Raw genomic sequence first — 57,671 nt, 5'->3', positions numbered from 1 at the left:
AGGTAAAATGCCGGGACAACAGGTAAAAAGCTACTAAAAACGCCACTTTTATGAGCTGGCTGATGATGGAACTGTACCGCAATACTTTGATTACTTCCTTCGCCAATTGTTTGGACGGCTCTTGAATGTAAGTGTACATTTCGCCCCCTCCTTTCAGGTTTTCAGGTTTATGTAGGATAGTATTATGGCGTATTGTTAGAAGAGTTGGTGGTAAAATCCCGAGGCGGTGGTAAACTCCTCTAGGTCGGTGGTTAGCCCCCCTAGGTCGGTGGTAAACTTCTCTAGGGCGGTGGTAAGCCCCCCTAGGTCGGTGGTAAACTCCTCTAGGTCGGTGGTAAACATCCGAGAAACGGTGGTAACCCCCTAAAAGTCGGTTGTAACCGCCCGAGAGGCAGTCGCAACCAACCCATAAAACTAACATAATCTCTCCTCAAGTCCACTTCATTTGGGAAAGCGATAAAAAAATAAAGACATCTCTCTTTCTAATAGAATGGCGTCCAGTCTATTACCAAAAGTTTGATGTCGTCATTATGATAGCTAATGAAATACCATTTGTCCATTCGTTGGCAGGAGGCCTTCATGTTTAGAAGTCTTTGCAAGATAGTTCAGTTTCTCCATTACCATTCTCCCCTATCATCCTGCCTCCCACTTGACCTAATAGTTTCCCCCGCTGCAATTGGCTAACTTTTATTTCAATGAATTATCCCTACAAGCCAGTGAGAGATGTAATAATTAAAACAGACTATCAAACAAACTAACAATAATTGTTTGCAATGTGAATTTATTCATGATAACTTGTGGATGAGTTGGATTTTAATAAACCTACTCAAAGGAGCTATTACCATGATTATTCAATACATTCGTTATAGATAATTACAGGCATAGATTATTTTTTTGATCCGATTTATTTTTTTAAAAAAATATAATGAGGGTTTATTTGTCTATGCCTTTTTCATTTATCAAAAAATGAATGAGGTGGCTTCTTTGAATAAAAGAATGAAAAGCGCTAGGTATGTGAGTAATTTCGAATCCATTTTCAAGTGTCCTATTTGCAGTTCATCCATGAAGGTTAGTGAGTTAACAAGTTTAATCTGCTCCCGTAACCATACATTTGATTTTACTAAGCAAGGATATATTAACTTAACTGCTCACCCTGTAAAAACGAAATACAGCAAAGAGCTTTTTGAAGCAAGAAGAAAAGTTATTGTGGAGGACGGTTTTTTCAAACCACTAAGCCAAACAATTACTGATACCATAAATAAGCATACGATCGGTAAAGAAACAATTACCCTCATTGATATGGGATGTGGAGAGGGTTCACACCTAGACCAAATTAGCGATGCTTTACGTTCAGATCATCTCAAAAGAGTTATGGGAGTAGGTATTGATCTTTCTAAAGAAGGTGTTTTGGTAGCCGCAAAACACTACAGCGAGAAGATTTGGGCTGTAGCCGACCTTGCCAATCCACCATTTAAGGATAAGCAATTTGATGTGATCCTGAATATCTTGTCTCCTTCAAATTATGAGGAATTCGAAAGACTATCAAAAGCTGACTGCTTAGTAGTTAAAGTGGTTCCTCAGAGTGGCTACCTTAAAGAAGTAAGAGAAGTAATATTCGATGAACCTGAAAAACAATCTTATTCTAATGCTGAGACTGTTGAACGCTTTTACAGGAACTTTCAATTAGTAGAGCGTTCTAGAGTATGTTATACCGTGGAACTTGATAATCCAGCCATTCAAACGCTGGTTCACATGACGCCTTTATCCTGGGCAACCTCGGAAGAACAAATGAATACTTTTTTACAAATGGAATCAGCCAAAATAACCGTCGATTTGGAAATCTTAGTCGGTAAGAAATGATTGAGTAAGAATAAGAAGTTTGGAATAGAATGCAAGTATGTCGTGAGCAAAACATCACATTCTAAACAATAAATACCATAGTTTACTTCTATACTTTAATTTACTCCTATGGGATGATAAAGGAAAAAAAGGAGTGGTGAAGATGGCAGACCTTACAGCCATGATGGCATGGACGTTCACAGAGGAAGTGCCCGTGCCGAATGAAATTACGGAACTATTAATTGAAGGGGAAACGGCAGAAGTCGCCTATAAAACAATTCGCGATGTTGCAGTCGTGACGAACAAACGATTTATTATCGCGGACAAGCAAGGACTGACGGGCAAGAAGGTGGAAATCTACACAATTCCGTTCAGCTCGATCCATATGTATTCGACAGAGAATGCTGGGAAGCTCGACATGAATGCAGAAATAGAATTGTGGACGAAGGCTGGAAAGCTGAAGTTGAACTTGAATCGAAAAGTGGATGTTCGGAAGCTGGACCGGATTATTGCTGAGGCGATCTTGTAAGGGTGTTGGTTATATGGTGAATGAACCATGAACGCTATAGCCGTTGCCCATTAGTTGTATGAATAAAGCAGGCACATACATGCCTGCTTTTTTGCTTACATATCTGAGTTAATTGTGTAGATGGGTAATACAGAAATATTAATCAGGCCGTTCATATCCTTAACTGTAATCTTCATTCCGGTCGTGATACCCGATATCGCATCGCCGGGCTGGCCGTCCATCCAGTATACACCTTTCTCAAATTCCACTTCGACCGTTCCAACTTTCTTCGCCTTCACTCGGAATATATTTGTGCCTGGATCTCTTACAATCTCTGCGATCTCATTTGCGTTATTCGTTACAATTTTATGCTTTCCAATATTTTGGGCCGCTTCCTTGTCATAGTAGTCATTATGATCAAACAGTGATTCCGTATCAAATACATAGGAAGTCTGCTCTCTCAATGTGTCGATATCATAATGGAAGTAGTTTTCCTTCGGTTCTTTCGCTTCGATGGCGTATTGCACTTCTTTTCCTCCGGTAAAACGGGCCTTGGCGATATAGCTACCCGGTTTATCAATGGTCATGCATACATTTTGCGTTCTCTCGCATTGCTTAAACGGGGCAGTTGCATTTAGCAATGTTCCATCTAGTGTTGTAAGACTGATCGTTTCGATCTTTTCGCCAGCATACACTGCAAGGGATGCTTCGGTCGGCAAATAGTCATTCGTCTCTTCCAGGGTAAGTGTCAATTCACCGTTCATTTTTTTGACATGCACGTAGTACTTCTTATAGACATAATCCTTATTAGCGATAGGCGGATTTCCCATGTGCCCGCCTAAGTTAAGTGTTTCTGTCCCTTCCTTTAGCGGAATTAGCTGCAGCCGATCAGAAACACCTGCTTGGCCATGCACAACAATCGCTTCGTACAGATTCTGCTCCGATTTCCATATGACTGAAGTGATTCCGTCCATTCCAAACTCTTTCGCATCAAGCGATACCATTGACGGTTTCAATTCTTCTGTCCCTTTCATCATCTTCGATGCCTGTCCTCTCGTTACGGGGGCGTTGATGCTGAACCGGTCAGGAGATGTGCCACCCGCAATGCCCAGTCGGTAGAGGATAAGAACACTAGAGCCGTGCGACTCGTACTCTACGACATCCTTAAATGGATTTTTCATGTCATAGAAAGAATAACGGGGCAAATCGAAGGCTTTGACAAGAATCGATGCTAGCTGTCCCCGTTTGATCGGATCATTCGGTCCGTAACGTCCATCTGCATAGCCGCCGATAATATTTGCCTCAGCCAGCGCGGCAATCGCTTTGTAGTAGCCATTCGATTCTGTGACATCCTTAAAATTCGGATTCTTGACGTTCGCAAGATCCATATTCGTTAATTTCGCAATGATGGCGGCTGCCTGTCCCCGCGTAATGGGATTACCCGGCTTAAAAGTGCCGTCTGGATATCCTCCAATAATATTCCGTTCAGCTAATTCATTCACAGCTTGCGCAAAATATTTTGTGTCCGGTACGTCAGAGAATCGCTGTTTGGCTGCTGCGTTGCCGGTTACAGGCAAACTGCACAGAAGCAAAATGGCACTAAATGCGATAAGTAGTTTCTTCTTCAAGTGTTGCCACCCTCTCTTTTTATATGTCACTCTCTTTCAAGCAACGTACAGACGAGAGATTTCAGGAAAAGTTTCAAATGTATAATAAAAAATTACCTGGTCGGACACTTAGTAAATTTCAACGCACTATTTACTAATCACCTTTGTCTCCATATTCTTTTAATCAACCCTATCCACCTGCCCCATCTTAGCATTCCACCTCTCTTGGAATTCTGTCATTTTCTTCTCCACCGCCTCTTTGCTTGGAACATGCTGCAGAATCTCTTCTTGGGTGTACATTTTTCCACCTTTCATGATGCGATGGATACTTTTCGTATGCTGGATCGCTTCTAGCGGATTTTCATTCAACACGAGCAAATCGGCAATGTACCATTCTTTGATTGCTCCAATGTTTTCGAGTTTGACGGAACGGGCCGCATGGATTGTCGCTGACTGGAGTGCTTCCATTTCAGTCATCCCGATCTCATGGAACAGTTCCAACTCTCGATGTAGCGCCATGCCAGGGAAAGTGTAGAGGAGCGCGGGCGTATCAGTCCCCGCAACAACCGTGCCCCCAAGGTCAAAATAGGTTCTTGCGACCATCTTCGTGAATGTATGCTGTTGGCCAAGCTGCTGCTTCATTAACTCTGCGTGCTCCTCCATCGTGCTCCAATGGCTCATTAAAATATCATGTTCCTCAAGTGAATTGGTTACCACATTATGCGGATGCCAGATGTCTGGATACTGATTCGTCTGATCGATCAGGACAAGTGTTGGACAGAGCTTCACATTGTATTGGAGCATCTGTTCACACAAATCTCTAATCTTCTCTTCGTCAGGCTGTTCCCAATCGATATGGCTCCATTCCCCTTGGTCGGCAGATGGATACCACCCTGGATAGATCGCCTGCACAAATCCAGAAGCATGTTCGAACCATGTTACACCCAGCTTCGCAGCATCCAACGCGCTTACATTTTGGGAATGAATCAAGTCGCAGGCCACTTCTAAATCGAATTTTCTAGCCTCCTCCACAGTTGCCTGGATCACTTCTTTATTCGCCAAGCCATAGACTTTGATGAAATTCGCACCGACTGCAGCCTGTCTTCTCACTTCCTGTCTAGCTTTTTCAGGGTCTTCCGTGACCAGGTTCCCAAAGCTTGTCGGCCCCCAAAGGCCAGGCTCCCCGTCAATCATCCGATCAGCTGTAAAAACACGTGGAGTCGGCGCATCTAGCGGAGCATCCAGCAAATCCTCGATCATGAATACATTACTCGCCGGATTTCGTACCGTCGTCACACCGGATGCCAAGAAATGTAGTGCAAACCTTTCTTGGATATGACAATGCATATCGATTAGTCCCGGCATGAGATAGGTACCAGTTGCATCGATTGTTCGAATGCTTTCTGGCAAACTTTCACCCGCTCTGTATATCCGCTTGATCTTCGTCCCTTCAATTTCAATCGACCCAAGAAAAGATCCCCCATTTTCCACATCAATAATCGTACCGTTTTTTACAATGTAGTGGTTTGCTTCAGCCATTATAGCCGCCTCCTTCTGTATAATGGAATTATCTTAAGGTCATTGTATAGTGGATCTTTACAGGGATTTATTTAATTTTCATATAGTGGAATTGAGGGGGACAAATGCGATCATACGGGGAAACACTACGGCAAATCAGGGAACAAAAAGGCTTGACGATGAAGGTATTGGCAGAGGAGATTTGCTCGATCTCGTTCCTGTCTAAATTTGAACGGGGCGATTCTGATATAACCCTTGGGCTGTTTTCAAGGATATTGGAAAAATTGATGATGAGTTTTGATGAGTTTTTATTCGTACACAATGAATTCCAGCCAAGCCGGCTCGAACAGTTTTTCAAAGCGGTCAGCCTTGCATATAAGCAGAGCGATTCAGCGGGGTTACGAAAATTAAGAGAGCAGGAAATGAAACAGTGGAAGAAATCCGGCGTGGACAAGTATCGATATCATGTTTTGATGTTAGATGTGTATGAATGCATCATCGACAACAAAACGATGGGTGAGGAAGAAATACAAAAAGAGGACATTCAAAAGCTATCCGATTACTTCTTTGGCGTTGAAGTGTGGGGCCATTATGAGTTTTTGCTCTATAATGCGACGATGCTATTTCTGGAGCCAGAATTGGTGCTCCAGCTCTCTCATACCGCATACGAAAAAAGCATCCGGTACCAGGATTACCAAAAGGTGAATGAAATCATCGGCACCATCCTTATGAATACCATTATATATCTATTGGGACCTGTCCATCATTTCTCCAAAGAGATTCGATTTAAGGATGAATTGGCCGAGTTCTTTACCTATCTGAACAAGCTCGCACTCCCCGAAAACAAACTATTCGAGCGCGCGAACCTAATCCATCTGAAAGGCGCCTATGAATGGCGATTGGGAAATAAAGAAGAGGGACTTGTCACCATGCGCAAGGCCATTCAACTATTTACGGAATTAGGATCTGTTGGGCAAGCGAATCGTATTGAGAATTATATTGAGCAGATTTTGATTCGTAATTGAACAAGTACCAGGCACTAGAACAGTGCCTGGTATCGTAATAAGTAATTTCCAAGTTAAACAGAGGAAATCGCCTTATCTCTCTTTCTAACGCCAAGTTTCTTTGAGCCATACATACATGACAAAGCAGAAATGAATAAAACTACAAAAGGAATAATCGCAAGTAGGCACTTAAAGCAAATAGTAACCAACTGAGTATAAGTAACAAGCTAGATGCAAATACTTTCAGTGCCATTTTATTCATCCTCCCGAATCATTCAACTATTAGGACGTACATAATGAAAGTCAGTTTACTCATCTTTTGTTTAATGGCTCATAAACCGTCAACCGCCCGCTGAACCTGCCCGCGCAACATCTCAAACTCTTCGCTTCGGTACAACTGCTCCATAGCCAATTTCAACTCAGCCGCATCCTAGATATTCGCAACAGGTACCCTCAACAAAACAATCAGAGTGAATATGATTCCTTCTTATGTTTTTGACATCTCTTGACTTACAAATTACATTAAATAGAGTATATTGTTTTACTATTTAACATTTACATATAGGGCAGGACTACTTAAAAAGCTAAAAGAAGCAATACTCATATTCTTCATCGCTCAAACTTAAGGAGGTTTCTTATGCAAAAGCAAGATTGCTTGATGCTAATTTCTGTATATGAAGAAAAAAATCTTACCAAGGCTGCTGAAAAGCTGTTTACGTCTCAACCCGCTATTACGTATCGTTTACAAAAATTGGAAGAAGAGTATCAGATTAAACTTTACACGCGGGAAGGAAATAAGTTATTTTTCACTCCGGAAGGTGAATATTTAGTTGATTTCTCTAAAAAAATGCTTCTTGATTTAAATAAACTGGAAGAAAACTTAAAGACATTAAAAAAAGACGCCACCGGAACAATTCGGATTGGCGTCTCAAGCAACTTTGCATTATATAAATTACCAACTCTTATTAAACAATTTTTAGACCAATACGGATCCATCCAAGTAAATGTAACGACTGGATGGAGCTCAGAAATTATCCAATTGCTAAATAAGAATGAAATTCAAATTGGTATCATTACCGGTAATTACAATTGGTTTGATGAAAAGATTCTTCTAGCTGAGGATCCTTTAACAATCATCTCCAAAAACCCAATTATTCTAAAGGAAATTCCTTTTCTCCCTCTCATTTCTTACCAGCCCAATAAAAAGAAGGGGCCAGGAGAAAAAGCAACTAACCCACTTGCGCAAATGATTGAAAATTGGTGGCAAGAACAATTTTCTGCACCGCCATTAGTGCGGATGGAGTTAGATAAAGTAGAGACATGTAAAGAGATGGTAAACAAAAACTTGGGGTACTCCATCATTCCAAAATCTTGTCTTACAGAGCGAAATTCATTCTATACACATGATCTCATCAATGATAAAGGCAAGCCCCTTAACCGTAAAACATGGCTCATCTATCGAAAGTCCAATTTGGAACTTTTTACGGTAAGCAAATTTATCGACTTCATTCAAGCACAACAAAATGGTATTCATTCCTGATGTAATGGAAAATGGCATGCAACTAAGTGCCCTTCCTCTTTCTCTTCAAAATCTGGAACGACCAATTTACATTTCTCTTGCGCAAATGGGCACCGAGTGTGGAATTTACAACCGCTAGGGGGGTGCACAGGGCTTGGCATATCCCCCTCCAATAGCACTTCATCCTTATCTGTACTTCGCAAACGAGGATCGGAAATAGGCAGCGAAGCTAGTAATCCATTGGTATACGGATGCATTGGCTTTTTAAAAAGTGTTTCTTTTGTTGCCAGTTCCACCAAATTCCCTAAATACATGACACCGATCCGATCACTAACATGACGAAGAGCCGGCAAACCATGAGAGATAAAGATGAATGTTAAATCATATTTCTTTTGAAGTTCACCCAGCAAATTCAATATTTGTGCCTGAATAGATACGTCTAACGCTGAAACCGGTTCATCACAAATAATCAGTTTCGGTTTTAACGAAAGCGCGCGTGCGATCCCGATACGTTGCCGCTGTCCTCCACTGAACTCATGAGGATATCGGCGGGTATAAGATGGATCCAGCCCGACATCCACCATTAAACGATGAACTTCCTGTTCTAATTCCTTCTTCGAGAGCTTACGATGTGTGATTAATGGCTCCGCTATCAAGTCAAAAACACGCATTCTCGGATTCAAAGAAGAAAAGGGGTCTTGGAAAATCATTTGATAGTCTACACGATACTTTTTCAGATCCCGCTCTTTCATTTTTGAAATCTCTATTCCATTAAAATAGATTTCACCTTCAGTCGGTTGCAATAATCCCATGATTACATTCCCTAATGTAGACTTCCCGCAACCCGACTCACCTACAATTCCTAACGTTTCCCCTTTGTACACATGTAAATCCACACCATCAACCGCTTTTAAGTATTCCTTTTCCTTATTAAAGAGCTGTTGGTTTACGGGAAAGTGCTTTTTCAAGTTCTTTACGACAAGAATCTCTTCCGTTTGAACTGGTACACTGTTTACCATCACCATTCACCCTTCCTTCTCTGTTTCATGCAGCCAACATCTCACTTTATTCCCGTTCTGTTCATTCGTTTTCAACTCCGGCATTTGACTTTTGCATATATCCATCGCAAATGGACATCTTGGATGAAAGTAGCAGCCAGATGGTTTATTGTTAGGAGTCGGAACGTTGCCCTGTATAGAATTTAACGTATCCACTTCTGAGTCAATTTTAGGTGTGCTCTGGATCAATCCCATTGTATAAGGATGTTTGGGTTCGGCATATAAGGAGATGACATCCGCTTCTTCAACAACCTGTCCCGCATACATCACGACTACCTTATCTGCCAGCTCTGCAACAACCCCCAAATCATGAGTAATTAATAAAATGGAAGTCTCGAATTCTCTTTTCAAGTTTTTCATTAATCTCAAGATTTGAGCTTGTATCGTGACGTCCAGTGCTGTAGTAGGTTCATCTGCAATGAGTAAACTTGGATTACACGATAACGCCATAGCAATCATGACACGTTGCCGCATCCCCCCACTTAATTCGTGGGGATGCATTTCATACACTTGTTCAGCTCGCGGAATTCCTACTTTCTTAAGCATCTCAATGCTTTTAACCTTTGCTTCTTTTTTGGATAACGTTTGATGCAATAGAAGGATCTCGTCTAATTGAGCCCCAATTTTCAATATAGGATTTAAAGAAGTAAGAGGCTCCTGGAATATCATAGAAATCTCATTGCCTCTAATTTTGCGCATTTCTTGATCACTTAAACTGGTTAAGTCCTTGCCTTTAAAAAGGATTTCTCCTCCGACAATTTTCCCTGGAGCGTTTACCAGCTGCATAATGGAAAATGATGTAACACTTTTTCCACAGCCGGACTCTCCAACTAACGCAGTCGTTTGCCCTGCTTCCAAGGAGAATGATACGCCATCAACGGACGGAACAATTCCGTTAGTCGTATAAAAATATGTTTTTAAGTCATTCACTTCCAACAATGTCGACATACAGAATCCCCTCTCGTTATGAATTGGTTCCTTGGGAACGCGGATCGAGCAAGTCACGCAACCATTCCCCTAAGAAAATGATCCCTAATACAGTTATCGTTATGGCCACTCCGGGAAACGTAGCTAACCACCAGCTAGTAGCCACATATTCTTTCCCTTCGCTTAACATAATTCCCCACGAAATAGTAGGCGGCTGGATCCCTAACCCTAAAAAGCTTAAGGAAGATTCGGTAATGATTGTGCTCGCTACACTCAATGTGGAAATAACAATAATTGAAGAAGTGACATTGGGAAGAATATGTCGTTTTATAATTTGGAAATCAGACACTCCCATTGTTCTAGCTGCCTTCACATACTCTCGTTCCCTTAGGCTTAATGTTTCGCTTCGAATCATCCTGGCGTAAAGCACCCAGCTTGTTACACCGATGACAATAATCAATGTAGGAATCCCCGGGTCTAAGACTGTCAGAAACACGATACAGAAGAGAATAGTTGGTACTGACAAGAACGCATCGACAAGACGCATAATCACATTATCAACCTTCCCACCGTAATACCCTGAAATCAGCCCGAACACGACGCCAATTGCTCCCGCAACCAAAACGGATAATATTCCGACAATCAATGATATACGTGAGCCGTAAATAATACGGCTTAAAATATCCCGCCCCAAATTGTCTGTCCCCAAAATATGGGCCATACTTCCACCATCCGACCAAAATGGAGGGACTAACATTTTTGAAGTATCTATTTTCCCTGGATCAAATGGAGCAATCCATGGTGCAAAAATCGCCATAACACATAACATAAAAACGATTACTAACCCCAAGGAACCTGTCTTACTTCTTGATAGCTTTGTAAGAAAGATTTTAAATCTATTTTTTGATTTTATGCTTCTATCATTTTTATCTACAGGAAGTGCAGCGATTTCTGCCTGGCTGGAAGATTTCATATAGTCAAATCCTTTCTTAGCTATATTTAATTCGCGGATCTAAGAAACGATAAAGGACATCCGTCGCGAGATTCATTAACAGGATCATAATGGCAGTAACAAATACAGCCGCTTGAATAATTGGCAGATCCTTATCGTAGACAGCCTGTATGATCAATTGCCCAAGTCCTGGCCATGAGAAAATCATTTCCGTAATTAAAGATCCGCCTACTAAACTCGCCATCTGTAAGATAGTAATTGTAATTACTGGAACAAGCGAATTACGAAATGCGTGACGGAAGATGATAACACTTTTCTTTTGTCCTTTACTTCTTGCTGTCCGAATATAATCTTGCTGAAGTATTTCCAACATATTAGAACGGACAAGTCGAGTAATTTCAGCTGAAACAGCTGTTCCCAATGTAATAGCAGGCAAAATCAGATGTTTCCAGCTTCCCGTTCCGGAAACTGGCATGATCTTTAAGTTGACTGCAAAAACTAAAATAAGCATAATACCTAGCCAGAAGTTCGGAATTGCTTTTCCTAGTGCAGATAAACTTGTAGCGAACAAATCAATTATGCCGTTTGGTTTTAGAGCTGAAATAATACCAAGTGGCACTGCAATAATGATTGCCATAATCATTGAAGCCGTAGCCAATTCTAGTGTTGCAGGCAGTCTTTCCAAGACTAACCCTAGAGCAGAAACACCGTATTTATAAGATTCACCAAAATCCCCTTGCACCAAGTCAACTACGTAATTCCAAAACTGTATGTAAAATGGTTGATCAAATCCTAAAGCTGCACGCAATGTCTGTATCTCTTGTTGTGTCGCTTCTGCAGGTAGCATCATCGCCACTGGATCTCCTGCTACGTAAACTAGTACGAAGATCATAAGAGATATGATAAGAAGTACAATTGGAATTTGCAAAAGCCGACTAATAAAGTATCTCCACATAGTGATCCTCCCTTAATAGAATGCCGGCAGGGTCTGCTGTAAAAGCAGTCCGCTGCCGTTTCCTTCAAGCCTTATTTTTTGTGAACATCCGGAATGTATATTAATTCATCTAAGCGTGGAGCATATTCAATCCCATCAGTTACACCGAAGAACTGATCAACCTGGAATAATGGAATGATCGGCACTTCCACACTAGCAATCTTCTGAATCTCTTGGTACTTTGCAGTTCTTACCGCTGGATCCAGTGACGTATTGGCTTCTTCCAACAACTTATCGATTTCTTCGTTACTATATCCATTTATGGAAGCAGAACGTTCAGTCCCGTAGTAATCCAATGCTTGACCAGCATCAAAGAAAGACGATCCAAGAGCAATTAAATAGCCTTCTTTATGCTTTTCCTGATCTCTTAACTCAGTGAAGCTGCTCCATTGTAGCAAGTTCATTTTCGTATGAATGCCCACTTCTTCAAGCATTCCTGCAATCAATTGCATAACTTCACGGTCTTTAAGATATCTGCCTGTTGGACCAGCTAATTCAATTGTCAAACCACCATTATATCCTGCTTCTTCTAACAATTTTTTTGCTTTATCAACATCATAGTTATATTGATCGTACAAGCTCTCTTCAAAACCGACATTGCCAGGGTTTACTCTCGTCAAAGTCGGTGTTCCTCCGCCGTCTAGTAAAGTTTCGACTAATGCTTTGTCGTCAATTGCGTAGTCAATCGCTTGGCGCACCTTCACGTCTGATGTCGGCCATCCTTCTTGAGTACGAAGGAAAAGCATATACGTACGGTTTGAAGGTCCGTTAACTATTTGACTATTTTCGGACTCATTTATCCGGTTCCAATCACTCGGCGGGACATTGGCGATAATATTGACGCTGTCCGTCAATAGCTCAGCTACACGCGTAGAGTCTTCGGGGATAGCCCTAAATACAACTTCATCCCATTCGCCTTTCTTTCCGAAATAGTCTTCGTTCTTTACTAAGGTAATTTGGCTATCCTTTTTCCATTCTTTGAATTTATATGGACCTGAACCAATTGGCGCCTTCAGGAATTCATCCATTCCGTTTTCTTCTATATATTTTTTCGGAAGGATACCTGACGCTTGTCTTGAAATTCGGCTTATCAGCATCGGATCCGGCTCGTGCGTGATGATTTGGAAAGTTAGCGGATCCAGTACTTTTACTTCTTTAATTGTGTCAAAGTCACCATGGCTTTTTAATGTTTCGTCCGTAGCAACGCGCTCCAATGTAAATTTGACATCTTCTGCTGTCAAATCATCTCCATTATGAAATTTCACGCCCTCAGTCAATGTAAATTCATACGTCGTATCATCGACTTGCTTCCACTCTTTCGCGAGATGTGGCTGGATTTCCCCTTCCGTGTCTCTCATTAACAGATAGTCAAATACATTAACGTGAATAGCCTCTGTAGCAGTCGTTGTATGGTTATGAATATCCCAAGTCAGCATATCGGGACCTAATGAAATCGTTAATGTACTCGTATCTTTACCGCTCGTTGCTGAACCACCACTTTCACTAGGTGGCTTACTTGTAGTCGTGCATGCAGATAGAATTAACAGCAAAGCTGCTACCAACACATAGAAAAACTTCTTACCCATTATTCTTCCCCCTCTTATTGTAATATCAAGTTTTCTTGTAGCTCTTTCTCTTCTCTGAATTGCCCCTTAATAACATCCATTAATGCCGAGGAAGAGAGCACATCTATACACGTAGCACCCAATGTCTTTGCCGCAGTAACGATTGCTTCGTTCCCTTCCTTGCTATTGGAAGCCTCTACCCATTCTTTTGTATGATTCGGTGTGCCTTGCGGAACAAATGCAACCCGGATGCAAGCACCTGGCACTCGGTGTGTGACGATACTAAAATCAGTTGATCCTGTTTTTTCACGTGGGGGTGTAATGTTTTTCGCACCCGCCAACTTTGCGTTCTCTAAAAGTAAATCATTCAGTGCCTGAACGTTCAATTTACTTTCCAACGATTTGGACGGGTGGATATGAACCTTCGTCCCAGTGGCCAAGGCAGCCCCTCTTGCGACATTCAATGCACGTTCGACAACTGTATTTAAATAAGGCCGGTTAATTGCACGGATAGAAAACTTTGCAGCAGCCCTCTCCGGCACAATATTCGCTGCTATCCCCCCATCTGTAATGATTCCGTGGATTCGCACATCTGAACGGACATGCTCCCTCAAGTACTCCATTCCATTAAACGTCATTAAAACACCATCTAACGCGCTAATCCCTTTTTCCGGAGCCACTGCAGCATGAGAAGCTTTGCCTTCAAATACAAATTCGAAGTTATCAACTGCTAGCGACCGGCCATCCACAGTTGTCCTGTCACCTCCGTGCATCATTAAAGCAATATCCAAGTGATCGAAGTATCCTTGTTGTGCCATAGGGATTTTTCCACTTGTTGTTTCTTCAGCAGGTGTCCCGATCACTTCAATCGTACAAGGCGGTAAATCCTCCAATTTTGATAAAGCAATTGCGGCGCCAAGTACAGATGGGGATTGCAAATTATGTCCACAACCATGACCTAAATCTTTCAGCGCATCATATTCACATAACAGACCTAACACCGGTCCTCCTGAGCCCACCGTATACCTTGCACGGAATGCAGTATCGAGACCAGCCAAACCGACTTCGACTAAAAACCCATTACTTTCCAAGGTTTTTGTAATCCGGTCCACTGCCTGAAACTCTTCATTGCCCAATTCAGGATTGGCATGTATAAATGCAGCCAACCCGAACAAGTCTTGTTTCAATTCCTCCACCTTATTAAACAAAGATTCCTTGCTCATCAAGTCGCTCTCCTGCCCTTCTCTGTTGTAATCGCTTTCACATACTAGGAGCGAATACTCTGTAAATAAAGATTACAAGGATATAACTGATAGAGGAAATTCAAATAATTTTAACAGCCAATAAAAAAGTTTTATAGCTGATGATAGTATTGCTCTAATTATGTATAAAGGATTGTTGCCAGCAAGTAAACCGTCGACTAAAAAGGGCGTTTATGGCTCTGTAATTTCACTCCTTGTTAGCACTTCTCGAGCAATCACATGAACAAGAATACCATGAAATGCTTTTTTGAATATTTCCAAAAAGATATTAAAATGCTAACAACGAGGTAGTTGCACTAAATCAATTACATGGTAATACTCTTTAAAGGATCCCCCTAAATTCAGTAAAGAAAAAGAGTGCTGAATCCTCGCAGACTCGCACTCTCTAGTAACACGTAACCATATTATATTAACTTCTCAATCGCCCGCTCAACCTGCCCACGCAACATCTCAAACTCTCGGCTTCGAACTAACTGCTCCATAGCCCCTTTCAGCTCAGCCGCATCCTCCAAATTCGCTACCGGTACCGCACGCGAATAAATACGGGTGTATTTCCTTCCCTCTTCATAAGCAAGAGCGCGCACAGGAATACCTTGTTCCTCGAGTCCCTGCAGGAAGGCGTTCCTCTTTTCAGACGGCAACGGCCCGACTTCTACAATTAAACGGACCGCTGTACTTCTTCTGCTGAACCAGGCGATTAGCGGTTGACCGAGCCAATATCTTTCGGTCACTTCATAGTTCGCGGGAAAGTTCGTCCATTCCGGTTCAATAAAACATGGCAGGCTCGGATGGACGTAGAAATGGTCAGGCAGGATATGTTGTTCCTCGGCGAATTCCTGAAATGCTTTGGCCAATGGTGCATCAGGCATTGGGAGAACGGCCGGCTCCTGCTGTGTATCCATTTGAAGAGCCTCTTCAATTTGCTTCAATACAACCTGAAATGCCTCTTTCTCATACAACCGCTCCATCGTTTGGATCAGCGCATCCACGTCATCCCATGAGGCCGGACACTCGGCATCCATGTAGATGCGCGTGTACTGGCGCCCCTCTTCAAATGCCTGCTCCCTCACATCTATTCCTTTCACCTGAAGTGCCTTCAGTAGCTTCACTCGTTTTCCGTGCTCAAGCGGGCCAACCTCCACGCGCAGCTTCATCCGGTGATCTGCCCGTTCGAACCAAGCAATCAGCCCCCGGTTCATCCACCATGATTTGCGCAAATCCTCCTCTTCGAAATGGTCGTACCACGATTGTTCCAGAAAATGAGGAACCCGGAAATGCGCCGTAACTAAATGCTCTGACCAGTTCATCTTCCGGGCAAACCGCAAGAAAGCCTCCTTCAGAAGACTATCCCCGACCTTTTTTATGAAATCGATTGTCTCCTTATGGCGTAAATATGTATGAAGTACCGCATCCGAATCATCCACTTCTCTGAAATTCGCAGCCTGCCCATGCTGATACAAAAAGTCGACCGCTTCCTTATGGTTTTTATAAAGCGCCATGCCGATATCATTCAATTCCTCATTCTGAACGAGCTGATCTTCCAAGATATCTACGTAGTAGGAAAGAAACGCATGCACATGCGAATTCATATAGTTGACCTGTGAACTCAGCAAGTTCTGCAAGATGCCGAGCACATCCGAATAACCAAGCATTAAATAATCCTCGTGGGTCGGCTCCTCGTCCAGCAGCGTGAGAAAAATCGGGACAATTCGATATCCTTCATAGGTAGAACGCGCAAACTCAATATACTCCTCCAACTGCCCTTCCGATTCGCTCGCCCAGTATTTGTTTTCAATTAACACGACGGTTTTATGCACAGGAGAAACCGCCAGTACATCAATGCGTTTCCGATTGGAAGTGGCAAGTTCTTTGTAAACGGCGAGATCATGATACGAATGGCTGCACAGCTCCAGCACATTATAATTGGAAAGCTTATCCTCGTCCTCGTAATTGGCCGGATTGACAAAAACCTTTGCCAATAGCTTTTTAATAAAATACGATCCCAAATTGTGATTTTGCCTTGGATCCAGCAACCACGCCAACACATTGGAATGGCGGATTTCATAGTTATCCACTTGCAGGACTTTGAATGGATTAAACCGATTAAAATGATTATCCAACGTGGTAAAGTCTTGGGAATCCTCTATGAGTGAGAGGATCTGTTGGGAATGGTTCGTCATCCTGGTGCCCCCCTTTTGATTATTGTAAGTGACTCGTACCTACGATGATTATGTCATAAAAACACCCGCACGGGGAATGTCCCATGCGGATGTTGATATATAATACCATTGCCACTCAGAGACATTTAGGCAGGAAAATCTCTTCTTAAAGTATTGTTAATTCCTCGTTACCCTAAAGCATTGATGCCTTGCTGGGAAACCTATAAAATCAAAGTATTAAACGAATCATGACTTATCGTCTTCAGACCTTGATGGAAGACAAGCAGTAAATAACAACAACTTTGGAGGAATTCGATTGGCAGCTAAGAAATCATTGGCCGATTATCAGATAGCATATGAACAAATCATCCATGCAGATCAACCTAGAAGGGGTATCTTGCTGGCCGAGTTGATGAATGAATTGGTAAAGCAGTACAAGATCCCTATGATCATAAATGAAGCATGGAAAAGAGAGAATCCGGAGATTGCGGCGATGCACAGAAAATTATCGATTACACGGACACTATAAAAACTGATCATCTAAACGCTTCTCAATCAGGCAAGTTTAGAACTAGACTATAAAAGCACCTGCACGGGGAATTTCCCATGTTGGCGCTTTTCTTTGTTTAAATCAAATTGGCCAGATTCACTTCACTTGTCTCTTAGTTGGTACTCCATTACGAGATTTCTTCTTTAGCATGAACTTTCCGCATGAACAAGTTAACGTCTGCCGGCACTTTTCCATCCAATTTGGATACGATATAAACTGATAAGAATCCGATTGGAACAGTAATGATTCCTGGGACTCTAAATTGCAAGGCTTCCGGTAAAACCGAAGAGAAAAAGATCATGAACAAGGAAGCTAATAGTCCGATGACGAGACCAGCAATGGCTCCTTTTTCAGTGATGCCCCGCCACCATATACCAAGAATAAAAATCGGTGCAAATGTGCTTGCCCCAACGGTAAAAGCTAGCGCAACAAGGTGACCGATTGATGCAGTTTTGACCAATAAACCAAGTACTCCATAAAACACGCCGAGAAATACTATTGCCCATTTCCCTGCACGAACACGCTGTTTTTGAGTTAGTTCTTTCTTTGAAAACTTGGCATACAGATCATGGGCAATCGCCCCTGAGCTAGCAATAAATAGTCCCGACAGGTTAGAGAAAATCGCTGCAAACGCTCCGGCAATGACAAATCCTAGTAACCATTGGCCGCCAAGTGCCGTGGCGATGGACGGAACAACCATGTTATCTCCACCGGTCACCAAATTTTTCATCACTTCAGTACTTGCATTCCCTTCCAAGAAGATCGCTCTGCCAACCACTCCGAGGTATACAGCAAGCCCGAAGAACAAACTGGCAATCCCAATCGACATAACTGCAGACTTACGTGCAGCCTTGGCATTTGGGTTTGTATAAAAACGCAATAAAATATGGGGAAGCCCAAGGACTCCTAGTGCAAGTCCAATCACCATGGAAATACTATGCCAAAAGTTCGGATTGAATAAACCAGATTTATACCATTTCTCTCCGTTAAAAACAATATCCTTTCCGTTCTCTGTATAGTTTCCTGTGTTTGCAATTGTTCCACTGAAATCACTGATGACGGCCAAAATTTTCTGGTAATGGAATCCACCGTAAATGGCAGCCGCTACCATAACGATAAAAGCGAACAATCGGATCCAAAGCTCCAAAGCCTGATTTAATGTCGTTCCTTTCATACCGCCGACTCCGACATAGAATATCATTACAAGACTTGTAAATAAAATACCGAATTCATAGGAAGTACCGAAAAACATACTTAATATAGATGCCGCCCCAAGCAGCTGCGGTGCGGCATAAAAACCAGAAATAGCTAACACAACAATAACCGCTATAATTCTGGCACGTTTGCTGTGAAAACGGTACGCAACAAAATCGGCAACAGTATATGCTCCCAAACGACGCAATGGACCGGCAACAAACAGTGCCAAAAGTGTTAACCCTATTGAAAAGCTAAATGTATAAAATGCTCCATCATAACCAATTGAAAAGGTGAGACCTGCCAGCCCGAGAAACGTCGCAGCACTTAAATAGTCTCCTGCAATCGCTGAGCCATTCGTAAACCATCCGAATTGTCGGCCTCCAACGAAAAAATCGCTTGCATTTTCATTTCTTTTTGACAAATACGTAATAAAGACAATTGTACCTAACAGCAAAATAGTAAAAAGATATTTGGGATCGAGGAGTATTTGCATCATTTAACAATCTCCTTCTCTTTTTCATTTTCAACTGAAGGTGTGGTAATCTCATTCTTCTCTACATTTCCGGTTGCTTGTATGGTAGTTCCAACTTTTCTTTCCCACCTCTCATAGAGTTTCGTGTGAACGAATGCAATAATGAAAGCCATCGCCATAGCAAATATTGTCGTTAAAAACCAACTGGCGGACATTCCCCCGAACAGTTTGGTAAAAGCCCAATCCGGTTTAAACCAATTCATCACTGGAACCGATAGTACGAAAAGAAAATAAATAATAGTCAGTGATAGCCCTGTCCGAAATTCGGTCTTAGCAATATACCTTGTTTCCTCATCCAGCTCTGGTAGCTCTTTAATATGAATCGTTTCACAAGGCTCATCTGTCATAACAAATTCTTTTTCTTTCAAATCAATCTCAACTCCCTTGGTATTTGGTCTCGAGCGGAATCATCATCCAGTTAACTATGTGAGGCGTTAATTTACTCTAATGCTAGTGACTAGGATTCATAGGTCCACAAAAATCGTTTTCCTAGCCCCATGCCAGTAACCTGTATTTTCCGTATCCCCTTCCTCGTAATTTTACCGGTAATGTTTCCCATTAATGACAAGTGATCACCCTCACTATTTCAGATTATACTAAACTTTTTAAAAGTTACAATAAATACTTTATACGATTCCTTTCAAACCCATATGGGTATTTAGTTTTAACTTTCCGTCTTATTGTCCCAGCCTGTAAGGATAAATTTAAGTGGAAGCACTCCTTCCAAAACAGAGAAAAATTCTCCTTCGCTTCCAATGTTACTTTTATCACTCTCTCAGCTTAAGGGTATGGGATTATCTAAAATAAACTTAAAAGACGTCCATTATTGACCCTTGTTAGGTCAACAATGAACGCCCTGAAGTTTGCTTTTGATTCATAGAGAGTATGCTTGAAAAGTAATGTTTTAACAATTTACTGTAATCACTGCCCTGCTGTTGAAAAACGCCCACGACTGCGATCAGCGGCTTTCCTTGTACCTAATCTTACAAACACTCCATCACATCCAGTAATCATGGAGATACGGTCTAACCGTTACATATACAATGTTTCCCAGCTGCTGAACATCAATTGCAATACCTTCAAAGAAAACATGGCCGTCAGAGTAGACCTTCACGCGGTCATCCGGGAATTCCACTATGAAATTGCCGCCTTTTTTCGCTTCAGCGCGGAAAATATTAGTGTCCTTCTCCCTTGTCACGACAGCGATCTGCTCGGAGTCTTGCGGAATGATGTGCTTTCCGATTTTATGTCCAGGTTTCACGGAGTAATAGCTATCATTACTTAAGTCAACCGAGTGAGATGTCCTTTCCTGCAAAGTCCGGATACCATAATAGAAATGAGCCGTTTTTTCTGTTACCTCAATCCCATACCGGTTTTTCTCACCGCCTTTGTAGCGTACAGTGGCAATGTATTGGCCTGGTTTATCAATATCAATGCAAAGATTGTCCATCATGCCCTTTTTGCAATACTTGAATGCCACGCTATCTGACAGCGGCTCTCCTTCCATCGTCGAGAGAGAGACTTGTTCCACTTGCTTTGTCTGCTCCTGCGTCATTTCTAGGCCAGCTGCAGTCGGAAAATGGTCGTCCGTCTCTTCCAACGACACACTCCATTCGCCATCCGTTTTCTTGACATGCACATAGTACTTCTTGAAATTCTTTTCATCTGGAAAATAGATGTTACCTTCACCGAAGCTAAGCGTGCCAGTCCCTTCTTTCAGAGGGACGATTTGCAGGCGGTCGCCCGTGTAACCAGCAGGTGTTTTTCGTCCCGTCACCAATGCGGCCTTGAAAACGCCTGGGTTTTTCTCTCCATCATTGAACCACTCGATCTTTTCCCATCCGAATTCACTTGCCTGCAGTGTCTTCATCTGTGGCTTTGACTCTTCCGCTGCCTTGAGAAGTTTGGCTGCCTGCCCCCTCGTAATGGAAGCATTCGGGCTAAAGGTCGTTGGTGATGTTCCCGTCGTGATGCCGAGATGGTAGATAATTAAGATGTTCTGGCTATGCGAAACGTAAGAGTAATTTTTCACATCCTTGAATGGGTTATCTTTATCCTCTACAGCATACCGAGGCAAATCAAACGCTTTGACAAGAATCGATGCCATTTGTCCACGCTTAATGGGATCATTCGGTCCAAATCGGCCATCCTCATAGCCGCCAATGATTTCTTTCTCCGCCAGCGCGGCAATCGCTTTATAGTAGCCATTCTCCGGTGAAACATCCTTAAAGCCTGGATTCTTCACCTGATCCGTATCCAGCTCAAGCATCTTCGCGATGATAGCTGCGGCCTGTCCCCTCGTAATTGGATTGCCCGGCTTGAACGTGCCATCCGGATACCCGCCGATAATATTCCGTCCCGCCAGCTCATAAACCGCTTCTGCGAAATGCTTCGACTGCGGCACATCAGAAAATTGTGTGGTGCCCGCTGCAGTTCCGGTTACTGGCAAACTCACCGCAAGCAACAATGCAACTAGTAACACAATTAGTTTCTTCAATGTTTTCCATCCTCTCTGTTTACATACTAATCTTGGAATTACCGTATAGACGAGAGAATTCAGGAAAAGTTTCAAAGAAAATAAGAATGAATAAAAGACGTTCATTTACGCCGTGGATTGGCTGGTGAATGAACATGGCAACTCATGGCAACTCACGGCAACTCACTTTCTTGCATGTCCAAGTTGCAATAATACAAGCTGTGCCACTACTAGGAAAATTGTTATAATTATATTCATGCAAGTGCCTTGATTGATTACTAAACAGACCCAATTCAAAGAAGAGGAAGATCACTATGACGATGAACGAAACAAATAACATGGCCAGCATTGCCAGGCTTCGAGACATGAAAGTACCCGATGATTATCCGCATGTCGCTGCGCTTTTCAACACGATTGAACCGGATTCCGTAACCGCCCAATCGCTCGAGGAAGAAGATCGGCATGTGCCGGCAACATCCCACCTGACACTCAATGAACATGGCCTCTTGGCCGGTTTCGGCAGAACGAGAGTAGTAGCCGAGAACGAAGAAGGGGCAATCATTGGGTATGGTGCGTCGTTCCGCGCTCCATGGACCGATCCCGGCCAGTTCGGAAGTACATTCTGTGTGCATCCCGATTATCGCAATCAAGGGGTGGGCAGTCTGCTTCTAGCCCATATCGAAAAATGGGCGAACGAACAGCAAGCTTCCATTCTGTTATCCACTGTCCATGACTGGATCGATGCGTCCCTTCCATTTGTTGAAAAGAGAGGATTCCAACTCGATGCGCATGTGTTTGATCTACTGCTCGATCTTCGTCGCACTTACGACCCAGTGCAGCAGAAAGACGCGGCAGCACAGGCGATGAGGTCAGGCATTCGATTCATCACATTCGCGGAAATACGTGGCGAAGATTCGGAACAAAAATTGTACGAGTTATGCGTCGAAACAGCGAAAGACAACCCGGGCCAATACGGAAGCCTGCCGCCGCTTGAACAATGGAGAAACGAGTTTCTGCCAGAAGATATTTCGCGCGACGACTGGATTTTCATTGCACTGGACGGAGATCGTTTCGTAGGCGTCACTCAATTATTCACAACAGACGAAGAGGGCGTGTTGTATACGAACTACACGGGGGTTCGAAAGGAATATCGAGGACGCGGCATCGCAAAAGCGTTGAAACAGCTGTCGATTGAATGCGCGCTGAAGGAAGGAGCTCACACCTTGACGACAGATGCCGAAGAATCGAACGCGCCAATGCAAGCAATAAACCGTGGCTTCGGTTTTCTGCCTGGGAAAGGCCATTATCGGATTTTGAAGCAATTGAAGTAATGAGTAGAGGGCCTGTGCAGCGGCCTTCTTTTCAAATTATGAAATGAAATTACAATCCACTACATGTAGGTAGCAAAAAAATGTACCAATTGGGGGATGAATCATGCGTATACGTGAAATTGAGAAGAAAGACAATATGGCCATTGAGCGGATCATCAAAGAATCATTGGAATCCTATCAGTTGGATATCCCCGGAACGGCTTATTTCGATCCACAGCTCGGAAATCTCGCGGATTACTATAAAAACGAGCCGAACGCAAAATATTGGGTGTTGGTGGATGAAGCAGAGCAAGTGGCAGGCGGTGTGGGGATTGCCCGATTCGGGAGGACAGGTGCGATTTGCGAATTGCAGAAGCTTTATATTAAACCCGAATCACAAGGCATGGGTCATTCCAAAGAGCTAATGGAAACTGCACTGGAGTTTGCCAAGGAGCACTACACACACTGTTATTTGGAAACGATGGACAAACTCGAAGCGGCAAATCACCTATATGCAAAACTCGGCTTCCAGCGGCTGGAGCGTCCACTTGATGGGTCGGAGCATTCGACGATGGATCGGTGGTATTTGAAGGAATTGGTGTAGTAATAGGTAGGGTAACACGACTATAGCGAGAGGGCGGATGAAGACATTGTAAAGAAGAACCCGGTCAATCTGGTTTCTTCTTTACTGTTGATTGGTATTGAATTTATCTGAGATGTATATCCTGCAAACGTTCGTGTTGACAGTCACCGACCTGCCCCTTGATCCACATGGATTTCAGTTTAACTTCCTAACAGCTAATTGAACGGATAATTCTCGATCGGCAAGCGAAGGATCATCCGACCTCCACCTAACTACTCCAACATGTCGAAAAAACTCCCCTAGTATGACGAATTCGAAAGACTTACACTCTCCTCATGAAATACCTTCGATTACTGCAGCTCTAAGCTGGTAGAGATCTATTAGAAGAACTACAGCTTTTTATAATTTAGAGGACATTACTCCGGACTCATTCAAAAAACGTTCTATACATTCATTTACTTGATCGGTATTGTCCAGATTCGTCGCATGGTGGGCATTTTCAATTGAGACAAGGCGTGCATCTTTGATTGCCTTTGCTAAATACTGTTGCTGCCGTTTAATCATGGAGTCATGCTCGCCATAAAGGATTAGCGTAGGACAAACGACTTTTTCCAAATCATCTTTGCTTTCCATCCGGGATATGGCATCCCATAGACGTAGCCAATCGGCATGCGGAATAGACCCCACGGTATCCTCAATATACATCCGGTTTGCCGGATTGTATTTGGACAACGCATTCGCCTGGAGCTTTGCGAGGGTAGCCATAGGGATAAAACGATTCGACCATCGATTGATCGGAACCGCAATTCGCTCAAACCAATTGAATCGATTCGTAAAAGGTGTGCCAATCAGGATGAGCGCTGCAACACGTTCTGGATGACGGACCGCCGCCTGTAAAGAGATATGGCCTCCCAACGACAGCCCACAAAGCACTGCCTTTTCAACACCCAAATGATCCAGCAGCCCAATTAAATCGGCTGTAAAATCCTCCGAATCCACCTTACCTTCAGGCAACGTTGAACAACCATGCCCCCGCACGTCCCATACAATCGTCTGATAATCCTTCGAGAAGAATTCCACCTGGTCCCGCCACTGGCCAGAGTCCCACGACGCACCGTGGGTGAAAACGATAGTAATCGAACCTTCCCCTTTGAATTCGTAATGAAGAGAAGCATTGTTTATAGTTACATTTGGCATTAGAATTCACCCTTTGGTAAGTCATAATTAAAGTCGATAAAAGTACATCTCAATGATTCCTTTTTCCCTTGTGGCAAAGAGCCGGTGAACGTCATGACTATTGATTGACTAGAGGAAAAAGTTTACATGCGAGTCCGATTGTTCAACGCTTCGCGATTGGACAACTTTTTTCCCCTATAGCATTCCATACAATTGATTTCGCGCCGATCATTTAGTTGGCCCTGTTAACAATATAACTTAAAAAGTGTTCCAAATAAGTGGTTTTATATTGCATCTGTTGCAACAATTCCATGGCGGAACAGTAATGATCCCACATCATGTTGCGGGCTCCGTCAGCTCCCAGGACCGATACGAAAGTCGAATGATTGTTTTCGGCATCTTTGCCAGTTGGCTTACCAAGTGAAGCCATGTCGCCTTCAATGTCGAGCAAGTCATCCTTGATTTGAAAAGCGATGCCGGCATGATAGGCAAACTGCTTCAGCTTTTCCAGTTCAGATTCCTGTTTCCCTGCCAAAATTGCAGGCATGACGAGAGTGGCCTCGAATGCCAAACCGGTTTTATAAAAACACATAGTGTGCAACTGATCCAATGTCAATAGCCTGCCTTTTGAATTCAAGTCCATCGCTTGGCCTTTACACATTTCCGTTGTCACTCCAGCCGAATAGCGAATTAAACGAAGCACAGCTTGCGAATCAAACTGGTCGAGCGACGCTTGTTCCTCCACCGCCTTTTGGCTCAAGTAAAGACCTGATAATTCAGCTACAGCCGTGTTATATACGTGATGCACTGTCGGACGTCCCCTGCGGAAAGACGAATTGTCTTGGGACGGCAAGTCATCGAAGATGAGGGAGGCTGTATGCATGTATTCCAAGGATTTTAGTAAAGGCATGATGGAAGATGGATTTAGCCCATATTCATGAACGCCCATAACCCATGTCATGATGGGTCGAAGTCGTTTTCCATCCCCTTGCAGGCTGTAGTTCGCGGCCTCGATGACCGCTTCCTCTAAGAAGGATTCTTTTCCGTCTTCTGGAATATGTAAAGCTGCATTGATTTGACCGCGTACCGTATTAATCGTTTTTAAAAAGGCTTCCCGCTCTTTATCTTTAGTCTTGAAATTAGCAATCATGTGATCGCGCAGCAGTTTATCAAAGAACTCGACATCATCAGCTTTGCGAACCATCTTTTGTATTAGCCGGTCGAACTTAGAATTCCCAGTTGCAAATACTTGCATCACTTCGTTGTATGTTTCGTCTCCCATCCGTTCTTTAAATCGTTTTAAACCATTCACGGCACGGTTCAGCATAATGTCACATGTCTTCTTATTCGAATCATACACGTTATGAATCAAATAGCAGATGACCGTCCAATAGAGTTCAAAAGGATTGATGAGATCCGGGCGCGTTCGATGATACTTCATGTAATACGTATACGGCGTTACCGCGTTAGCCTCGAGGTCGTCAAACATATCCGCGAAATCGTCAGCCAGCTGGTTATAAATGCCGTAAAAGAACGTTCGATTATCAAACCCGTCATCTTCTTGGACGCTAAGAACCGATCGAGCCATTAAACGCGAAGAAGCAGATTTTAAAATGACCGGAATATAAAGCTCTTCATTCGTGTAGGTTGCATTGAGAAAATCCTTTTCCCGATCCACTTCCTGTGAATGAAAAAACACATAGGATTGCTCAAGAAAGTCGGCTTTTGTCTCCTGCCGTAAATGGCCTTCAATATAGGCAAAAGCATCACGAAGCTCCGAATGGATGGAACGAATCAGCTCCTCGTTTTCGCCTGCCCATTTCTCTAGTTCGGGTACATATCCTGTCACAAGGGTGGTGCGTATCAGATCGGAATATTGTCTTTTCTCTTCACTGGATAATACATCCGAATCCAGCAGATCATCAATAAACGGATACGTCAGGCCATACGAATAGCCCAAACGGATCGCTCCATCCAATCGACGAGCCCGCTCTTCTCCTGGAATCTCCTTTGCCATCTCTTCTATCTGATGCAAGACGACTCCAGCCACGATCTTAATGAGCTTCCGCTTCGCTTCGTCTGCATCCATCCCTTCTGGAATTATGGAGGATACTAACTTCAACTTGTTCAGTAACCAGATGACTGTCGTCTCAACGCCTTCCTTCTGCGCCCAACGATATAACCCCGCCATGCTGAACATCTCTTCTTTCCCACCATTCTCCCGCGAATGGATAAGATGTTCTTTTAAATCCTCAACGATGAGCTGAATCCGGTTTTGTGTTTGTTGTGAATTAAGAGACTTGCCTAGATCCCGTAAGAAAATATAGGAAATGCTTCGATCTAAATAACTATCAAGTTTTCCAGAGCTGTTAAGCCATAGAATATATTTGTGATATCCATGCGCACTGGATTTTCTCTTTCCACGCGAAAACAGTGAATAATGATGGATATGTTTCTGTTTCCACGAATGTATATCTTTCGTTAAGGTAGTAGCATAAGTCTGATTGGCAAGCTGTCCAGAAAGTATTGCAAAATATTCCGCGGCCTTCTTCTCAGCAAGCTGATACACCGCATCGGCATTTTCTTGTAATCTAACATTCATACTACATTCCCTCAACTTCATGTTTTTATGAATCAACACCACTATATGCTATAGGACGGTATTGTTTGCATGATGGATGCAGGTATCGGACTGCATTTTGTATTATTCTAGCTCAGCCCTCTATGCTGTTCGGGACCCAAAGATCGGTGCCTGATGCAATGATTGAAATCAATTACAAAGATCAATAGTAAAGTAGCCACCCTCTGCTACCGGCCTAATAAGCAGAGTAATTACTTTTTGTAAACCAGAAAAAATTCCTATCAGATGCTCAATTAAATACCATCACGACTGTCCAGATTGAATTCCTCTAATTCTGCTTTTCACTTCTTTAGGATCATGCGACACGATAAAAACCTTTGAGAACTGTTGATAGTACTGATCTTCATGGGCTTTTGGAGAGAGAATGATCAATTTCCGTTCAAGCTTTTCGGCGTATAGCCTGAAAACGGTCGATTTCCGGTTTTCGTCCAATGCACTGTCAAATTCATCTAAGACAATGAAGCCAGCCTGGTTCTCAAGGTTTTGAAGCAGCGCCAGAGCGAATAACAGGGAACTTAGTGATTCTTCGCCGCCCGAGACGCCTTTTCCGACTCGTCCGCCTCTCGCCTTTACACTGACATCCTCGAACTTGCCTCGGTGCCCCTCTTTCCGTACGTAGATGAATAGCTTGAAGACAGGCCTGCCTTTCTTATCCGTGAACTTTTCATAGTCGATCCGCCCCTCAAATTGAAATTCACCCATATACTCCTGGAAGAGCAGGTTGATTTTCGTCACTTGCATGTTGATGGCGGTTTCGAGCCGCTGTTCGTTCTGGTTGGCGCGCTGTTCATTTTCGTCGAGCAGGTTCTTGGCCGATTCCAGTTCGTCTTTTTTCCGCAAGACTTCGCTTTCAAGTGTCCGGAAGTTCTCTACGGCATGCGGGTCGATATCCTTTTCATTGCGAGCTTGCTCGAATCCGATCTTCGCTTTGTTCAGACGACTATTCCATTCATACATGGATACGCCTTGAGACGACTCTTTCAGTGCTTCCTCCACAACGTGAGGAATTAGCGTTCTGAGCGCCTCCAGTTCTTCTTCATAGGCCACCGCTTCCTTATGCATACTCAGGCGTTCTTCTCTTTTGCCGCTTATCTGTATTTTAATGTGTTCCATGTTCCGCTTGGCAGCCGTCAAACGATCCTCGATCTCCGTTTTCGAACGGTTGTATTTCTGCAAAGACACAAACAGATCATCCAAGGTTTTACTCAAGCTCGTGATGGACCTCCGGATGGCGTGCACCTCTTGGTTTTGCTGCTTGACGGACATCTCGAGCGCTTGTAGGTCCGCAATCCGTTGCGCCTGTTGTCCAAACTTGGCAAATACCGCGAGATAGCCTTCCAGCTCGTTGATCGCTCCCTCTTCACGCATCTGTGTTTTCCAGTGGGCCTGTCTATCGTTCTCAAGCACCCCTTTGGATTTCGTAAGTTCTTGATACTCTATGGACATTCTGTCAATCTGCTCCAACCGATACCGCTGGCTCGCTTCGTCAGATAAGAACGCTTCCGCCTCTTTCACTTTCTGCACGTCGGCATTCCACACACGTAATGTATCCGTATCCTGCGAGAGTCGTGCTTGCAACTGCTCTACCTCATCAGACAACCGGGAAATAAGCGTCTCTAGCGTTTTTCTTCTCTCTTCGACCGCCTTGTTGCTGAGGATGAACGTATTCTGCTCCGCAGGGCCTCTTACTCCTTGTGAATCCCAAAGCAGCCCTTTCAGAATGCGCGGCTGCTCTTTCAGGAAGAACTGCTCCAGCCACCAGAGCACGCGGGATGCATGATTCTCTTCTTGAACAGTAAGCCCTTCCCGCATGTAAAGGCCATACGCGGGTAGATTGATGACAGAGCGATCCGGCACCACCTTTTCCAGCGACACATGGTACAGGTCATTTAGCGGCATGCAGGAAGGAGCCTGATAGAAGATCGTATATTTCACGGCATCAAAGAGTCGCTCTTTTTCAATTGGCAGATGATCGGCGAGCTTGATGAAGTGCCGGAGCGGGTATGCCGTAATCCCCTGCTTCTTCAAGTGGCTAATCGCTTCGGTCTGCCTTCTCGACTGCACACGATTCTCTTTGAGTAGTTCGTATTCCTCTGTCAGCTTCATGAGTTCCTTCTTTGCATCCGATATATCTTCTTTGACATTGTCGGTCTTTGATTCCAACGTTTTCAAATCTGCTTGCAGCTGATGGCTGGAACGATACCGGTCGATCCACTGCATCGCTTGAACTCGCTGATTTTCCCATTGCACTGCAGCTGCCTTCATAGTGGCATGTGCATTGCGGTTTTTCTCGATCGCTTTAGCGACCTCTTCCAGCTGCTCTTTGATCGCCTGTTCTTCTTGCGATGACCGCTCCAAGTTCCGTTCCGCTTCTGCCAATTTCGCCTTCGTCTCCGTTTCTGTGTACGGAAGACGCGCATATTCCTCTTGCAGATCACTCAATTCATTCCGCAAGCCCGCAAGTTCGTCTTCTGCCTTCCCGAGCTGCTCTTCTTTGACACTCAGCTCGTCTTCCTGCGCAGCAAGAAAGTTCTGCTGCTCCTCCCGGTCCGATTTCACCGCAATCAGCCGTTCGCTCACCTGTTCTAGCTCTTCAGCATCCTGCTGCAGAACGTCCTGCTCCGCTTCCAGTTCCTGCTCTCTTGCTTTAATATATTCTTCTGCTTCTTTCACATTGTTTACAAGCAAAGTCCGGAGACCGTACACAGCTTGCGCGTAGTCTTTCCCGTTTTCCAGTAGCCGCATCCGGTTATTCTCGAAACGGTCTTTCTTATCACGTCTCAAGGTCAGATCCATCTCAAGTAGCTTCTGCTGGGTAGTTGCCATCCGAAACGCTTCTTGCGCTTCCTTCACGATTTCCAAGGATACTTCCCAGTCTTTTTGGATGCGGTCGATCTTGTGCATTTCGCTGAAGATACGGAACCTTTCCTCTGGCGCCATGACGGAGAATTGATTGACTTCCTGCTGATACCAGATGAGGTAATACAAATCGGGATGGATCTTATATTTGAATTCAAGTTCTCGTTTATACGCCGTGAAATTATTCTTATTCACATCGCCTGACCGGAACGCTTGCCGGAGTTCCAATTCGTCGAAGGTCTCGCCGTCATGTATCTCATACCGCAGTTTGATCAAATCTTTTGGCGGCTGTTCGATGAGCAAGCGAAACTCGATGAAAAGGGGCGCATCCACGCGGGACGGCCCTTCATTTTTAAATAGAAGATGGATGGCTGCCCGCCATGTCTCGTCCTCCGCCAAATTCTGCGATTTCAGCCCTTCAATGTCGACTTTCGCGGAACGGAGGACAGCCCCCATGCAGAAGGAGATCGTCGACTTGCCTGCCCCGTTCGGCCCCGTGATCAAAACATGTTCCTCTGCCTGATCCAGCATCATCTTCTCATGCCCATAATCCCTGATGCCTGTGAATTGCAAACGCCAAGGTATCAAGAGAAATCCTCTCCTTCATATAGGTTATAACGGTTAAAGAACTTCATAACATCCTCTTTCGACAACTGGCTGGAATGACTGAATTCGACCATGCGTCTCAAGAACGAATCCGAGAACATATGGACACCGATCGCCGTGATCCGGTAGGCTTCCTCCTGCCCCGTCACTTGGTGCGGCATGACGGCTCCTATTTTCTTGAGTGCATCTATTGCAAGCTGAATGCGCCTGCTCCCTTTCTTTACTTCGTGCCCAAACGCGTCCAGCAGCTGGGAAACCAATGTGTACTCGTGTTTCAATACTTCCTGCTGATAAAACATGAACAGCAAAATAGCAAGCGCTTCCGCTGACAACGTCTGACGCGCAGATCGTGCTGGCACCCTCAACATCGCGACCACCTGATCCCGCTCCTCGTCATAGATGAGACGGTAATACCTGCCGACCGCCTGGTTGACACGCGACAGGAATGAAGAGAAATACCCATCATCCCCCGACGTATCGGCAAGCAACCGTTCCACTTCCTTTCGGGACAAACCAAAATTCGTCGCACGCACCGTCGCACTGGATGAAAAAAGGATAGACATGAATGCCATCTCTTCTCGGCTCGATAACACACTCCGCAAGGAATGAAGACTGTTCAAGGACATATTATCGGTCATCTCTTCGCCGGATGTTGTATGCTCGGTCGTCATCTTCAATCCACCTCCATTCCTTCTCAAGTTCTGGTACGTCTTCGTCATGCGCAAGTTTCACTTTTTTATTCGCCTCAAGTGCCGCCACGCCTAGAAGCTGACGGATTGCATCTCCCCATGACTCCGAACCCGTCGCGATCACGGTCTCTTCCAGACCCGCTTTTTCTTTCGTTTTCAAGTAGTCCTCAATCTTCTCCGTGTCGATGGCCGCTTTTGTCATAAGCCAACTTGCTTCGTCCATGACCATCCCGACCGCCTGCGCGTCAATTAGCACTTCCTCGAACTCGACCTCTTCTTCCTCCTCAATTTCAGCGACGACCGGCTCATAACTTTCAAGAAAATGAAGCCCTTCCTCGATCCCCGCCGGCGACAGAGGGCTTGCATACTTCACAGGAAGCCACAATCCGTCCAGCTCTTCGCCTTCATATTGACCCTGTTCCATGAAGCTGAATAATTGATACGCATTTGGGATTTCGGATTCGAGAGGAGGATTGAACATTTTGGTTATGAATACACGGACTTTTTCAGGTGAAATGGCGGTCATAAGAGGGGTTTTCTGCACGTTCATGAACTGGAGATATTTATTGATCATCCCGATCGAAAGGCTCGTCCCTTCCGCAAGCGCCGCTGTTCCACGCTGCACATGCCGGCTGAGGACAAGGCTGTCTTCGATTGTGGCGAACTGCTTCAAACGGTCATGCAGCTTCTGGTCGAGATCCTCCATGAGCGTGTGGATGATCTCCAGCTGAGGCAACGCATTCCGTTCCGCGAGAAGCTCAAGCTCCCGCTCCTTCAGCAAGTCGATCGCATCCTGCACATTCCGGATCATGCTGCCGATGATATTACCGCCCGAGACGCCCTTGTCATCGTAAGCTTCACTGATTTCCGCGTCACGTCTCGCCTGGAACAAGGAACGGCCGATATCATCCTCCAGGTAATACGCAAGGGAATCATTTGCAAGGCGGGTCAGCGCATGCATCATCCGTTTGCCGACACTCATCATCTTGATGTGACTGGATTGCTTGCTGATCCAGTTATTTGCAGTCAAGACATTGAGAATCTGGCCGACTCTCGCTTTCGTCGGCGGCTCGTTGTCGTTGAACTTGTTCAAATACCGGTAATACAACGTCTCCGCACTATCAATGGGATCTGCAAGCCCATATGCTTCCTGATGGATTAATTCAATGATCCGCAAGAAACGGAGCATCTCAAGCGGCGAATCGAATATCGCCTCCCCTGAAAGATCCTTCATCACACCCGCCAGCGAAATGAGATCCCGCATGGCGCGTGTTACTTCAGGCTGCTGATGATCGGCACCGAAAATCGAAACTACCGTTTGCATATCTTTTTCCATTCGGCGGGACCTCCTAACGTCATTTCCTGTTCTGTACTTTTGCCTTCCGACCATTTTTGATACGCATCCAAATCAGTGAATAGTTGGTCCGCTGTTCCAACAAACCGAACAGCTACCCCCCCTGCCAAATCCGCTAAATCCCTTGCGATGACCGTACCCGCAAAATCAGCATCCACCCAGATGATGACAAGTTGAATGTTGGAGTTCTGACAAATCTGCCGGATCAGTTTTCTATGGGCACCCCTGACTTGCCCGTCCACACCAAGGACAAACGAAGACGTGTCCTTCAGAAATTCGACCTCCGTCGCCATCCTCGTCAAGACGGCGCGGTTCTCAACAAGCCACAAGATGTTAGCGGAAGTGGAGTACTGGTCCAATGCAACCGCAAGATCCGTCGTCGCATGCACGGCACCTATGTGATATGCCGAGAACTTCCCTTGCAAATCTCCCGTGAAAAGCATCGGACCAACAGATCCCGTACTCACAATCCCGAGCTCATGGACCGGTGCACCGAGCCATTTCTCAAGACGTTGGATAAACACATCCCGATTTGCATCGAACACTTTCGACCCGCCGATTCGCCGGTAATAAGTCGCCCCGATCTCCTTATATTCCATATGTTGTTGCCACTGTTTTAACCGGAGAAACGCAATCAGAAAATGTATGAACTTCCGCACCCGTTCGTTCGACCATGCCTCCTCGTCAACAGCCGCAGAAGCAAATTCATTCATTCTTGCCAGAAACAATGAAGGCAGCTCGCCCGACGAAACTTGAATTTCTTGCAGCAAGGTTTGTCGAAGCTCCTGATCCGCCGCAGCCGCCTCCTCTTTCTTTCGCAACTCAAATTCATATAGCCCTGGTCCCATCCGATAATGGATGGAAGATGGCGTCTTTCCATCCGCCTTGAACCGGACCTCCTGGACAAGCCAGCCTTTCCGCAACGCCTCGCTCAACAATGAATCTGAGATCGGAAGCGCGCTCCTGCGAGACTTCGGTTTCAAGCCCAGCTTGGCGACCTCTTCAGGCGGCATAGAATCATAGTCAACCGGCGCCAGCACATTCCCAAGCGTCCGGTATGTCCGCGCAGACCATTTCTGGATATCCCATTCCTGATTTCCGAGAGGATAGACAGATTCTCCTGTTTTGCAGACGAATGTCTCTAAAAATGTTTGCGTCGTGATCATGTTGGGCCTCCGTTGTGTTTTATGTATGGCTATTGCGACTTGTGGTTGGGATGGTTTATTGATTGTAGTATACCATGGAAGATTGGGTGGAAGAATTACTAAGGAGTATGCAGAAGGTCAGACTGACGAGCATTTCAAAATATGATATAATATACATATACAAGTGAGGAGTGTGATGTGATATGCATGGTATGCAACCCGATCGTTCTACTCGTATCAAAAATGTAAACTTTGCCGTTGGAATGGCTGCAATTGATGGCGGGAAACCTACTCCATTCACCAAGGACTTATTAGATCAGTATGAGGATGGAAAAATATCAGCTGCAGACTTACGGAAAGCCGTTCTGAATAAATATATCGGAGATTTTCAGTAACAAAATGGATCCATATTTATATGGTGACGTACCTGTATTGAGAAATCGATTAGGCATAAAAGATGAATCTGAACTGATAACGGTGGAAGCTCAAATATTGATTGCAAATTTGTTGAATTTTGATACAGCACTTCAAATAGACAACATTTTTGATGTAAATGCAATTCGACTGATTCACCAGTATCTTTTCGGGGACCTCTATGACTGGGCTGGTGATTTCCGTACTGTAGATATTTTTAAGGAAGAAAAAGTATTAGACGGACAAAGCGTAATGTATAGCCGTGCCAAGTCAATTAAAGAAAGTTTAACCAAAACGTTAGATTGGGCATTTACAATTAACTGGGATTATACCAACCCCAGTTTAACAAGCTGTTTTGCAGAACTAATGGCGAGACTTTGGCGAGTTCATCCTTTTAGGGAAGGTAACACGCGTACAATTTCTGTCTACATGAAGTTATTTTCAAAATACCATCAGTTATCTTTTAATGACCAATTGTTATCTCAAAATTCAAGTTATCTTCGTGCCGCCCTTGTAATGGCCTCAATTGATGAATACTCTGAAACACAATATCTGGAGAGAATTATTGGCGATGCCTTGTCCAGTAGTAAGAAACTTACAGATTCCATATCCACTTCAACTTCCACCACGTATAAAGTCATTAAATCTCATATTGTCGATAACGATGAGGAGATTCCTTTCTCAGTAAAAGATAAAGAATAGGAAAAAAATCACAAATAACCGTTCAAACCTGCACTCCTCGAAGTATTTTTTACTGGGCTGCAGGTTTATTTGTGTTTAAGGCGGATGCGTTCAGGAGGCTCCGCGGTGAGTCAATAGTTCGCTGCGCTCTCTTGGTTGACTCACCTGTCGGCCTACCCCTTCGCGAGTCGCCACCTTCCACGCCAATCCACTCTGGGTGGTTATCAAATGCTTCCTCACCCATGTATCAATTGCCTGTTGTTCCCCACTGTTCACGATGGCGTTCCAACCCTTTTTGCCCGAATACCGTACGGATGAAGAACTCTTCCGCGCGCTTTGTTCGCACATGCAAATTGGAGCTGTCCAGGCAGAGCTCTTCCAGACACCATACATAGTACTCAGGGTCATAGATGCCCTTCAGTGTAATATATTCTTCCTGCACCTTTGAGAAATCGCCTGCCGCCCACCGGTTCAGCATCTGCTCCATTTCAGAATCCTTTTTGACGAACCGTTGCAAATACGCAATATTCTCCTTTGTCATCTGCCCGTAGCCGGAATTCGCAGGATACAGATCGATTTCACGTTCATCCCAATATGGCGCTTTATTCATCTTCTCCATCATGAGAGAATCGGCCGGGTAGCGCGTCACTTTCTGATCGAGCAGCCGCATCATCTGATACGCAAGGTAATCATTGTTTTTCTTCAGTTGCTCTTCCGTGAAGGCTCCCAACTGTCCGCGAAGCGGCTTTGCCGGTTCCGCCGGGTCCACAGTGTCGTTCATATGTAGGGTCCGGTGCAGGAACACGGCATAGTGGGCGCGTGTAACGGGTTTATCGGGATAATACTTCCCAAAGTCGCCTGTAGTGATCGCATTCGAATAAAGGGCACGGATATATTCACTCGCCGGATGGGTCTTCGGCACGTCCTTGAAATGCAGATCCGACTGCACGTCCAATTTGAATGCAATGGCTAACACCTTGGCCATCTCGGCACGGGTAATCGGCTCATTCGGATACAAATTGCCTTTCTTGTCCGGCGTAAAAATGCCAGCCTGCTGCAGTTTTTTAATATCGTTATAGTACGGATTTTTCGCAGAAACGTCTTTGAACGGCACAAACTTATTCCGCGCCGGCAGTTTCACCGCACGGTTGACGAGAGCCGCCGCCTGCTTCCGGCTGATCGATTCGTTCGGCTTGAATTCGCCATTCGGATACCCGCTAATAATATTACGGACACGCATCTCATGGATGATCTCCACGTATGGGCTGTTCTTCGACACATCATTAAACAGATTGGCGACAGCTGCCTCCGCCTCGCCCGATACACTTATGACAGGCACAATCAGTGCCGCTGCCAATACAAATTCGCAAAGTTTCTTCTTCATCCAACTTCCTCCTATGATGTCACGCGATTCTTTTATCAGCGTACAGACGCCGATTTCCGGAAAAAGTTTCAAACTTTTTTTTTGGAACTTGAACCGCGGAACGCCAGACAGATTTCGAGAATTGTTAGTGAGCACTTATTGAGGAAGACCCTGGTCGGTGAAGCATTCTAATCATCATCCAGTCCCGTTAACTCTTTGTCCTTTCGAATGGTTGGTCGTATTTAATCAGACAGCTGTTTTAGCAGAGGCTTCCAGAAAATATGATCGGCAGTCAATGAAATGAAAAACGACTTGGACTTTTAACGCGCGAGTAGTTTTAGTTTCCACTCTGTTCACGCATCAACGCATGCCTGGAAGGCTGGAGTGTGCTATTATAAGGCTTAACTCGTTTCAATCCTTACGAGAAAATCACGGTACGTTAGACGAAGTTGATTTGCGGATACAGCATTCCACACAGGAGGACTACAAATGAATAATAATGATAGATTGATTCGATTACGCTATGCGTTGAATTTTACGGACGCTGAAATGGAAGATATTTTTAAGCTGGGTGGCAGTGAAGTGACAAAAGAGGATGTCCTCCGATTGCTTACAAAGTCAAATGACGAAGCGGAAGATGAATTGCAGATGACGTGTACGAATCGAATGCTCGATTCATTTTTAAATGGTTTGATTATCTATAAAAGAGGAAAACAAGAGCCTAAACCAGGACAACAACAACCTGATCCGTCAAGCGCTCCCGTCACGAATGAATCGGTTAATAATATCCTGCTCAAGAAAGTGAAGATAGCACTCGCGTTAACAAGTGAGGATATGCTTGCTATTTTAGAGAAGGCAGGAGTCAGCATCTCAAAAAGCGAACTTAGCGCTGTGTTGAGAAAAGAAGGGCACAAGAATTATAAGCCGTGCCTCGATCGATACGCTAGAAACTTTTTGAAAGGATTGGCTCTATCCTACAGGGCTTGAATCGGGTGCCTGGTACGGCGGCAATTGGGAAGCTGCTGTACCAGGCATTTTCATATGGAAAGTAAAAGTGATAAAAATATAGGAATATGCGTTTACTAGCTACCATTCAGCAATCGACTACTTTTCAATCCTCTCGAAGAGTCGCTACATAACCAGAAGACGAATCCAACCCAAAAATCCATCATAGCAGTAATGGCTATGATGGATGGTTGAATACAAACGGAATCGATTACAAAGCAGCAATACGGTCACGATCGTCCGCAGTCAGTTCAAAGTCGAAGATGGCTAAGCACTCGGCTTGGCGTTCTTTATTATGAGACTTCGGAATAACAATAACATCCCGCTCAATTTGATACCGTAACACAACTTGGGCAAACGTCTTTCCATATTGGTTACCGATTTCCTCTAAAATCTGTTGGGCATTTTCATCGATTCCTTTTAATGGAGACCAAGCGACCGTTGCAATCTCCTTGCTTTTGTTATAGTCAATCAGTGTGTCATTCCAATGTCCGACTTGCGATTTAATTTGATTGACGGCCGGTGTGATGCTGCTATTCTCAAGAAGTAAATCTAGATGTTCTTTTTCAAAGTTAGAAACACCAATTGACTTAAACACACCCCGGTTATAGTAGTCTTCTAAAATAGTCCATGCCTCCACCATCTCAGCCTCGTTATCCCATGGTTTATGGATCAGGAACAAATCAATATAGTCAGTTTGTAATTTCTCTAAGCTTTTTTCAATTTCTGCATGGGCCCATTCTGCACCACCAAAACCTTCAAACGTATTTAGCTTCGTCGTGATAAAGAACTCTTCACGTGGCAAGGAGGATTTCTTTATCCCATTTCCAACGACTTCTTCATTTAAATATAATTGAGCAGAGTCAAAATGACGGTAGCCGTTTTCAATGGCCCAGTCGACTTCCTGCGTGTCTCCTCTTAAGGCACCTGAATATTGGTTCTCCTCTTTACCATACGTATTCGTACCACATCCTACGATTGGAATTTCAATGCCATTATTTAATTTCATATACTTCATCGTATCCCCTCCTATGCTTTATTTCTCACCTTACCTTTACGAAAGACAGGAATCAATCTATTTGTCTGAACGCTCTTAATTTTTCGGAATAGCAGCCACACATTAACACGTACATCACTTTAAGATAGATAATTCATTAGCACAATTATGCGATGAATTTAGTGTGAGGTATAAATGCTTTGTACTCTTATTAATTTGCAGAAACCCTATGGATACAATAAAATAAAAGGCAAATTAAATATATAATTATATTGAAGGGTATGAGCTTATGATAAATGAAATGGGGCTACTCGGAAAAACTCTACAAGAAGAAAAGGTTACGATTGCACGTAAAATTCATGAGGTTCGATTATCAGAGGTTCCGGAAGATCAAAGACAATTAATCCCTTCACATATTGAAGAGGAAATAGTAAGGATGAGAGCAAGCTTTGTAGATCTATTTGGAGAATTCTTGGCGAAACCAGAAAAGAGAGAAATGGCTTATAAGCTGATAGAAGAATGGGCGAATGAAACATCCGAGTATGTATTCAAACTTGGCGTACCATTAGATGAAGCTTTGAAAGATACGACGCTTTATCGAACTTATATCAATGAAGTAATTGAAAATATGGTCATCGCACATGATATGTCAGTGAAAACATTGATAGCAACATCTAAAATCATAGACCCTTTACTTGATTATGCTGTTTACTGTTTTAGCTTGACCTTCGTCAACTTCTACAAAGTCAATCTCGATAATGCAAGAAAAGCATTTATTGAATTATCTGTTCCGATTGTTTCGATTTCTAACGATATCGCCATACTGCCATTAATCGGAGATATTGACACGGAACGGGCGTTAATGTTGATGGAGAATACGACGAAAGAAGTAGGGAGATTAAAAATATCTTACTTAATACTCGATTTGTCCGGAGTAGCGATTGTCGATACAATGGTGGCACATCATATCTTTAATTTGAGCTCTACCTTAAAATTGTTAGGAGTTCAAACGATACTAACAGGCGTTAGGCCTGAAGTGGCTCAGACTGCTGTAAGCCTGGGATTGGACTTTAGTGGTCAAATTACAAAAGGAACCTTGCAGCAGGCACTATCAGAACTTAAGATTCTTTCTTAAAAAAGGTACCAGGTTCTAATAATGAGAACCTGGTACTCAAAGCTACACGATAAACGCAAAGTATAAGATAAATAACAAACAAATCACATACATAATTGGATGAATTTCTTTATACCGCTTTTGTGCTACGAAACAAAGTGGATAAAGAATAAAACCAAATGCCAGACCGATTGCCACACTAGAAGTGAGGGGCATCATGATGATGGTGAAAAAGGATGGAATCACAATTTCCAGCTTGCTCCAGTCAATTTTTCTTATTTCCATTGCCATCAATGCTCCTACAATAATTAACGCAGGGGCTGTTACTTCCAATGTAATAACAGATAAAATCGGTGAAAAGAACATAGCAATCGCAAAGCAAGCAGCAATAACGACAGACGTAAAGCCTGTCCTGCCACCGACTGCAATGCCCGCAGAAGATTCAACACTCGTCGCAGGTGTGGATGTTCCGAGGATCGCTCCAACTGCACTAGCGGTAGAATCAGCAAGCAAGGCTCTCCCTATATTTGGCACAGTATTACCTTTCATCATTCCCGCTTGACTGGCCAGGGCAATTAAAGCACCTGCCGTATCAAAAAAGGCAACAAGTAAAAAAGTGAAAATCACTGCCAGTAATTCAGGGGTGAACACCTGATCTAAATGGGAAAACACGACGCCAAATGTTGGCTCCAAGCTTGGTATACTTCCGATGATTTTTGTAGGAGCGTTTATTAATCCAACAATCATTCCAATAATCGTGGTAATGATCATTCCATAAAAAATCCCTCCATTTATTCCACGTACCAACATAACAATCGTAAGTACCAATCCAAAGATGGCCAATAGGGTCGTAGGTGAGGTTAAGTTTCCAACCGAAACAAATGTATCAGGATTGGAAATAATAAGCCCACCATTTTTCAACCCAATAAATGTAATGAAGAATCCAATTCCAGCAGCGATAGCATATTTTAAATTCAATGGAATGATATTAATAATCTTCTCTCGGATTTTCAATACACTTAAAATCATAAAGATAATTCCTGCAATAAAAACACCGGTTAATGCGACTTCCCATTGTATGCCCATCCCAATACAGACAGAAAAAGCGAAAAATGAATTCAACCCCATACTTGGTGCAATCCCGATTGGAAAGTTCGCAAGCAACCCGATAAGGAGTGTGCCGATAATCGCAGTAAGAGCGGTTGCAGTAAATACAGCCCCACTATCCATCCCAGCTTGGCTGAGGATCAGTGGATTGACGACCAATATATACGCAATGGATAGGAAGGTTGTCACGCCCGCGAGGGTTTCCTGCTTATAGGAAGTATTCCGTTCAGCAAATTTAAAAAAGTCTCTCATGTTGTAATCTCCCATTTGCTAGAGAATGAATGGTCATGGTTTCAAGGATACTGTTTCAGCCAGTTCATACTAGTATGCCCTAGAATATAAAAAAACTTTGACCTTAGTTAGGACAAAGTTTTTTTCTACAACAAGGAATATAAAATTGCATTACTTTCATATTCCTTGTAGACGAGCCATTTATGGTAGCTGGTAGAAACTTTCAAGCCGTATTCTTGAAATTATACAAGGTATCTCTATTCTTTTTTAAAAAATAATAGATGAATTGTAACAAACTTTGATTGGAACGTCAATAAACGATTTCTGTATTTGTTGAAGATACCGGAACGCAAAGTGCGCCATTATTTCCTGGTAGTATAAATTCTATCTTTGCGGCTCCAACCCTTGGAGTGAATCCAGCAATCAACTTCCCTTGGCCATTAATTCAACAAGTTTATTACGCAGCACTTTCTCTTCTTCACTTCCCGTTGTTTTCATTCTTATGATGGGAATGCCGTACTTCTGCAGGATCCGATCTTTCATTCTATCCCTTTCAAGTTGTTTCGGATTATTCGCATGATAGGCGTGTCCATCCACTTCAACAACAAGCAGCGGCATCTTATCCAACCGATTAAAGATGACAAAGTCCGTGTGCGTTAAGATATTCATTAAATACTTAATTTCATCAGCCGTTAATTTATCAGTATTTTTTAGTAGCATTCGCAAAGGTTGATGAAGTACATAGTCCAGGCTTCTAAATTCTGCTTGACCCAAGACTCTTTTGATAACAATGTTCATAAGGTTTTCCGAATCGTAATCTGATACCTTTTTGCTTCTCCTCATTACTTCCAACAGTTGTTTAGAATAGCTTTTATACAAAAGATCAAACACCGAATAGATTTCGCTTTCGATAACTTCGAAGTTGTTGTACCTTATGTATCTGATTAAATCTCCGATATTCGTGCCATGCCAATTATCACTTCCGTCTGCAGTTACGACAATCAGTCGATCGACCGCCCGTGATACAGCGACGTTTATCAGATTGGCATCATCTGCGAAGTCATTATTTGCGATTTCATTTGACACGGTGGATAGAATAATAATGTCTTTTTCCCGGCCTTGAAATTTATGGACGGTGTCTGCTTCAATATTTTGCTCGCCTATTTTCTTTTGAAATTCATTTGCTTGTTGGCGATATGGTGTGATTATTCCCAAGGACTGCGCTTGGACATCGATTTCCTGATCGGACAGGATTTCATTAAAGACGACATCGATCTGCCTTTGATTAAAAGTTCCTCTGGCATGGTTGCCTTTGACAGTTTGATATAAAAGCAAGGGCTTTTCGATCTCGTTGTTTTCGGTTAAGACAACAAGTTCGTTATTGTAGAATTTTTGGTTGCAAAAACCAATGATTTTCGGATGACAGCGATAATGTTCCTTCAATAGGGTCCGTGGGATATCTTCAAACAACGTAACAATGGAAGATAATAAACTCTGCTCCGTGTAATTGTATCCAGGATGAGGCCTGTGTGTATCAAAGATTCTGTTTGCCTTTTCCCTCACTTCCGTTGTGACGACGTTGGGGAGTTGCTTTGTATCCCCAACGATAACAGCATTTTTCGCACAGGATAGCGCCAACGCACCAGTAACAATATCGACTTGGGAAGCTTCATCGATTAAGACATAATCGAATAAATAGTTTTCCGCAACATTGTTCCGCAACGAATGTGTGGTGCTTAGGACAACTGGATATTCTTTAATAAATTCACTGGTGTTTTTCCATAGAACATCGCTAGAAAAAACTTTCCGTTCACTACGTTGTCCGTATTTTTTTACCAGATTGGACTTAAATAGCCTCATGGACTCTTCACTGAATTCAGTCATTGCAGCATCAAAATTGTATCTCGCAAGCTTGGCCGTTAAATTCTTTATTTCCCTTTCAAGTTCAGCTATTTTAAGGTCATAGTATTTTTTTTGAAGAAATGAAACAACAGTTTCTGGTTCGTATTTATATAAATCTGATTTGTAAATTCCATGCATGAAGAAATTATAGATCTTTTGCCCAATCGTATGCTTTCCACTTTTACTGTCGTCTTTATATTTGATGATGATCTTCATGATCTTGTCAGATTCTAGTTTAAAGATTGATCTGAAACGGAGCTCCTTGTAGTTGTTCTTTGTATAGTATTCTTCAAAGTACTTATATTCTGTCCGTAGCATGGTCAATGTCTGTTTTAGCTGGGCACTTTTATTCTTAATGGCAAGCATCTCGTTTAGTTTGTTCATCAACTCCTCTAAGTTTGACTTAATGCTTTGATGTTCCTGACCACTTAACAGCCAACTTTCCATATCCGGATAGGTGCCGCTTTGATCAGTAAAGAATCTCTCCTTATTTTCGCGATTCCCCAGATAAGCGGCAATAAAGTCCAGACCGTACTTCTGAAGTTTCTCTAATACGTTGGCCGTTGCTGAGTTATTGTTCGACACAACTGCGACTGTCTTGTTATTAAGCACAGCATTTGCAATGATATTTAGGATCGTTTGCGTCTTGCCTGTTCCAGGGGGACCTGCTATCACGCTAATTTGTCCGCAGATCGCCTTTTCTGCAGCCGACTTTTGACTGGCATTAAATCCAAAAGGGAAAATCACCTGTGACTTCCCAGGTTCCCGCGTCACTGTTTTTCGTTCCAAGTACATTGCCAATGCACTTTGGGGACTGATGGCTGTCATCCTGTTGTACTGTTTGCTCAAGAAGGAGAGGTTTTCATCCTCTGGCTTGATGCTGACTTGATCGGCTAATGCCTTTAGATATCCAAAACAGTTAGCCGCATTGGTGTTGGACAAGCAGGAATTCTCAATAGTAAGTTGCGAGCTTATGTATGCTTTCTTAAAACCATTCTTAAAAACAAGTCTTATGTACAATCCAAAATCGTGTATGGCCTGAATCCCTGAAACCGGCTGTCCATCTGCATATACAATACTGTTCAAAGGGTCAAGCAGGCTGGGGTTGCTATACCTAACTACGTGTTTTTCACTGTATGTGTACCATTTATACGTGTTCCGGAATTTCACTTGCCATTTACCATTTCGAAATTCACATGAATCGATTTGGTCAGTTTTATCTTCATTTTTGATGAGTATTAGATACCTGTCCGAGTCCAAAGCTCTCACCTCCTTTTTTCTTGAAATGTAAACAGCATCCCGGGTACTTGCTTGAAACGCTGCTGATTTTCTGAAAAATCCACTTAATTAAATAGTACCATAACACTTGTAATATGTTCCATATGAACGGGCGGATATTGAGGCGTTACTGGTTTCAAAACCAATTCACCCTTCTAAACTGTCGACAAAACGCGGCTAGTTTAATAAGAGACGGGCAATTGATATTAGATCCCAATATCGTCTACTTCACATTTCGCCTGAAATCCATACCGAATCATTTGTTTAAAAGAGTCGCGGTGACACCATCCATGTTAATGAAGTTACCCCATTGTTGGTCTACGGAGCAATCCGTTTTCGCGATTTAGTTATTCTTCTGGATATGTATTATTACAGAGCTTGGAGCACTTTGTTCGATTTTTCTTCAAGCCGTTTTTTTATGAACTTTTTACAAGATAGGATGTGTTTGCTTGCTTGCGTGATATTGTCGATTCCACTTCTGTTACATACATTACATACTATATATGCTCCATAGAATAGGAATTACAATCGGTTCATATCATTGCTGTAAACGAATTTCGGAGGAGATAATATGAGTGATGATACAGCTTTTGAGATTATAAGGGCAATTAACAAATTAACAGATGAATTAAGTAGTTTGAATGATAACTTACATTTTACCGCCAGACAGCTAGATATTAAGCAAAGAAGAAATACGGAAAAAATCTTGGGGGTTATCTCTGACCAGCTAGATTCCCTGTTAAATGAATAGTTGAATCACTATATTCCGGAAACGTACTGAATTCCCCCTAGATTGGAGAGTATATGATATATATACAAAGAAAGGGACTATAGCTATGCACAGCGAAGAAAAATTGTATGAGACACTATCCTTGGGTATATATCATCGGTTTAAGAATGATCATAATCTAAAGCCAAAAAAGATGGTTTACCGAAAACCTAATCCTAACAAAGAAGAAAACCCCTTTGCTTTTGAGATATTTGTTGCAAGTATTATGGAAAATGTTTTAGGCGGCAGAGCAAAGGTAACACCCCATTCAGGTGATGACGGAGTGGATATTTTCCACACACTCCCAAACCGAGATGTCTATGTTGTTGAAGTAAAATGTTATAAACCCGAGAACCTTATAGAAAGATCTCAAATAGCAATTTTGCATTCAAGCATGGTTCGCTACAATGCCACCGGTGGATATTTTGTAACAACAAGTGATTATAGTTCTGCTGCAAAAAAGCTTGCAGCAGAGCAAGGCATTAAGTTGATTGATGGCTATGAGCTAGCACAGTATTGGTTAAAAGCCAAGGAAAGTTGGTTGGATACTAAACCAAGAAATTGGTCAGATTCAGTAATGAATGGATTGGATTGGGCATATGGAAAATTTGCAGAATACGTGCAGAAGGGCAGAGTACGATGAGCAATTATTACATAGGTAGCCGTACAATTCGTTAAGATCCAAAAAAAGGCATCTTTGACGGTGCCTGCGCCAGAAACATTCACATCAATTCAACCATTTCAAATAGTTCTCATGCATATGCAATTATAGTGAGTTGACTTAATTTAATCTTGAACAGGTACCCGTCACTTGTTGACAGCGTCTTTCCATCTGTCTTGAACCGGACGTCTTGGATCAAACATCTTTTCCGCAACACACCGCTCAGCAACGAGTCCGAAACTGTTAGCGAGCTTCTGTGGGATTTCGGTTTCAACCCCAGCTTGATGACATCTTCAGGCGGCATGGATCGTAGTCGACCGCTGCTTGTACATTCCCAAGCGTCCGGTATGTCCGAGCAGTCCATTTCTGGATAACTCATTCCTGATTTCCGAGCGGATCGACGGATTCACCTGTTTTGCAGACGACTGTCTCTAGAATGTTTGCGTCGTGATCATGCCCTGCCTCCGGTTTGATGTATGTATAGGTTGCGATTTGTGGTTGGGATGGATATTGATTGTAGTATACCATGCAAGACTGGGTGGAAAGGCGCTGGGCAATATGTAAAGAACTGAAAGATATTCTGACGAAAGAGAGCATCAATCTTATAATCCCAGTGAGCGTGATGTACCAATAAAAGTATATAGGTAGTTCTTAAAGTCAATGGGTTCCAATTGTGAACTACTGTTATCCCATTCATACAATTTAATGTTCTCCATAAAATAAAATAGATTGTATTTATCTTTTTTCAATAGTTCATACAACAGTTCACGTTTTTTAAAGTTCCTTCCTGCGGCAACCGGGTTATTTAGTACAATTAACCTAGTAAAGCCTAAAATCAAATCAATAAACTCAATACCGAAATCTTCTTTTTTACGTCGGTATTCAGTATTTCTCACTATGTATGTATCATTTCGATATACACTTTGAATATTTAATTGCTTTGGGAGATCCTCCTTCAAACTATATATTCCAGAAGTTGGCTCATAAACATTATCATGCTCTATAAACAAATCCGCTTTTATTCTTGTGTGTTTTCCATGCTTTCTAACAACGCCATAAATCACTCGTTCCGGAAATTTGTTATACACAGTATGCTCTACGATATCGTTCATAAAAGGTTTGATATTTTTTGAGTTTCTCTCAATTACGTTAATGTTGTAAGAGATAATATTTGCCGACAAAAGAAAAGGTGTTTCTAACAGGATTTTTATAAAATCTCGAATGGCATTTCCCGTCTCGTAGTGGCCACTATACTTAGTCCAATGAATATCATGTTTTTTTATAATAGAATTTAACTGGCCTTTATGTTTCTCGTGCAGATGTTTTGGAATTGAAGCAGCCCCCATAAAGTGTAATGGCTCCTGGGCTTTTCCGCTTTCATCGAAGAACACATTTACTTCATAACACATTTATCTAATCATCCTTTACACTTGATATCCATTCGTTTACATACTATAATGGTTTTATGCATACACTAAATATTATATTTAATTATGGTTTGCGTAGTAGACCTTGATTGAATATATTTAAAAAAGTCCACTGTTTGCGTAGCAGACATTGGGCTTTTCTTATGTCAAATAACAGATAATAGACTGAATATGTTCACCTACGCTCAAGTTGGTGACTTCGAATAATACTTATCAAATCCCTACCAAAATCTCCTATCTTCTTATCCCCAAATCCGTTGATTCCCCGGAGTTCTTCCACTGTTATCGGCCTTTTTTCAACCAATTCGGCCATCATTTTATTCGTAAAGATATGGAATGCCTTCCGACCACTTGTTTCCGCAAGATTTTTCCGGAACTCTTTTAGGACAGTCTCCAGCTCATCATCTGACAAAGGGGCATAACCATTTCCTTCATGCACATTATCATTTTCCTCAGCTACTGCTTCTTCCAAGTAAAAACTCACTTCTGTTTCATCCTGTTCTTCAACTTCGATCTTCGTAACATGCTGCGACTTTATGTATTCCGCAAACTCACGCATACGATTATCCCCAAAATGAACAGGTGACTTCTTGGTTAATTCAGTTTTCAAGAAAGAGACAATTCCATCTGCCCGAAACACTTTATCTTTCACGTCCATCGGTGCGTCTGTCAAGTTAATAACCGTTTTGTCGTTTGCGAAGGCAACCGCATATCGAATTGGCGTTTTTTCAATCACCTCATGATCCACGAGCATAGATCGCAGCACTTCCACTTGCCGTTCAACTTGTCGGACAGGACTATACATCCCCTCTTGCGAGATTAGACGACGTCCACGGTACACCGAACGGATGAACTCCCCTTTTTCATTGACCGTGATATTCCCATAATACTTTTTCACTTCAATGACCAAAAAGAAATGACGGGTGACGACAATAAAATCGAACTGCGCTTGTAAGCCCTTATGTTCATTTCGGATATCATGCAAAATCATGATGGGCAGAAATGAGTTCTTCAATTCAAATAACAGCGATTGCTCCCCCGCTTTTCCAATCTCAAATAACTTAATTTGTTTCTTCAGCTCTTTTGCCCTCTTGTCAGAAAAATGCCCACCATCCAATTCTCTCTTCAATCGTGCAATCTCTAAATCAATCGATTCCTCTTCTTTGATCATCACAGGTGTGTTCAAATCTTCTTTATCCTTCAAGGCAGCAACCACTCTTGACAAGAATGGCTTTTTAACAAATACCACTTTTTCTTCCCCTCCCTGCGATACCATTACCTTCACTTGACGATAGCCTCTGCAATTATGTATTTCCGAACATGACTTTCTATTGAATTTTCTAATTATATTGTACCATGGAAGCGAGCAAAAGGGCATATATATCCAGTAAGATATTCCCTAAAGTGTAACCCCGATAGAAAAATATGGTTAATGTATAATACTAAAAAGCCGTTGGATGTTTGATTCCCCTCCAACGGCCCAGTTAATAAGGCTCCAACTCACACCACACTCAAACTCCCACCAATCATCCTCGCCGGCATCTCCTCATCCAGCCGCCACACAAAACTAATTGGCCGGTCCCCCTCATGACGCACATACTCCGCCGTCCCGAAAAATGTAAACGGTCCAGTGTAGCCATCCTGCTGCCGATACTCACGGACAAAAAGCGCGATCGACGTCCCGTTCGTCCGCTGATGAATATACCTCTGCCCAGTTGGACTCGTCACCGACGTGCGGTTCTGTGACTGCCAGTGGAACAAATGCGTACCCATCGCGTAGTCCTTGTATTGCGTGGACGGGGAAAAGTCCTTGTCCGTCTTGTTCAACGTGATGAAAAAGATATCTGTTTGCTTGTCCTCCAAGTACTTGACCCCTTCCCGAAACGCCGGCTTCGCCGTTTCATTGAAGTAGCCGAACGCCGCGAGCACTTGGTCAGACGTATATTCGGCATGCACGCGCAGCGGAGATACATACTCAAATGGCGATGGCTTTTCGACCGTTTTGAGGTTCGCGAGACAAACACCTAGCACTTCAAGAATTTCTTCCTTCAAAGCGTCACTAGTAAGCAACTGCCGCATCCCGTCGTCCATACTGGCAAACCCCAGCTCTGCAGGTGGCTTCCCGAAGAAGGAGTAGTACAACATTCCAACCATCAGCTGCTGCTCTTCTCCGCAGATTTCGCCGGTTCGTACGTAGTCAATTAAGAACCGCAGCAAATCCGCTGAATTCAGGTGGATCAACGCATGGATCCGCTTCTCCACAACTTCCTCGTACTCACTCGTAAAGTCCTCCATCACACCAGCTTCTACTTTCAGCCGAGAGAACGTACGATTTTTGCCTTTCCCATAAAACTCAGCAAGCGTCAGATGATGATAACGCAAGAAGTTTGCTAAGGTCAGAGCCTCTCCCGTATCCTCCTCGAAATAACGCAACTGGCTCACAAGGTTCGCTTTCGTTGTCTTCGCTTCCTTCACATTGCGAAGTATGTACTCCTTTGCCTGCCGTTCCAGTATAATTGCCGAGCCCTTCGGCAACTGATAAAATCCATTCTCCACATAATGCCGGATGGAGTGCTTCGTTCGGCCAACGAGTGCTCGGAACTTCTGCTCAAACGGATAGTCTGCATGTGCTTGTCCGACAAAGTCGAGAACGGTTAAGCACTCCTTGCCGTCCGCTAAGCGCAAGCCCCTCCCGAGTTGCTGCAAGAAGACTGTCAGACTTTCCGTCGGACGCAAGAACAAAATCGTGTTGACTGTCGGAATATCGACCCCTTCGTTATACAAATCCACCACAAACACAAAACGAATTTCACCCGTCTCTAATTTCCGCTTCGCTGCACGCCGTTCCTCATCTGGTGAACCCCCATGCAGCGCCATCGAAGGAATTCCCTTCTGGTTAAAATAATGAGCCATATAAAGCGCATGCTCAACAGACACACAAAAACCGAGAGCTTTGACCTCCTCCATTGACGTCACATACTTCCGGATGCTTTGTATGATCAGATCACTTCGTCGATCATTCGCCGTATAGACATTAGAAAGCTCCTCAACATCATAGCCTTTGCGTGTCCACTTGATCGCGGAAAGATCGACATTGTCCGTCACGCAAAAATAATGAAACGGACTAAGCAACTTCCGATCAATTGCCTCCGTCAGTCGCATTTCAGATGCAATCCGGTCATCAAAGTACTCTAAAATATTTTCGTTATCCATCCGCTCTGGTGTTGCGGTGAGACCAACCAAAACAGTCGGCTTGTAATACCCTAACAACGCACGATAACTCGGAGCCGTCGCATGATGAAATTCATCGACGATAATAAAATCGTAGAAATCTGCCGTCGTCTTCTCTATCATCTTTCGGCTATTCCAACTCTGAATGCTCATAAACAAATGATCCAAACGAGTCGGCTCATACTTTCCTACGAACAGCTCACCAAAGTTCGCATCTTTCAAAATCGCACGAAACGTATGCATGCTTTGCTGTAAGATCTCTTCCCGATGGGCAATAAATAAAAGCTTCGCATGGGGCGTCTTCGCAAGAAAACGCTTAAAGTCAAACGCCGAAATCACGGTTTTCCCAACACCCGTCGCAGCTACGACCAAATTCCGCATATGACCATGTACAGTCCGCTCTACTTCTAGCTCATCCAAAATCTCCTGCTGGTAATGATACGGACGGATGTCTAAGAAGTACGCTTCACTCTCTTCCGCAACGCGTTCTTTCTGTAGCGACCGGCGAACGAGCTGCCAATTGGTCTCATCTTCCGGCAACAAGCGTTTAAACTCCTCATCATTCCAGTAACTCTCAAACGTAGCCTCAAACTTCCGAATAATATCAAACGAATCTTGCTCCGTTACCTTCAAATTCCACTCGAGCCCCGACGTCAACGCTGGATTTGAGAGATTTGACGATCCTATGTACGCTGTACTAAACCCTGTATATCGTTTAAACAAGTACGCCTTCGCATGCAGCCGGGTCCGCTCTTTATCAAGCGATACACGCACTTCAGTATTCGATAGCTGACTCAACGCCTGAAGCGCTTTCAAATCGGTCGCTTCCATATAAGATGTCGTAATTACCCGCAGACGTCCACCGCGTTCAGTGAATTGCTTCAAGTCTTCTAAGATAATCCGTAAACCAGACCACTTCACAAACGACACAAGCCATTCAATTTCATCCGACGTCTGAATCTCTTTCTTCAACTCCTCCAGCATATTCGGCTCCGCGTGAGATCCCGTAAACAACGAACTCTGCGATAACGGTGTTACCGGCCGCAGTACCTTTTGCGTGGAAAGAGCTCGCGTCGTGTTAAGCGTCTTATATAACGAAAGCAGCATCTCCGCCTGCTCATCGATCTTTAGCGCCGCGAATGCTTCATCATCCAAAGTACGCTGCAAGACATCAATCATCTTATTACAAGCCTGCACCTGGCGAAGAAGCGCCTCGTCTTGACCTTTCTCCTCACGGATATGTGACAACGCAAGCTTCGTGACAGACGAAATATAACTTGATAGTAAGGCGGGAGCTTCCGCTTCGTCTAACTTCCCAGTCTCCACAGCAAATTCTAGGTCAGGTAATGCCAGCAACTCGGCTTTCACTTGCGCATTGATCAGCTGTTCATATAACCCTTCTCGCATACCTCTATCACCCTTTCTACAGCTGGTAAATCTGCTGGCGCCCAATCCAGCGACCGAAGCTCTTGCCATGGAACCCACCTTAGTTCACTATGTTCTTTTGCGCTTGGCGTGCCCTCTTGGATCTGTGCAAAGTACGTTTCTAAGCGGATGGAAAATGTTTCGTACGAATGGATGGTATCTTCTACGAACGAACCTACCTCTATGGTGCAGGCTAGTTCCTCCTGAATTTCTCGGATTAACGCATCTTGCGGCGATTCTCCTTCTTCCACTTTCCCACCTGGGAACTCCCAATAGCCGGAGAGCGGCATATGGGGTGAGCGGCGGGCGCAGAGGATTTCGCCTTGGGTGTTGTGGATGATTGCGGCTACGACGTGGATGGGGGTTGGCATGGTGGTCACCTCTAGTTTCTCGTCTCTACTTGTTGGATAAGAATCTCTGCACAGCTTCTTTCCATTCCACTAAAAGGGTAAGTCAAGTTCTTTTATTGCTGTGAAGTTTTTTAGTTTTAGTTTATCTATATACAATTTTTTATTCCTCCCTTCAACTCCTGCTTTTTTAAATACCTTATTTTGGATGTATATACTTATCTATATCGTTAATGAACAATCTTAATAGTTCTCCTCTTTCAATTTTCGATTTTTTATGTCCGGTGTCCTTTCTTATTGCAATTAATAACTTTTCAAGTTCGAACATTGAATCGATATTAGATCCGTTCATTGCATTTTCCAATGCGCTTTTTCGGTATTTTGACCACTGAAAAATTACATCATCAGATCCCCAAATTAATATCTCTTTTGTGAAGTTAATGACAAAGTCAGTCATTTCTTTTTCGCTCAGTTGGTTATTAGTCTTACTTGAATTTAATATTTTAAAAATAAATTCAATAAATTCATTATATACCGGGATTTTTTTGTCTCTCATCTCTTTTTCAATTAATAATTTTCTCTCATAGCTTTTTCCCAAAATTATTGATAAAAGAGTTACCAAAAATGTTGCCGTTGCCGTGACTATTGCAGCAACTATTCCATCGTTCAAATCGGAAAATGCTCTCCAAATTAAATTGATAATATACCATATTCCATATCCTATTCCTGTAAGGATTAAGAGAGCCGTTAAAAATTGTATAGATTTCACAATTGCTTTCATCTTTTATAGTCTCCCCTTCCCTTAATATATTTCTTTAAAAGAGAATATCCCTCTTAGGTCAAAATTTAAGATGAGCCTTGGTAATAATATCAAACAAGATATTCCTCCCCCTCATCCACCAAATACAACAACTTCTCCCGCTCTTTCCGATGCAAAATAACTCTCTCCAACCGCTCCGCTAAATACTTCTGCAAAGTAGTATCCGTACAAAACACAAAACACCCCTTCTGCCCACGCGTCATAAGTGTTCGATACGTATTTCGAATAATCGGGTCTGCCAATTCATGGGCTCTATCTAGATCTTCCTTTGCAATTCCCTTAATGCCCCTTAACGATTGGTCTGTCTTTGCTCGTTTTGTGAAATCTGTAATGATTTCACCATCTTCAAATCGCATGTCATCACCAATGATAACGCCAACATAGTCGAACTCCAATCCCTGAGCCGTGTGGATGCAGCCCGCTTCCCTGACGGATGAATTTTCGATAGCCCATGTGTTTTCAATGTTCCAGCTAATGCCGAAATCGTGCTCTGGAATTGTAATGTCGAGGTGGTTGACTTCTTGCCGATTTTTCTTTGGCCATTCCCAGCAATAGCCTGCCATCACTCGAGATTTATTGTTTTTCTCGTTCAGCCGTTCAATCTCCGCCAGCATTTCATTCGGGTCATCATAGAGCCTGATGTCATAATCCATGCCTAGGTCGTTTTTGTTTGCAGTATTCCTGATTTGCAGCACATCGTCCAGCCATGCGATATAGCCATCCGATCCGTCGCAGCGGAATTGGGAGGTGAGTTCGCATGAAACGACTTCAGCGTTGTATTCTTTGGCATATTGCTTGATTAGGTCTATGCTGCCAATATCGCTTAAAGTGACTTTTTGATTTTCATCTATGAAAAAGAGGGTGAACTTTGAACCTTTGATCAGCTCTTTCACCTGGTTTTCGCCTTTGTTCCGGTATAGGCCGGATTTTTCGTTCAGCCGATGTGCCTCATCAACAATCAGTGCATCAAATTCATTATCGCCTACTTCTGTAAAACTACCTGACCCTTTGAACAGATTGTCAATATGGGATTTCTTAAAATCACCTTTCAGCTTTGTGGAATAGATATGCCTAGGTGCCGAGTTCTTTGTCACATACATGGATACAAGTCCTTGGTCAATGAGGTTGACCAGCAAATTAATCGCTAGGACTGACTTTCCGGTGCCCGGCCCTCCTTCCACAATCATGACATGCTTCTTATCCGTTTTAACTGCTTCCAGGGCAAGTTGAAATGCCTCTTCATAAAACACCTTCTGCTCATCGATCATGATGAATTCATCGTTTCCTTTAAGCATATTATTTAGTGCGTCCTGTAGTGATTTGGACGGGCGTATACGGCCGTTTTCAATCTGATAGATTAAATGGTTCTGATCGCCTTTGCGGATATATTTCTTGATGAACGAGCGTAATTTCTGGATTTCCCCTTTCGTGAAGACAGGAGCTTTATCGAGGTGATGCTTATAATGTTCGTTCGTCAATGGATCGTCTTCGGTTTTCCTGTAATTATGTAAGTAGGCACAGGGTTTTAGTTGGATCTCTTTCTCCTGAACATTTTCATTAAAATCCTCGATAAGCGCTGCATACGACCATGCCTGATACGAGGGGTGGGTCGTCTCCCTCACTGCGTTCCCAAGATACGTTCTGACAATCGCATCTCTCGTTGAGACTTTCTCTACTTCCTCCCATTGTTTAAGTTCTACGATGACGACATTGTCCTGATGGCCGTCATTCCCTGCAATTAAGAAATCGACACGTTTGGATGTATTGGGAATGTTGAACTCAATGGCTACCGCTGCGTCATTCGGGATCTCATCATCTTGCATGACATTGGACATTTTTTGCAATGAATTCTCCCAAGAGCGAATTTCTGCTTTCGAGGTACGCCCAATCTTCTCCTGATATGAATTATAAAGGCGATCAATAAGCAGTTCATTGACAACATCCCCGACGAATTGTTCCTTTGTGGACTCATAGATGATCACAGTTACACACCTGCTTTGTAGTAGAATAATTTGACATGAAGAATAGATTCTAAGATTTAAGTAAATTAGTTAGTTCCATTGTCTTATATTTCCACATGATTCGCAAGCTCCTTAGCAAAACGCATCTATCCTACAAATAGAAGAAAAGGACCCTATAATCGATTAACAATTTTCAGCTCTATTTCATTATCCCCACTTCCCCAAAATAACAAGGACACACCAGCGCCTGCTTCTTCATCTTCCTGGCCATTCGTTGTCTGCCGGTCGCTTCACAATACAGGGACACGTCCATTTTGGGGCTGGCGTCGAGAACGCGCTAGGCCAGCTCACGGCAGGTCTTTAGTAGACAAAGTGGTTTGGCGAAAAAGGATACTTGGATTGAAAATATTTTTCCAGTCACGACAAAAACACCTATTACAAATGGTTGATTGTACGAAAGGTAGGTGTTCAACCACCTGTAAATAGGTATTAGTAAGAATGATGGATTCTAAAATGATTCACTTGGCAATCATTCGTGTCTGTCGTGTATAATTTGTGGTAATTAATTCGACCTTATTTTATTGATAAAGATAGGAGGTAATTAAATGAAATTATACTGCAAAACTTGCGGTGTTGCTGTTACGAATGACTTGCAGGAAATGACGGATATTTCCGGACTGGATCGAGAAGCATCTGGCAAAGACTATTTGCCGAGAGGGGTTTACTCCTTCACAGACAAGGTACTTCCTCATATGAAGAGCACAGAAATTGTTGTAAACAATCATGACGTAATTAATTGCAACTACCATTGGGATCAAAGCCGATTGAATGGTTGTTGTGGCCAGGATGGTTGTGATGGTTTGAACCGAGTATGTATCAACGGCCATGAGGTCGGGACAGAACGTTCAGATTGCTGGACATATCATTTCACTTCCTTTGACCCTAAAGTCGTGGAGATGATTGATTGATCGATCAAGTTTCCCTGAAATACCGCATGGCGAGCGATTGGCAAGCTGTGAGTATTTTTGTGAAAAGTAACTATCCTGCTTACTTGCGCGTTAGCGTAGGGTGGTTACTAAATCGTCCTTTTCACCAACAAAAAAAGTAACCCCCCACTACCTTTGGCGAGGAATTTAGTGGGGGTTACTCTTTTCAAGGAAAAAATCTCAACAATCCTAATGGAACCGCTCTTCATGCGGCTGTAACTGTAATTAGCTAAACATTTCGCAGAAATTCAGCTTTTCTTATCCTACGCTAAATCTCAAAACGCCCCAGCACCCCCGCCACCGCCCGATCCGCTGCCACCACTACCGCCAGAGCTTCCGCCAGATCCCGAGGACGAGTGCATGTGGATGTAGTAATAATGATGCGTGTAGTGAAACGCGGTCAGCAGTTCAGTCAGGTGGACGGTCATTGGTGGTAGCGAGGCTAAGTTCTCCGGCACGTTCTTCGTGTACTTTACAAAGAGCGGGATGAACAGGCCGAGGGAAATGGCATGCTCATACCACTTATCCGCCAAGTACCTGCTGGAAGTCAAACTCCCCTGACTTGACGTCCTTCTTGAACGCTTTAGCACCTTTATAATACGGGCCGCTTTCCGTTTTATATCTCGCAGCGGCAGCAGTAATGCCGTTATGAATAGTAGTATGGTGCCGATGGCGAACAATGCGTACACGTCGTCCGTGCCGTCCGATAATCCTTCCACGCAAATAATTCCCCACACAAAATAGAGCGGCAGCGCAATCAGCCAGTTTCGCTTCACATACAAAACGATAGCTCCTGCTATTACAAGAAGCAGCAGGACACCGACGTCCTCCAGGTCCCCTGTAAGCATCCAGAGATTCACACTTGCAAAGGCGATCCACAAAGGAACACCGAGCAGCATAAGATACTTGCGCACGGGATTGGAGGCAACATACGTCATTACGTCCGGGTCTTTTTGCACGATTTTCTGCCACTCTTTGAAACGCTTCATGAGCTGTTTGGACCGACTGGAATAATCCGATTCGAGCCGCCAATTCTTTTCGCTTTGTTGTTTTGTAAGGAACGGGAATTGATCCAATGAAAAAGCGAGTGTCCCCTCCGCATCCTCCTCAAACAGCCAATCGATCATGTCTTTTTCATACTCATTCAGCGAGCTTGTATCCGTCACTACTTTGAACCGGAATGTGTAATCCGGAGCGTTGTAATCACCTCTGTAGATGGCGTTTGACGGAACCTTCTCCATCGTGACAATCCCTTTTTGGCGAAGTCGCAACAAAGCCGCGGAAATGGCGTCCGGTTTGACTTTCCCTTTTCGTTCGAGGATCGCTAGAAGAAACGAGTCTATCTCTTCTAGTTGATGGATCCGCGGTTTCGATAATAATAGCCGGTACAGACGCCGTGGATACAGAATAGCGATGATCAATAATAAAAGTGCAGTTCCCAAGAAGAAGATGTTAAGTCCTCCGACCATTGGAAGGGCTTTTTCTCTTTTCCTCATCCAATCAGCGTAGGCGGCCTCCTCCGCCGCAAATTCTGCTAACATGGGCGAGTCACGGGTATAGGGGACATTCTTCAAGAATGTTTCAGGGAATAAAAAGCGGATTTCCACCTTGTTGTACGCTTCCAATTCGTCTGTCGTATAGACGAATCCTTTGGCATCGGATTTTGTTAATTTGCCTGTGAAGCTATGAAGATACGCCTTCCCTGCCAATGTCGCATCCTTATCTCCCGATAATATGAATCGAATACGAAGGTTGTGTAAGTCCGTATCGTTCATATCATCAAAGAAGCGCCAATAGAGTTGCCCGGTGTCTTGATATTTTTTGGCGGCCCCGCTGATCAAATAACGATAAAACACTTTCTTCTGTTCATTCTCGGAAGGGGTATGGATTTTGAACGTCAAGTCCTCCCGCTTTACTTGTAG

General features: G+C 43.3%; 44 protein-coding genes and 1 riboswitch (2 of these 45 cut by a window edge). Of the genes, 14 read left to right on the top strand and 30 right to left on the bottom strand.

The annotated features are described in order from the left end of the window. Nucleotides 1–139: the beginning of a PH domain-containing protein gene (locus L7D49_RS10790; protein ID WP_238080848.1), read on the bottom strand. Its footprint begins 362 nt before the window's first position; only the first 139 of its 501 coding nucleotides appear in the window; the start codon lies at nt 137–139; the stop codon falls past the left edge of the window. A gap of 836 nt (nt 140–975) precedes the next feature. Between L7D49_RS10790 and L7D49_RS10785 the strand changes: the two genes are divergently transcribed. After that, nucleotides 976–1,860 (top strand): putative RNA methyltransferase, encoded by an 885-nt coding sequence (locus L7D49_RS10785; RefSeq protein ID WP_238080919.1) that lies wholly within the window; start codon nt 976–978, stop codon nt 1,858–1,860. A 142-nt stretch (nt 1,861–2,002) separates the two neighbouring features. Then, entirely contained in the window at nt 2,003–2,368 is a 366-nt protein-coding gene (locus tag L7D49_RS10780) for a PH domain-containing protein (protein ID WP_238080847.1), read from the top strand. A gap of 95 nt (nt 2,369–2,463) precedes the next feature. On the opposite strand, the gene L7D49_RS10775 is transcribed toward L7D49_RS10780, so the two are convergent. Further along, nucleotides 2,464–3,975, bottom strand: coding sequence for an S-layer homology domain-containing protein (locus tag L7D49_RS10775; protein WP_238080846.1), 1,512 nt, complete (start codon nt 3,973–3,975; stop codon nt 2,464–2,466). Between the two features lie 159 nt (nt 3,976–4,134). Continuing rightward, a complete protein-coding gene (locus L7D49_RS10770; protein ID WP_238080845.1) occupies nt 4,135–5,493 on the bottom strand; it encodes an amidohydrolase family protein in 1,359 nt (452 codons plus the stop codon). Nucleotides 5,494–5,597: 104 nt separating this feature from the next. On the opposite strand from L7D49_RS10770, the gene L7D49_RS10765 reads away from it, so the two are divergent. After that, nucleotides 5,598–6,497: a helix-turn-helix domain-containing protein gene (locus L7D49_RS10765; protein WP_238080844.1), complete on the top strand. Its 900-nt coding sequence runs from the start codon at nt 5,598–5,600 to the stop codon at nt 6,495–6,497. A 616-nt stretch (nt 6,498–7,113) separates the two neighbouring features. Then, entirely contained in the window at nt 7,114–8,016 is a 903-nt protein-coding gene (locus tag L7D49_RS10760) for a LysR family transcriptional regulator (protein ID WP_238080843.1), read from the top strand. On the opposite strand, the gene L7D49_RS10755 is transcribed toward L7D49_RS10760, so the two are convergent. From L7D49_RS10755 to L7D49_RS10725, 7 genes are all read right to left on the bottom strand, one after another. After that, nucleotides 8,007–9,014 carry an ABC transporter ATP-binding protein gene (locus L7D49_RS10755; protein ID WP_238080842.1) on the bottom strand — a complete coding sequence of 336 codons (1,008 nt, stop codon included), beginning with the start codon at nt 9,012–9,014 and terminating at the stop codon, nt 8,007–8,009. The two genes, L7D49_RS10760 and L7D49_RS10755, sit on opposite strands and share 10 nt — an antisense overlap. Before the next feature lie 6 nt (nt 9,015–9,020). Next, nucleotides 9,021–10,001 (bottom strand): ABC transporter ATP-binding protein, encoded by a 981-nt coding sequence (locus L7D49_RS10750; RefSeq protein ID WP_238080841.1) that lies wholly within the window; start codon nt 9,999–10,001, stop codon nt 9,021–9,023. 16 nt (nt 10,002–10,017) lie between these two features. Continuing rightward, entirely contained in the window at nt 10,018–10,953 is a 936-nt protein-coding gene (locus tag L7D49_RS10745; RefSeq protein ID WP_238080840.1) for an ABC transporter permease, read from the bottom strand. Between the two features lie 16 nt (nt 10,954–10,969). Continuing rightward, nucleotides 10,970–11,887, bottom strand: a complete 918-nt coding sequence (locus L7D49_RS10740; RefSeq protein ID WP_238080839.1) for an ABC transporter permease — start codon at nt 11,885–11,887, stop codon at nt 10,970–10,972. A 71-nt stretch (nt 11,888–11,958) separates the two neighbouring features. Beyond that, a complete protein-coding gene (locus L7D49_RS10735; RefSeq protein WP_238080838.1) occupies nt 11,959–13,512 on the bottom strand; it encodes an ABC transporter substrate-binding protein in 1,554 nt (517 codons plus the stop codon). A 14-nt stretch (nt 13,513–13,526) separates the two neighbouring features. Further along, nucleotides 13,527–14,714 (bottom strand): M20 family metallopeptidase, encoded by a 1,188-nt coding sequence (locus L7D49_RS10730; RefSeq protein WP_238080837.1) that lies wholly within the window; start codon nt 14,712–14,714, stop codon nt 13,527–13,529. A 443-nt stretch (nt 14,715–15,157) separates the two neighbouring features. Next, on the bottom strand, nt 15,158–16,933 hold the full coding sequence (locus tag L7D49_RS10725) for a PDDEXK-like family protein (RefSeq protein ID WP_238080836.1): 1,776 nt from the start codon (nt 16,931–16,933) through the stop codon (nt 15,158–15,160). 295 nt (nt 16,934–17,228) lie between these two features. On the opposite strand from L7D49_RS10725, the gene L7D49_RS10720 reads away from it, so the two are divergent. After that, a complete protein-coding gene (locus L7D49_RS10720; protein ID WP_238080835.1) occupies nt 17,229–17,441 on the top strand; it encodes a hypothetical protein in 213 nt (70 codons plus the stop codon). Nucleotides 17,442–17,589: 148 nt separating this feature from the next. Here L7D49_RS10720 and L7D49_RS10715 read toward each other — a convergent pair whose 3' ends face one another. The 3 genes from L7D49_RS10715 to L7D49_RS10705 all read right to left on the bottom strand — a co-directional run bounded on the left by L7D49_RS10715 (nt 17,590) and on the right by L7D49_RS10705 (nt 21,688). Further along, on the bottom strand, nt 17,590–19,155 hold the full coding sequence (locus tag L7D49_RS10715; RefSeq protein ID WP_238080834.1) for a sodium/solute symporter: 1,566 nt from the start codon (nt 19,153–19,155) through the stop codon (nt 17,590–17,592). Beyond that, entirely contained in the window at nt 19,152–19,559 is a 408-nt protein-coding gene (locus L7D49_RS10710) for a DUF485 domain-containing protein (RefSeq protein WP_238080833.1), read from the bottom strand. The genes L7D49_RS10715 and L7D49_RS10710 overlap by 4 nt, the downstream gene beginning before the upstream one ends. Nucleotides 19,560–20,188: 629 nt before the next feature. Next, a complete protein-coding gene (locus L7D49_RS10705; protein ID WP_238080832.1) occupies nt 20,189–21,688 on the bottom strand; it encodes an S-layer homology domain-containing protein in 1,500 nt (499 codons plus the stop codon). Nucleotides 21,689–21,981: 293 nt separating this feature from the next. On the opposite strand from L7D49_RS10705, the gene L7D49_RS10700 reads away from it, so the two are divergent. Further along, entirely contained in the window at nt 21,982–22,998 is a 1,017-nt protein-coding gene (locus tag L7D49_RS10700; RefSeq protein ID WP_238080831.1) for a GNAT family N-acetyltransferase, read from the top strand. Between the two features lie 103 nt (nt 22,999–23,101). Further along, nucleotides 23,102–23,581, top strand: a complete 480-nt coding sequence (locus L7D49_RS10695) for a GNAT family N-acetyltransferase (protein WP_238080830.1) — start codon at nt 23,102–23,104, stop codon at nt 23,579–23,581. A gap of 378 nt (nt 23,582–23,959) precedes the next feature. Here the strand turns inward: L7D49_RS10695 and L7D49_RS10690 are convergent, their stop codons facing one another. From L7D49_RS10690 to L7D49_RS10665, 6 genes are all read right to left on the bottom strand, one after another. Next, a complete protein-coding gene (locus L7D49_RS10690) occupies nt 23,960–24,757 on the bottom strand; it encodes an alpha/beta fold hydrolase (protein WP_238080829.1) in 798 nt (265 codons plus the stop codon). A 211-nt stretch (nt 24,758–24,968) separates the two neighbouring features. Further along, nucleotides 24,969–27,338 (bottom strand): polyprenyl synthetase family protein, encoded by a 2,370-nt coding sequence (locus L7D49_RS10685; protein WP_238080828.1) that lies wholly within the window; start codon nt 27,336–27,338, stop codon nt 24,969–24,971. A 282-nt stretch (nt 27,339–27,620) separates the two neighbouring features. Beyond that, the gene (locus L7D49_RS10680; protein ID WP_238080827.1) at nt 27,621–30,824 is read right to left on the bottom strand and encodes an AAA family ATPase; all 3,204 of its coding nucleotides are present in this window, start codon (nt 30,822–30,824) and stop codon (nt 27,621–27,623) included. Further along, entirely contained in the window at nt 30,821–31,513 is a 693-nt protein-coding gene (locus L7D49_RS10675) for a hypothetical protein (RefSeq protein ID WP_238080826.1), read from the bottom strand. The genes L7D49_RS10680 and L7D49_RS10675 overlap by 4 nt, the downstream gene beginning before the upstream one ends. Next, nucleotides 31,470–32,867 (bottom strand): hypothetical protein, encoded by a 1,398-nt coding sequence (locus L7D49_RS10670; protein ID WP_238080825.1) that lies wholly within the window; start codon nt 32,865–32,867, stop codon nt 31,470–31,472. Before L7D49_RS10670 ends, L7D49_RS10675 begins: the two co-directional genes overlap by 44 nt. Continuing rightward, complete coding sequence (locus L7D49_RS10665) at nt 32,843–34,051, bottom strand: hypothetical protein (protein WP_238080824.1); 1,209 nt, start codon at nt 34,049–34,051, stop codon at nt 32,843–32,845. The genes L7D49_RS10670 and L7D49_RS10665 overlap by 25 nt, the downstream gene beginning before the upstream one ends. Before the next feature lie 182 nt (nt 34,052–34,233). Between L7D49_RS10665 and L7D49_RS10660 the strand changes: the two genes are divergently transcribed. Both L7D49_RS10660 and L7D49_RS10655 read left to right on the top strand, forming a co-directional pair. Further along, complete coding sequence (locus L7D49_RS10660; protein ID WP_238080823.1) at nt 34,234–34,425, top strand: antitoxin VbhA family protein; 192 nt, start codon at nt 34,234–34,236, stop codon at nt 34,423–34,425. 4 nt (nt 34,426–34,429) lie between these two features. Continuing rightward, a complete protein-coding gene (locus tag L7D49_RS10655; protein ID WP_238080822.1) occupies nt 34,430–35,146 on the top strand; it encodes a Fic/DOC family protein in 717 nt (238 codons plus the stop codon). Between the two features lie 226 nt (nt 35,147–35,372). Here L7D49_RS10655 and L7D49_RS10650 read toward each other — a convergent pair whose 3' ends face one another. Further along, nucleotides 35,373–36,509 carry an S-layer homology domain-containing protein gene (locus L7D49_RS10650; RefSeq protein WP_238080821.1) on the bottom strand — a complete coding sequence of 379 codons (1,137 nt, stop codon included), beginning with the start codon at nt 36,507–36,509 and terminating at the stop codon, nt 35,373–35,375. A 468-nt stretch (nt 36,510–36,977) separates the two neighbouring features. On the opposite strand from L7D49_RS10650, the gene L7D49_RS10645 reads away from it, so the two are divergent. Continuing rightward, the gene (locus L7D49_RS10645) at nt 36,978–37,475 is read left to right on the top strand and encodes a YehS family protein (RefSeq protein WP_238080820.1); all 498 of its coding nucleotides are present in this window, start codon (nt 36,978–36,980) and stop codon (nt 37,473–37,475) included. 229 nt (nt 37,476–37,704) lie between these two features. Here L7D49_RS10645 and L7D49_RS10640 read toward each other — a convergent pair whose 3' ends face one another. Then, a complete protein-coding gene (locus L7D49_RS10640) occupies nt 37,705–38,511 on the bottom strand; it encodes an aldo/keto reductase (protein ID WP_238080819.1) in 807 nt (268 codons plus the stop codon). A gap of 268 nt (nt 38,512–38,779) precedes the next feature. Between L7D49_RS10640 and L7D49_RS10635 the strand changes: the two genes are divergently transcribed. Beyond that, nucleotides 38,780–39,625 (top strand): STAS domain-containing protein, encoded by an 846-nt coding sequence (locus tag L7D49_RS10635; RefSeq protein ID WP_238080818.1) that lies wholly within the window; start codon nt 38,780–38,782, stop codon nt 39,623–39,625. A 42-nt stretch (nt 39,626–39,667) separates the two neighbouring features. On the opposite strand, the gene L7D49_RS10630 is transcribed toward L7D49_RS10635, so the two are convergent. Continuing rightward, nucleotides 39,668–40,963 carry an NCS2 family permease gene (locus L7D49_RS10630; RefSeq protein WP_238080817.1) on the bottom strand — a complete coding sequence of 432 codons (1,296 nt, stop codon included), beginning with the start codon at nt 40,961–40,963 and terminating at the stop codon, nt 39,668–39,670. A 148-nt stretch (nt 40,964–41,111) separates the two neighbouring features. Next, nucleotides 41,112–41,212: riboswitch (purine riboswitch) on the bottom strand. A gap of 153 nt (nt 41,213–41,365) precedes the next feature. Then, nucleotides 41,366–44,104 carry an AAA domain-containing protein gene (locus L7D49_RS10625; protein ID WP_238080816.1) on the bottom strand — a complete coding sequence of 913 codons (2,739 nt, stop codon included), beginning with the start codon at nt 44,102–44,104 and terminating at the stop codon, nt 41,366–41,368. A gap of 589 nt (nt 44,105–44,693) precedes the next feature. On the opposite strand from L7D49_RS10625, the gene L7D49_RS10620 reads away from it, so the two are divergent. Both L7D49_RS10620 and L7D49_RS10615 read left to right on the top strand, forming a co-directional pair. Further along, the gene (locus tag L7D49_RS10620) at nt 44,694–44,873 is read left to right on the top strand and encodes a hypothetical protein (RefSeq protein ID WP_238080815.1); all 180 of its coding nucleotides are present in this window, start codon (nt 44,694–44,696) and stop codon (nt 44,871–44,873) included. An 85-nt stretch (nt 44,874–44,958) separates the two neighbouring features. Beyond that, nucleotides 44,959–45,534 carry a restriction endonuclease gene (locus tag L7D49_RS10615; protein ID WP_238080814.1) on the top strand — a complete coding sequence of 192 codons (576 nt, stop codon included), beginning with the start codon at nt 44,959–44,961 and terminating at the stop codon, nt 45,532–45,534. Between the two features lie 620 nt (nt 45,535–46,154). Here the strand turns inward: L7D49_RS10615 and L7D49_RS10610 are convergent. The 6 genes from L7D49_RS10610 to L7D49_RS10585 form a co-directional block, all read right to left on the bottom strand. Then, nucleotides 46,155–46,961 (bottom strand): DUF3800 domain-containing protein, encoded by an 807-nt coding sequence (locus L7D49_RS10610; RefSeq protein ID WP_238080813.1) that lies wholly within the window; start codon nt 46,959–46,961, stop codon nt 46,155–46,157. 193 nt (nt 46,962–47,154) lie between these two features. Beyond that, entirely contained in the window at nt 47,155–48,228 is a 1,074-nt protein-coding gene (locus tag L7D49_RS10605) for an NERD domain-containing protein (protein ID WP_238080812.1), read from the bottom strand. A 251-nt stretch (nt 48,229–48,479) separates the two neighbouring features. Beyond that, nucleotides 48,480–51,617 (bottom strand): DEAD/DEAH box helicase, encoded by a 3,138-nt coding sequence (locus L7D49_RS10600; protein WP_238080811.1) that lies wholly within the window; start codon nt 51,615–51,617, stop codon nt 48,480–48,482. After that, the gene (locus L7D49_RS10595) at nt 51,590–52,006 is read right to left on the bottom strand and encodes a (deoxy)nucleoside triphosphate pyrophosphohydrolase (RefSeq protein WP_238080810.1); all 417 of its coding nucleotides are present in this window, start codon (nt 52,004–52,006) and stop codon (nt 51,590–51,592) included. Before L7D49_RS10595 ends, L7D49_RS10600 begins: the two co-directional genes overlap by 28 nt. Nucleotides 52,007–52,181: 175 nt before the next feature. Beyond that, the gene (locus tag L7D49_RS10590; protein WP_238080809.1) at nt 52,182–52,763 is read right to left on the bottom strand and encodes a hypothetical protein; all 582 of its coding nucleotides are present in this window, start codon (nt 52,761–52,763) and stop codon (nt 52,182–52,184) included. 89 nt (nt 52,764–52,852) lie between these two features. Beyond that, a complete protein-coding gene (locus L7D49_RS10585) occupies nt 52,853–54,784 on the bottom strand; it encodes a DNA/RNA helicase domain-containing protein (protein ID WP_238080808.1) in 1,932 nt (643 codons plus the stop codon). Nucleotides 54,785–55,368: 584 nt separating this feature from the next. Between L7D49_RS10585 and L7D49_RS10580 the strand changes: the two genes are divergently transcribed. Then, the gene (locus tag L7D49_RS10580; protein ID WP_238080807.1) at nt 55,369–55,731 is read left to right on the top strand and encodes a hypothetical protein; all 363 of its coding nucleotides are present in this window, start codon (nt 55,369–55,371) and stop codon (nt 55,729–55,731) included. 293 nt (nt 55,732–56,024) lie between these two features. Here the strand turns inward: L7D49_RS10580 and L7D49_RS10575 are convergent, their stop codons facing one another. Next, nucleotides 56,025–57,671, bottom strand: the 3' portion of a protein-coding gene (locus L7D49_RS10575; RefSeq protein ID WP_238080806.1) for a DUF2207 domain-containing protein. 291 nt of this gene lie beyond the right edge of the window; the window shows 1,647 of its 1,938 coding nt (coding positions 292–1,938); its start codon lies off the right edge, out of view — the gene reads right to left on this strand; its stop codon occupies nt 56,025–56,027.

The organism is Sporosarcina cyprini (assembly GCF_022048975.1).
In the GTDB taxonomy this organism is placed as follows: domain Bacteria; phylum Bacillota; class Bacilli; order Bacillales_A; family Planococcaceae; genus Sporosarcina; species Sporosarcina cyprini.
This window is presented reverse-complemented; position numbering and strand designations above follow the sequence as displayed.

What these genes read in the sequence shown, in the direction of transcription:
- L7D49_RS10600 (WP_238080811.1), bottom strand. Translation starts at nt 51,617, where the DNA reads ATGCGAGAAGGGTTATATGAACAGCTGATCAATGCGCAAGTGAAAGCC.
- L7D49_RS10755 (WP_238080842.1), bottom strand. Translation starts at nt 9,014, where the DNA reads ATGGTAAACAGTGTACCAGTTCAAACGGAAGAGATTCTTGTCGTAAAG.
- L7D49_RS10595 (WP_238080810.1), bottom strand. Translation starts at nt 52,006, where the DNA reads ATGCCAACCCCCATCCACGTCGTAGCCGCAATCATCCACAACACCCAA.
- L7D49_RS10660 (WP_238080823.1), top strand. Translation starts at nt 34,234, where the DNA reads ATGCATGGTATGCAACCCGATCGTTCTACTCGTATCAAAAATGTAAAC.
- L7D49_RS10655 (WP_238080822.1), top strand. Translation starts at nt 34,430, where the DNA reads ATGGATCCATATTTATATGGTGACGTACCTGTATTGAGAAATCGATTA.
- L7D49_RS10580 (WP_238080807.1), top strand. Translation starts at nt 55,369, where the DNA reads ATGAAATTATACTGCAAAACTTGCGGTGTTGCTGTTACGAATGACTTG.
- L7D49_RS10735 (WP_238080838.1), bottom strand. Translation starts at nt 13,512, where the DNA reads ATGGGTAAGAAGTTTTTCTATGTGTTGGTAGCAGCTTTGCTGTTAATT.
- L7D49_RS10695 (WP_238080830.1), top strand. Translation starts at nt 23,102, where the DNA reads ATGCGTATACGTGAAATTGAGAAGAAAGACAATATGGCCATTGAGCGG.
- L7D49_RS10590 (WP_238080809.1), bottom strand. Translation starts at nt 52,763, where the DNA reads ATGAAAGCAATTGTGAAATCTATACAATTTTTAACGGCTCTCTTAATC.
- L7D49_RS10635 (WP_238080818.1), top strand. Translation starts at nt 38,780, where the DNA reads ATGATAAATGAAATGGGGCTACTCGGAAAAACTCTACAAGAAGAAAAG.
- L7D49_RS10685 (WP_238080828.1), bottom strand. Translation starts at nt 27,338, where the DNA reads ATGAATGTTAGATTACAAGAAAATGCCGATGCGGTGTATCAGCTTGCT.
- L7D49_RS10780 (WP_238080847.1), top strand. Translation starts at nt 2,003, where the DNA reads ATGGCAGACCTTACAGCCATGATGGCATGGACGTTCACAGAGGAAGTG.
- L7D49_RS10760 (WP_238080843.1), top strand. Translation starts at nt 7,114, where the DNA reads ATGCAAAAGCAAGATTGCTTGATGCTAATTTCTGTATATGAAGAAAAA.
- L7D49_RS10665 (WP_238080824.1), bottom strand. Translation starts at nt 34,051, where the DNA reads ATGATCACGACGCAAACATTTTTAGAGACATTCGTCTGCAAAACAGGA.
- L7D49_RS10610 (WP_238080813.1), bottom strand. Translation starts at nt 46,961, where the DNA reads ATGTGTTATGAAGTAAATGTGTTCTTCGATGAAAGCGGAAAAGCCCAG.
- L7D49_RS10725 (WP_238080836.1), bottom strand. Translation starts at nt 16,933, where the DNA reads ATGACGAACCATTCCCAACAGATCCTCTCACTCATAGAGGATTCCCAA.
- L7D49_RS10715 (WP_238080834.1), bottom strand. Translation starts at nt 19,155, where the DNA reads ATGATGCAAATACTCCTCGATCCCAAATATCTTTTTACTATTTTGCTG.
- L7D49_RS10690 (WP_238080829.1), bottom strand. Translation starts at nt 24,757, where the DNA reads ATGCCAAATGTAACTATAAACAATGCTTCTCTTCATTACGAATTCAAA.
- L7D49_RS10630 (WP_238080817.1), bottom strand. Translation starts at nt 40,963, where the DNA reads ATGAGAGACTTTTTTAAATTTGCTGAACGGAATACTTCCTATAAGCAG.
- L7D49_RS10620 (WP_238080815.1), top strand. Translation starts at nt 44,694, where the DNA reads ATGAGTGATGATACAGCTTTTGAGATTATAAGGGCAATTAACAAATTA.
- L7D49_RS10745 (WP_238080840.1), bottom strand. Translation starts at nt 10,953, where the DNA reads ATGAAATCTTCCAGCCAGGCAGAAATCGCTGCACTTCCTGTAGATAAA.
- L7D49_RS10675 (WP_238080826.1), bottom strand. Translation starts at nt 31,513, where the DNA reads ATGACGACCGAGCATACAACATCCGGCGAAGAGATGACCGATAATATG.
- L7D49_RS10640 (WP_238080819.1), bottom strand. Translation starts at nt 38,511, where the DNA reads ATGAAGTATATGAAATTAAATAATGGCATTGAAATTCCAATCGTAGGA.
- L7D49_RS10615 (WP_238080814.1), top strand. Translation starts at nt 44,959, where the DNA reads ATGCACAGCGAAGAAAAATTGTATGAGACACTATCCTTGGGTATATAT.
- L7D49_RS10730 (WP_238080837.1), bottom strand. Translation starts at nt 14,714, where the DNA reads ATGAGCAAGGAATCTTTGTTTAATAAGGTGGAGGAATTGAAACAAGAC.
- L7D49_RS10650 (WP_238080821.1), bottom strand. Translation starts at nt 36,509, where the DNA reads ATGAAGAAGAAACTTTGCGAATTTGTATTGGCAGCGGCACTGATTGTG.
- L7D49_RS10700 (WP_238080831.1), top strand. Translation starts at nt 21,982, where the DNA reads ATGACGATGAACGAAACAAATAACATGGCCAGCATTGCCAGGCTTCGA.
- L7D49_RS10670 (WP_238080825.1), bottom strand. Translation starts at nt 32,867, where the DNA reads ATGGAAAAAGATATGCAAACGGTAGTTTCGATTTTCGGTGCCGATCAT.
- L7D49_RS10750 (WP_238080841.1), bottom strand. Translation starts at nt 10,001, where the DNA reads ATGTCGACATTGTTGGAAGTGAATGACTTAAAAACATATTTTTATACG.
- L7D49_RS10770 (WP_238080845.1), bottom strand. Translation starts at nt 5,493, where the DNA reads ATGGCTGAAGCAAACCACTACATTGTAAAAAACGGTACGATTATTGAT.
- L7D49_RS10645 (WP_238080820.1), top strand. Translation starts at nt 36,978, where the DNA reads ATGAATAATAATGATAGATTGATTCGATTACGCTATGCGTTGAATTTT.
- L7D49_RS10740 (WP_238080839.1), bottom strand. Translation starts at nt 11,887, where the DNA reads ATGTGGAGATACTTTATTAGTCGGCTTTTGCAAATTCCAATTGTACTT.
- L7D49_RS10765 (WP_238080844.1), top strand. Translation starts at nt 5,598, where the DNA reads ATGCGATCATACGGGGAAACACTACGGCAAATCAGGGAACAAAAAGGC.